Source organism: Burkholderia stagnalis, assembly GCF_902830275.1.
GTDB classification, from domain to species: domain Bacteria; phylum Pseudomonadota; class Gammaproteobacteria; order Burkholderiales; family Burkholderiaceae; genus Burkholderia; species Burkholderia stagnalis.
In genome coordinates, this window is sequence record NZ_CADESW010000006.1 from 111478 (window position 1) to 167264 (window position 55787).

Sequence of the window (55787 nt, forward strand, 5' to 3'; positions counted from 1 at the left end):
TTCTCGTCGAACGCGCTCGCGCTCGTCCACAACGGCATCATCGAGAACTTCGAGCCGCTGCGCGACGCGCTGCGCGCGAAGGGCTACGAATTCGTGTCGCAAACCGACACCGAGGTGATCGCGCACCTCGTGCATAGCCTGTATCGCGGCGACCTGTTCGCCGCCGTGCGCGAAGCGGTGCAGCAGCTGCACGGCGCGTATGCGATCGCGGTGATCCACAAGGACCAGCCGCACACCGTCGTCGGCGCGCGCCAGGGCTCGCCGCTCGTGGTCGGCTACGGCAACGGCGAGAACTTCCTCGCGTCCGATGCGCTCGCGCTCGCGGGCAGCACCGATCACTTCACGTTCCTCGAGGAAGGCGACGTCTGCGAGCTGTCGCTCGACGGCGTGAAGATCGTCGACCGCCACGGCGCGGTGGCCACGCGCGAAGTGCGCGTCGTCAGCGCGTACGGCGGCGCGGTCGAGCTCGGGCCGTACCGGCACTTCATGCAGAAGGAAATCTTCGAGCAGCCGCGCGCGATCAGCGACACGATCCCGCAGGCCGACGCGTTCGACGCGACGCTGTTCGGCGATGCGGCGCCCGCCGCGTTCGGCGAGATCGACAGCCTGCTGATCCTCGCGTGCGGCACCAGCTACTACTCGGGCCTCACCGCGAAATACTGGCTCGAATCGATCGCGAAGATCCCGACCCAGGTCGAGATCGCGAGCGAATACCGCTATCGCGAATCGGTGCCGAACCCGCGCCAGCTCGTGCTGGTGATCTCGCAATCGGGCGAGACGGCCGACACGCTCGCGGCGCTCAAGCACGCGCAATCGCTCGGCCATACGCATACGCTCGCGGTGTGCAACGTCGCGACGAGCGCGATGGTGCGCCTCACCGAGCTGCAGTTCCTGACGCACGCGGGCACCGAGATCGGCGTCGCGTCGACGAAGGCGTTCACGACGCAGCTCGTCGCGCTGTTCGTGCTGGCCGCGACGCTCGGCAAGCTGCGCGGCCATGTGGACGCCGCGCAGGAAGCGGAATACCTGAAGCAGCTGCGCCACCTGCCGGCCGCGCTGAACAGCGTGCTCGCGCTCGAGCCGCAGATCATCGCGTGGTCGGAGGAGTTCGCGCGCAAGGAAAACGCGCTGTTCCTCGGCCGCGGGCTGCATTACCCGATCGCGCTCGAAGGCGCGCTCAAGCTGAAGGAAATCTCGTACATTCACGCCGAGGCGTATCCGGCCGGCGAACTGAAGCACGGCCCGCTCGCGCTCGTCACGGAAGCGATGCCGGTCGTGACGGTCGCGCCGAACGACACGCTGCTCGAGAAGCTGAAGTCGAACATGCAGGAAGTGCGCGCGCGCGGCGGCGAGCTGTACGTGTTCGCGGATGCCGACACGCATATCGTCAACGACGAAGGCCTGCACGTGATCCGGATGCCGGAGCACTACGGCCAGCTGTCGCCGATCCTGCACGTCGTGCCGCTGCAGCTGCTGGCGTATCACACGGCCTGCGCGCGCGGCACCGATGTCGACAAGCCGCGCAATCTCGCGAAATCGGTGACGGTGGAGTAATTCCGCGCCGACGGCGCAACTGACGGAGAAAGCATGGTGAGACTGATCGGATGCGGCTTGCTGGCACTGGCGTTCACGACGCCCGGCATGGCAGCCGACCATTACGTCGAGGTGTGGAATCCGCCCGAGGCGCGCACGGCCGCGCCGCGCCCGCCGGCGGCGCACGCCCCCGACGCGCACGCGGCCGCCCCCGCGAAGCATGCCGCCGCGCAGCAGAAGGCGGCCGTGAAGCCGCACAAGCACCACGTTGCGCCAGCCACGCAGACGCTGAAGACGGGCGCGCATCGCATGCCGGCGCCCGGCGCCGCATCCGCCGCCACGCCGGCCGCGCGCCCCGTCGCTCAGCCCGCACCGGGCCGGCTGACGGTGATGCAGCCTGACGCGCCGGATTCGCCGCATGGTCTCGCCTTCACCGACATCCCGCGCCAATACACGCCGGACGGCAACGTGCTGCGCGTCGGCACCCGCAACGGCCCAGCCAAGGTGACACGATAATGGAAGCGGAAACCTACCACGGCTACCAGATCTGGGGCCACGCAATCCTGCAGCAGGACGAGATCATGCAGCCCGAGCGCTTCGCGGCGAGCGGCACGATCACGCAGAACAACAAGCTCGTCGAAGCGTCGAGCGTGCTCGGCGTGTTCGATACGGAAGACGAAGCGCGCGCCGCCGGCCTCGAATGGGCGCGCGCGTGGATCGACAACCATCGTTGAACGAGCGGGCCGAACGGCACCGCGTGACGAAAAAAGGGGCGTCAGCCGTAAGCTGACGCCCCTTTTTGCATTCGAGCCCGCGACTCAGGCGGCGCGCCGTGGCGGGTGGATCGCCCCCTGCGGCCGGCCGACGAGCCGGGTCAGCACGACGATCGCGACGAGCGTGCCGACGTACGCGGCGATCTGGATGCCCGCCGGACGCGCCGTATAGCCGATCAGCGTATGCAGCGCCTTGCCGACGAGGCTCGTATCCTTGAGCAGCCAGGCCGTATCCCACACCGCATCGCCCCACGACGGCACGAGGCCGGCCGCCAGCAGGAAGCCCACGCACTGGCTCGCCATCCCGGCCGCGAGCAGGATGATCAGGCCGTTGGTCACGGAGAACAGGCGCTTCATCGGAATCCGCAGCAGGCCCGCATACATCGCATAGCCGAGCCCCGCGCCGCCGAGCACGCCCAGCAGCCCGCCGACGATCATCTGCGGCGTTTGCCCCGGGTCGCCGGCCGCGATCCCGTACAGGAACAGCACGGCCTCGGAGCCCTCGCGCAACACCGCGACGCCGACGACGATGGCCAGCCCCGTCAGCGGCTTGCTGCCGGCCGCGACGGCGCGGCCGACTTCGGTCATGTGCATCGCCATCTCGCGGCCGTGCTTGCTCATCCAGATGGTGTGCCACGCGAGCATCAGCGTCGCGACGAACATCACGCCCGCGTTGAACACCTCCTGCCCCATCCCGGACGCCCAGTTCGAGATCACGTCGGCGAACGCCGCGATCAAGCCCGCGCCGATCACGCCGCCGACGAGCCCGCCGCTCACCCACCAGCCGCGGCGCGGCACGCCCTTCGTGGCGGCCATCACGATCGAGACCACCAGCGCGGCCTCGAGCACTTCACGAAAAACGATCAGGGCAGTGGACAACATGGCGGTGCGTGCTTACTTGACGATCAGCTGCGTCTTCGACTGCGCTTCGTGGTATTCGTCGTGGAACTCGTAGGTGCCCGCCTTCAGCGGCCCGACCAGGATCTCGGCCGTCTTGCCGGCGGGGATCACCTTCTCGGCCTTGAAGTCGTCGCTTTCGAATTCGGCGGGCGTCGCGTCGAGGTTCTGCACGACGAACTTCACCTTCTTGCCGGCCGGGATCGTCACGCCCGCGGGCGCGAACTTGTGATCCTTCAGCGTCAGGTTGACGACGTCGTCGGCGGCGAAGGCGGACGTGGCCGATGCACCCAGCAGGGCGAGCGCGAAGCCGAAAGCGAAACGGTTCATGGCGGAATGGAAATGAGTATCGGAAGTGACTGATATTAAGATCGATTCGCATTTCCGCATCAAATGCCCTTGATTGCGCAATGGAGATCACGCTTCACATCGTTTTGCAAACCCTTGTCGGGAAAGGAATTTCCTCATCCCCTATTCCGGCGCCTTACGGTCAATCAGGATAAATGCCGACTGACGCTTTGGACCGAATCGATATTCGTCTGATTACACCTTTACGAATTGCTGTCGCTACACGGACGCCGCGCACGGTATCCTGCGCATCGTCGCGCGCCCGCTTGACCTTCCCATCGTGGCAAGCTTCAGGCTGTGCACACTCGTCAACTCTGGAGGGAACCATGGAATTCGAAGTTCAGGACATGACCTGCGGCGGCTGCGCGAACGCGATCACCCGCGCGGTAACCGCGGCCGATCCGGGCGCGAAGCTCGACATCGACGTCGCCGCGAAGCGCGTGACGGTCGAATCGACGCAACCGGCGGAACGCGTGCAGTCGATCATCGAGGCCGCAGGCTTCCATCCCGCGCTGCGCGCCGCCTGACGCACGGCGCCGGTTCCCGCGCGACACACGACGCGGGAACCGGCGGCCCGGCGTCAGCGCAGCCGCACGAGCGTCGACTTCAGCTCGGTGTACTTCTCGAGCGCGTGCAGCGACTTGTCGCGGCCGTTGCCCGACTGCTTGTAGCCGCCGAACGGGAAGTTCATGTCGCCGCCCTCGTCGTAGCAGTTCACCCACACGGTGCCCGCGCGCAGGCGCCGCGACACCTCGTGCGCAGTCGTCAGGTTCGACGTCCATACCGCCGCCGCGAGCCCGTAGTCGGAATCGTTGGCGATGCGCACCGCTTCGTCGACGTCGTCGAACGCGATCACCGACAGCACCGGCCCGAAGATCTCCTCGCGCGCGATCTTCGCATCGGGCTGCACCTCGAACACCGTCGGCTCCACGTAGAAGCCGCCCGTCTCCGCCCTCACCCGCGCACCGCCCGTCACGAGCCGGCCTTCGCTGCGCCCCGCTTCGATGTAGCCGAGCACGCGCTCGAGCTGGATCGCGTCGACGATCGCGCCCATCGACACCGACGGGTCCAGCGGGTTGCCGGGCACGTACGCGCGCGCGGCCGCGACGAGCTTTTCGATGAAAACGTCCTTGATGTCGCGATGCACGAGCAGGCGCGAGCCCGCGGTGCACATCTCGCCCATGTTGTAGAAGATCGCGCCGGCCGCGGCCTGCGCCGCGCGGTCGAGGTCCGGGCAATCGGGCAGCACGATGTTCGGCGACTTGCCGCCGAGTTCGAGCCACGCGCGCTTCAGGTTCGACTGCGCCGCGTACTGCATGATCAGCTTGCCGACCGCGGTCGAGCCGGTGAACGCGATGCAGTCGACGTCGCGATGCAGCGCGAGCAGCTTGCCGGGCTCGCCCGCGCCCGGCACGACGTTGAACACGCCCGCCGGCAGGCCCGCTTCGTGCGCGAGCTGCGCGACGCGGATCGCCGTGAGCGGCGACTTCTCCGACGGCTTCAGCACGACGCTGTTGCCGGCCGCGAGCGCGGGGCCGAACTTCCATGCGGCCATCAGGATCGGGAAATTCCACGGCACGACCGCGGCGACGACGCCGACCGGCTCGCGGGTGACGAGCCCGACCAGGTGATGATCGGCCGGCGCCACTTCGCCGCCGATCTTGTCGATCGCTTCCGCGAACCATTCGACGCAATACGCGGCGCCCGGCACGTCGACCGTCGTCGTGTCGCCGATCGGCTTGCCCGCGTCGAGCGTCTCGAGCAGCGCCAGCTCGTCGAGATGCTCGCGCATCAGCGCGGCCCAGCGCAGCAGCACCGCCTTGCGCGCGCGCGGGTTCAGCCCCGCCCACACCTGCGCGTCGAACGCGCGGCGCGCGGCGGCCACCGCCGCGTTCACGTCGGCTTCGCCGCAATCGGCGACCTTCGCGAGCACGCGGCCGTCGATCGGGCTCACGCAGTCGAACGTGTTGCCGGTGCACGCGTCGCGCAATGCGCCGTCGATGAATGCGCGCCCTTCGATCGCGAGCGACGCCGCCTTGTCCTGCCAGTCCGCCAAAGTCAACTTACTCATCAGGATGCCTCAATGTTGTGGCACTCGCCGCGCACGGGCGGCATGCCTGTCGCGCAACGGGCGGCGAGTGCAGTGAAGCGCGGTGAAGCTCGGTCAGAAGGTCGGCGGCGAATTGGCCGAGACGACCTCGCAGACTTGCTCCGCGCTGGGATTGCGAAAACGGTGCGGCAAACGGCTTTCGAAGTAGTAGCCGTCTCCGGGGTCGAGCAGCCACGTCGCGCCGTCGACGGTGAGCTCGAGCCGGCCCGACACGACGACGCCACCCTCGTGGCCCGCGTGCGCGAGCATCTCGGGCCCCGTATCGGCGTGCGGCTGGTAGATCTCGCGCATGATGCACATGTTGCGATCCTTCACGCCCGCGCCGACCAGATGGAACGCGAGCGCGTCGTTGCCGAGGTTCGGCATCTCGTCGCGGCGCGACACCACGGTGCGCGATTCGACGAGCTCGAACGTGAAGAACTCCGCGAGGCTCATCGGGATGCACTCGAGCAGCTTCTTCAACGAGCCGACCGACGGGCTCACGCGGCCCTGTTCGATCAGCGAGATCGTGCCGTTGGTGACGCCGGCGCGCTTCGCGAGCTCGCGTTGCGACAGCCCGTGCTTGTTGCGCACGTAGCGCAGCCGCTCGGCGACTTCGGTGGACATCGATTCGGTTTCGGACACGATAAGTGCGAGGAAAGAGGGAGACGACGCGTTGAACGGCCGTTGAATATTCTAATCACTTTATGGCGTATATTGACGGGGAAAACCCTGAAAGGCGTTCGAAATAATCGACGGCTTTCAGATCATTCCTTTTACGCATTTTTTATTCGCAGTGCTTGGGGTAAGCCCTGATCGGGGACCGTTAAAAAACATTTGACGCCGTTTTTGGCTCGTATATGCTGGCTCTCAGGTCAGCGTCATCGAGCCGTCATGTGCAACGAATCGCGTTATTGCAACGCAAAAATCGATGCCCGTCGATGTGAATGACGCCCGACCGGCGCCTCGATTATTTAAACGCCCCGCGCGTTCCGGCAATCAGGTGTTCAATACTTTCAACGAACCAGCGAGTGTAATCGTGAGAGTCCGTGGCCCTCTGGTGAGGTGGGATCGTGGCGATGCGCGAAGTCTGCGCAGCGCGGCATCCACCATCTCCGACGGCAGTTGCGGCTGGCATAGTCCTCGCCTGCTGCATCTGTCCATCTACACCATCCTGTCCCGTCGTTCCGTCCGGCGTCACAACGCCGTCTCCGCACGCGCATTCGTCGCCATCCACACCGACGACGTCGCTTCGCTGCTGCCATAGCGCCTCTCTTTTCCCGACGTCGTCCGTTTTGCCCGCATCACGTCCGCCGTGTCGCATGACCGGTGACGGATCGCGCACGCGCATGCGTTGCCGCATGTCGCGTCGCCACGCAAAACGGACGCCGGCCTGATCGTCGCGCGCAGCGCGGATCGTCCAGATACCCGCTGCGCCCCTTCGTCAGCGGCCATGCGCCTCGCGCACGGCTGCGGGGCCGTGTCGCGCCTGCGATTCGCGCAAGCCGCGCTTGCCTGCGATCGCATCGTGTCACGGCTTGTTTAGGCAACCTGACTATCGCCATGGAAAGGAAACCCTTGGTCGGCATCACCGCCGACCACACCCAGATCGGCGCGCATGCGTCGCACACCGTCGGCGACAAGTACGTCGCCGCCATCGTCGACGGCGCGCAGGCGCTCGCGATGGTGCTGCCCGCGCTCGGCGAGCGCCAGTCGGTCGACGACATCGTCGATGCGGTCGACGGCCTGCTGTTTACCGGCAGCTATTCGAACGTCGAGCCGCACCGCTACGGCGGCGAGCCGAGCGCGCCCGGCACGAAGCACGACGCCGCCCGCGACGCCACGACGCTGCCGCTGCTGCGCGCGGCGATCGCGGCCGGCGTGCCGGTGCTGGCGGTCTGCCGCGGCTTCCAGGAGCTGAACGTCGCATGCGGCGGCACGCTGCACCAGCACGTGCACGACGTGCCGGGCTTCGCTGATCACCGCGAGGACGACGACGCGCCGCTCGACACGCAATACGGCCCCGCGCACGCGGTGCGCCTGACGCCCGGCGGCGTGCTGCAACTGCTCGCCGACGGCCGCGACGAAGTGCGCGTGAATTCGCTGCACAAGCAGGGCATCGCGCAGCTCGGCGCCGGCCTCGCGATCGAGGCGGTCGCGCCCGACGGCCTGATCGAGGCCGTGAGCGTGATCGATGCGCCGGCCTTCGCGCTCGCCGTGCAATGGCACCCGGAATGGCGGCATGCGCAGGACGCGCTGTCGAGCGCGATCTTCCGCGCGTTCGGCGCGGCCTGCCGCGCCCGCCGCGACGCCCGCACCCGCGCCGTGTCCGCCGTGCTCGCCTGAGCACGCCGACCCACCCACGAGAACAATCATGCAAGACATCGAAGATTTCCTGAAGCAACACCGGATCACCGAGATCGAGGCGATCATTCCCGACATGGCCGGCATCGCGCGCGGCAAGATCACGCCGCGCAACAAGTTCACCTCCGGCGAATCGATGCGCCTGCCGCAGGCCGTGATGGTGCAGACCGTCACCGGCGAATACCCGGAGGACGGCTCGCTGACCGGCGTCACCGACCCCGACATGGTGTGCGTGCCCGACACGTCGACGATCCGCCTGATCCCGTGGGCGGTCGACCCGACCGCGCAGGTGATCCACGACTGCGTGCATTTCGACGGCTCGCCGGTCGAGATCTCGCCGCGCTACGTGCTGCGCCGCGTGCTCGACCTGTACAAGGCGAAGGGCTGGAAGCCGGTGGTCGCGCCCGAGCTCGAGTTCTACCTGGTCGACATGAACAAGGACCCGGACCTGCCGCTGCGCCCGCCGGTCGGCCGCACGGGCCGCCCGGAAACGGGCCGCCAGTCGTATTCGATCGAGGCCGTCAACGAGTTCGATCCGCTGTTCGAGGACATCTACGAGTACTGCGAAGCGCAGAACCTCGACATCGACACGCTGATCCACGAAGTCGGCGCCGCGCAGATGGAGATCAACTTCATGCACGGCGACGCACTGTCGCTGGCCGACCAGGTGTTCCTGTTCAAGCGCACCGTACGCGAAGCCGCGCTGCGCCACAACATGTACGCGACCTTCATGGCCAAGCCGATGGAAGACGAACCCGGTTCCGCGATGCACGTGCACCAGAGCATCGTCGACGAGGAGACGGGCGAGAACCTGTTCACGTCGAAGGAGACCGGCGGCGCGACGTCGATGTTCTACAACTACCTGGCCGGCCTGCAGAAGTACACGCCCGCACTGATGCCGATCTTCGCGCCGTACATCAACTCGTACCGCCGCCTGTCGCGCTTCATGGCCGCGCCGATCAACGTGCAGTGGGGCTACGACAACCGCACGGTCGGCTTCCGCATCCCGCACTCGGGCCCGACGGCACGCCGCATCGAGAACCGCATCCCGGGCGTGGACTGCAACCCGTACCTCGCGCTCGCCGCGACGCTCGCGGCCGGCTATCTCGGCATGACGCAGCGCCTCGAGCCGACCGAGCCGCTCGTCAGCGACGGCTACGACCTGCCGTACCAGCTGCCGCGCAACCTCGAGGAAGGGCTGACGCTGATGGCCGCGTGCGAGCCGCTCGGCGAGATCCTCGGCCACAAGTTCCTGAAGGCGTATTTCGCGCTGAAGGAAACCGAATACGAAGCGTTCTTCCGCGTGATCAGCTCGTGGGAACGCCGTCATCTGCTGCTGCACGTATAAGCGTGCGCCACCGCCATCTGGAGGAAACATGACCTACCGCACCGAATCCGCCTGGATCCAGCCCGCCGCGCCGGCGGCCCGCACGACGCAAGCCCGCACGACGGCCGAATACCGCGCGCTCGACGCCGCGCACCACATCCACCCGTTCTCCGACATGGGCGCGCTCAACCGCGCGGGCAGCCGCGTGATCGTGAAGGCCGACGGCGTCTACCTGTGGGATTCCGACGGCAACAAGATCATCGACGGGATGGCCGGCCTGTGGTGCGTGAACGTCGGCTACGGCCGCCAGGAACTCGCCGACGCCGCGTACCGCCAGCTGCAGGAACTGCCGTTCTACAACACGTTCTTCAAGACCACGCACCCGCCGGTGATCGAGCTGTCGGCACTGCTCGCCGAAGTCACGCCGCCGGGCTTCAACCACTTCTTCTATTGCAACAGCGGCTCGGAAGGCAACGACACCGTGCTGCGCGTCGTGCACCAGTACTGGCGCGTGCAGGGCCAGCCGCAGAAGAAGTTCGTGATTTCGCGCAGGAACGGCTACCACGGCTCGACGATCGCGGGCGGCACGCTCGGCGGGATGGGCTACATGCACGAGCAGATGCCGTCGAAGGTCGAGCACATCGTGCACATCGACCAGCCGTATTTCTTCGGCGAGGCGGCCGCCGGCGAGACGCCCGAGGCATTCGGCCTCGCACGCGCGCAGCAGCTCGAAGCGAAGATCCTCGAGCTCGGCGCGGAGAACGTCGCCGCGTTCATCGGCGAGCCGTTCCAGGGCGCGGGCGGCGTGATCTTTCCGCCGTCGACGTACTGGCCGGAAATCCAGCGGATCTGCCGCAAGTACGACATCCTGCTCGTCGCGGACGAGGTGATCGGCGGCTTCGGCCGCACCGGCGAGTGGTTCGCGCACCAGCACTTCGGCTTCGAGCCGGACCTGATCACGCTGGCGAAGGGGCTCACGTCGGGCTACGTGCCGATGGGCGCGGTCGGCATTCACGAGCGCGTCGCGCGGCCGATCATCGACAACGGCGAATTCAACCACGGCCTCACGTACTCGGGCCACCCGGTCGCGGCAGCCGTCGCGGTCGCGAACCTGAAGCTGCTGCGCGACGGCGGGATCGTCGAGCGCGTGAAGACCGACACCGGCCCGTACTTCCAGGCGCTGATGCGCGAAACCTTCGCGCGTCATCCGATCGTCGGCGAAGTGCACGGCCACGGCCTCGTCGCGAGCCTGCAGCTCGCCGAGGCGCCGGCCGAGCGCCGCCGCTTCGCGAACGGCGGCGACGTCGGCACGCTGTGCCGCGACTTCTGCTTCAACGGCAACCTGATCATGCGCGCGACCGGCGACCGGATGCTGCTGTCGCCGCCGCTCGTGATCTCGCGCGGGGAAATCGACGAACTCGTGTCGAAGGCGAAAAAGGCCGTCGACGCAACCGCTCAGCAACTGGGTCTTTCGTAACGGCATCGCCTACGGGCCGCGGCGTGCGCACGGTGCGGCGCCGCGGCCCACATCACCAGGGGAACTCCACCATGCGTGCTCGCACTCTTCGCCAAGCCTGTTCCGTCGCCGCCCTCGCCGCCGCGGCCGCGTTCACGTCGGTCGCCAGCCCGCCGGCGCATGCCGCCGACGAGCTGAACGTCTACAACTGGTCCGACTACATCGCGCCGGACACGATCCCGAACTTCCAGAAGCAGACGAACATCCACGTCAAGTACGACAACTACGACAGCGACGACACGCTGCAGGCGAAGCTGCTCGCCGGCAGCTCGGGCTACGACATCGTCGTGCCGACGTCGAACTACATGGCCAAGCAGATCCAGGCGGGCGTCTACCAGAAGCTCGACAAGTCGAAGATCCCGAACCTCGCGAACCTCGACCCCGTGCTGATGAAGATGATCGCCGACGCGGACCCCGGCAACCAGTACGGCGTGCCGTGGGCGTACGGCACCGACGGCATCGGCTACAACGCGCAGGCCGTGAAGAAGGCGCTCGGCGACAAGGCGCCCGTCGACAGCTGGGCGCTGGTGTTCGATCCGGCCAACATGGAGAAGCTGAAGAGCTGCGGCGTGTCGTTCCTCGACCAGGCCGTCGACGTGTTCGCGGCCACGCTGCAATACATGGGCAAGAACCCGAACAGCACCAACCCCGCCGACTACCAGGCAGCCTTCGAGGTCCTGAAGAAAGTCCGCCCGTACATCACCCAGTTCAATTCGTCCGGCTACATCAACGACCTCGCGAACAACGACGTGTGCGTCGTGCTCGGCTGGTCGGGCGACGTCGGCATCGCGCACCGCCGCTCGGCGGAAGCGAAGCGTTCGTACGACATCAAGTTCTCGAACCCGAAGGAAGGCGGCCTGCTGTGGTTCGACGTGATGGTGATCCCGAAGGATGCGCCGCACCCCGAGAACGCGATGAAGTGGATCAACTACGTGTCCGATCCGAAGGTCAACGCGGCGATCACCAACACGGTGTTCTACCCGACCGCGAACAAGGCCGCGCACCCGTTCGTGACGCCGGCCGTCGCGCAGGATCCGACCGTCTATCCGCCCGAGGACGTGCTGAAGAAGATGGTGCTGATGAAGCCGATGCCGGCCGACATCCTGCGCCTCGAAAACCGTCTGTGGGCGCAGCTGAAGACCGGCCACTGACCCCCTTGCGCGCCGCGGGCTGAGCGCCCGCGCGCCCCGCTCCACCCGGCCCGAGCCGTTGCCGCGAGTCGCCGCCTGCGCCTCGCGCGGGGACGCTCGCGCCTGCAATCCGTGATGAACGAATGGTGAACCCCATGCAATCGATACCCTCTTCCGCCGCTGCGCGCCACGCGCAACCGGCCCCCGTGGCCCGCACGAAGAACGACGCGTTCGTGCGCATCGAGAACGTCGTGAAGAAATTCGGCGACAGCACGGCCGTCGACAACGTGAACCTGACGATCGCGAAGAACGAGCTGTTCGCGCTGCTCGGCAGCTCGGGCTGCGGCAAGTCGACCTTGCTGCGCATGCTCGCCGGGCTCGAGACGGCCACCTCCGGCAAGATCTATGTCGACGGCGAGGATCTCGCGTCGCTGCCGCCGTACCGCCGCCCGGTGAACATGATGTTCCAGTCGTACGCGCTGTTCCCGCACATGACGGTCGAGTCGAACGTCGCGTTCGGCCTGAAGCAGGAAGGCACGCCGAAGAACGAGATCAAGGAACGCGTGGCCGACGCGCTCGCGCTCGTGCAAATGAGCAAGTATGCGCAACGCAAGCCGCATCAGCTCTCCGGCGGCCAGCAGCAGCGCGTCGCGCTCGCGCGCTCGCTCGTCAAGCGCCCGAAGCTGCTGCTGCTCGACGAGCCGATGTCCGCGCTCGACAAGAAGATCCGCCAGAAGACCCAGCTCGAACTCGTGAACATCATCGAGAAGGTCGACGTGACCTGCGTGATGGTCACGCACGACCAGGAAGAGGCGATGACGATGGCCAGCCGCCTCGCGGTGATGAGCGAAGGCCGGATCGTGCAGATCGGCTCGCCGGGCGAGGTGTACGAATTCCCGAACAGCCGCTTCTCGGCCGAATTCATCGGCTCGACCAACCTGTTCGAGGGCCGCGTGGTCGAGGACGAGCCCGATCACATCTTCGTCGAGAGCGACGACCTCGAGGCGCGCATGTACGTGAGCCACGGCGTGACGGGCCCGCTCGGGATGCCGGTCGGCATCTCGGTGCGGCCCGAGCGCATCCACGTGTCGCGCGAGAAGCCGCACGCACAGCACAACTGGGCGCGCGGCGTGGTCACCGACATCGCGTACATGGGCAGCTACTCGCTGTATCACGTGCGCCTGCCGAGCGGCAAGACGGTGGTGTCGAACCTGTCCAGCTCGAACCTGCTGCATGACGGCGCGCCCGCCTACAACGACGACGTGTTCGTGTCGTGGTCGCCGGCAAGCGGCGTGGTGCTGACGCAATGAGGCCGACACGATGAGAACCTCCGCTTCCACTCCGTCCGCGCCGGTGTCGACCGGCGCTTCGGCCGCGCCCGCGGCCCCCGTGCGCGCCGGCCGCTTCGCCGCGCTGTCGCGCTTCCTGCCGTCCGGGCGCAGCATCGCGATCGGCGTGCCGTTCGTGTGGCTCGCGCTGTTCTTCGCGCTGCCGTTCGTGCTGGTGCTGAAGATCAGCTTCGCCGACCAGGTGATGGGCATCCCGCCGTATTCGGCGCTGATGCAGATCCAGGACGGCGTCGTGCACTTCGCGGTCCAGCTCGGCCACTACGCGTTCCTGCTGAAGGACGACCTGTACGTCGCGACTTACCTCAGCTCGCTGAAGATGGCCGGCGTGTCGACGCTGTTCTGCCTGCTGATCGGCTACCCGATGGCGTACTACATCGCACGCTCGGAGCCCGGCACGCGCAACGTGCTGATGATGGCCGTGATGCTGCCGTTCTGGACGTCGTTCCTGATCCGCGTCTACGCATGGATCGGCATCCTGAAGGACGACGGCCTGCTGAACCACGCGCTGATCGCGCTCGGCATCATCCACACGCCGCTGCGGCTCTATCACAGCGATGCGGGCGTCTACATCGGGATGGTCTATTCGTACCTGCCGTTCATGGTGATGCCGCTGTACGCGCACCTCGTGAAGATGGACCTCACGCTGCTCGAGGCCGCCTACGACCTCGGCGCGAAACCGTGGGTCGCGTTCACGCGGATCACGCTGCCGCTGTCGAAGAACGGGATCATCGCGGGCAGCCTGCTGGTGTTCATCCCGGCGGTGGGCGAGTACGTGATTCCGGAGCTGCTCGGCGGCGCGGACACGCTGATGATCGGCCGCGTGATGTGGGATGAATTCTTCAACAACATGGACTGGCCGATGGCGTCGGCGGTGACGGTGGCGATGGTGCTGCTGCTGCTCGTGCCGATGGCGCTGTTCCAGTACTACCAGGTCAAGGAACTGGGAGACGCGAAATGATCAAGCCGAGCAAACCGCTGTCGACGGGCGTTCTCGCCTTCGGATTCCTGTTCCTGTACATCCCGATCATCAGCCTCGTCGTGTACTCGTTCAACGAGTCGAAGCTCGTCACCGTGTGGTCGGGCTTCTCGCTGAAGTGGTACGCGTCGCTGTGGCAGGACGACGAGCTGCTGACGGCCGCGTGGCTGTCGCTGAAGATCGGCCTGCTGACGGCCACCGCGTCGGTCGTGATCGGCACGTGGGCGGGCTTCGTGCTCGCGCGCTTCGGCCGCTTCAAGGGCTTCACGCTGTACACGGGGATGATCAACGCGCCGCTGGTGATTCCGGAGGTGATCCAGGGGATCTCGCTGTTGTTGCTGTTCGTTGCGCTGGAGCAGATGTTCGGCTGGCCGAAGGGGCGCGGGATGGTGACGATCTGGATCGGGCACGTGATGCTGTGCGTGTCGTATGTCGCGATCATCGTGCAGTCGCGCGTGAAGGAGATGAACAAGTCGCTCGAGGAAGCCGCGCTCGACCTCGGCGCAACGCCGCTGAAGGTGTTCTTCGTGGTGACGCTGCCGCTGATCTCGCAGGCGCTGCTGTCGGGGTGGCTGCTGTCGTTCACGCTGTCGATCGACGATCTGGTGCTGTCGGCGTTCCTGTCGGGCCCCGGCTCGACGACGCTGCCGCTCGTGGTGTTCTCGCGCGTGCGGCTCGGCCTGAACCCGGAGATGAACGCGCTCGCGACGCTGTTCATCACCGCCGTGACGATCGGCGTGATCGCGGTGAACCAGATGATGAACGCGCGCGAACGGCGGCGCGTGGCCGACATGAAGGCGGCATTCGCGGCGGCCTGAGCCCCTTCCTTCAACCATTCATTCGATAACGACACCTTGCGCGCCGCCTCGCGCGGCGCGCGGAACGATTACGCATCGACAAGGCGCACGACAAGGAGAAACCGCAATGAAGAAGAAACTGATCTGCCTGCTGGTGGCCGGCGCGTTGCCGGGCATCGCGCTGGCCGACTCGACATCCGTCCAGATCAAGGCGCTGCAGGCGCAGGTGGCCGCGCTCCAGCAGCAGATGAAGGCGATGCAGGCGCAGCTCGCCGCGAAGCCGGGCGGCGCGCCGCTCGCGCAGGCGGGCGCCGGCGGCGGCGGCGTAAAACCGGTCGCGGCCGCGGCCGCGGCCGCCGACCCCGGTTCGCCGGACTACGGCAAGGCGCCCGCGCTGCTGACCAACGACGACGTGACGGAGATGAAGCAGCAGATCGCGAACCAGCAGCTGAAGGTCGACACGCTGTCGGACGCGGCGAACACCGGGCCGATCGCGGGCCTGTCGGTGACGGGCTACATCGATCCGACCTACGTGTACAACCGCGCGGCGAGCTCGTCGTCGTTCCTGTTCGCGAACCACGAGAGCGTGTACAACTACTTCAACAGCACGTTCGGCGACCTGTACCTCGACATCAAGAAGACCTTCGGCGTCGGCCCGCTGGCGCCGTCGGCCGAGATCACGCTGATGCCGAACCGCGGCAACGGCATCACGCTGCTGTCGAACTCGCGCGGCAACATCGGCAACAACATCCTGAACACGGCGGTCATCAACGTGCCGATCAACGCGTCGACGACGTTCGTCGCCGGCCTGATCCCGAGCTTCGGCGGCTACGAGGTGCAGCAGTCGAACCAGATGCTCACGCTCACGCACAACCTGCTGTACGACTTCTCCGACCCGGGCAGCTACATCGGCGCCGGCGCGAACTATACGAAGGGCAACTGGGCGTGGAAGTTCTTCGTCGGCAACGAGCAGTACCGCACCTACGGTTCGGTCACGCAGACGGGCACCAACGCGCTCGGCGACCCGATCACGACCAGCAACAAGGTGCCGACCTTCACCGCGCGTGCCGACTACACGTGGTCGAGCGCGCTCGATATCGGCGGGTCGTTCAACATCGGCCGCCAGACGCTGGCGAGCGCGACCGACGCGAACGGCGTCGTGCACTACGGCGTCGGCGGGGCCGCGCCGAGCTCGGCCGGCACGTTCTTCTTCGGCGAGCTCGACGCGACCTACACGCTCGCGGACGTGCAGTACAACGCCGAAGTCGACTACGGCCGCCAGCAGCATGCGGCGTTCAACGGCGGGCTCGCGCAGTGGTACGGGCTGTCGCTGCTCGCGCACCGCAAGTTCAACGCGCCGGTGGTCGGCCGCATGGGCGTGACGCTGCGCTACGATGCGCTCGTGAACAGCAAGAACGGCGGCGGCGGCGGCGGCATCGCGCTGAACGGCAACGGCATGGATACGAGCAACGGCTTCGGCGTCGATTCGGACTGCCTCGCGACGTCGAAGGCCGGCGGCGGCCTCGGCTTCGAGTGCAAGGGCGCGATCCGTCAGGACGTCGCGCTCGACCTGCTGTTCTATCCGACCCAGCAGATCACCGTGAAGGTCGAATACCGGCACGACTGGTCGAACAACCGGGTGTTCCTGCGCAACGACGGGTCGTACGGCAAGTCCAACGACCTGCTCGCCACGCAGTTCATCTATTCGTTCTGATGCCGGCCGCGCGGGACGCCGTGCGGCGCGCGCGGCGTCCCGCGCCTGTTTGCTGAATTTTGTTGCGGCGTCGTGTGCCGCTTGGAGGAAGTCGGTCTGATGAGCCAGTCTTTCACCCGTCGCGCCGACGCGCTCGCGCGCGACTCGTACTACGAAGCGACCGCCACGCGCCCCGCGGCCGACGACCCGACGCTCGACGGCGCGCTCGACGTCGACGTCTGCGTGATCGGCGCCGGCTTCGCGGGCCTGTCGACCGCGCTCGACTGCCGCGCGCGCGGGTTGTCGGTCGCCGTGATCGATGCGCACCGGCCCGGCTGGGGCGCGTCGGGCCGCAACGGCGGCCAGGCGATCACGGGGTTCGCGAAGGATGAAATCATCGAGCGCCAGCTCGGCGCCGACGGCGCGCGCGCCGCGTGGGCGTTGTCGCTCGACGGCGTCGCGCTGATCGCCGAGCGGATCGCGCGCCATGCGATCGACTGCGATTTCACGCGCGGCTACCTGACCGTCGCGACGAAGCCGCGCCGCATCGGCGACCTGCGCGCATGGATGGAGGCCGCCACGACGCGCTGGGGCCATCCGTCGCTGACGTGGCTCGACACCGACGCGATTCGCTCGCGCATCGCGTCGGCCCGCTATCTCGCCGGCGTAGTCGACCCGCTGTCGGGCCACCTGCATCCGCTGCGGTATTGCCTCGGCCTCGCCGATGCCGCGCGCCGCGAAGGCGTGGCGCTGTTCGCGCACACGCCCGCGCTCGACGTCGCGCGCGGCGCGCGGCCCGTCGTGCGCACGCCGTCCGGCGAGATCCGCTGCCGCTTCGTCGTGTCGTGCTGCAACGCGGGGCCCGGCGGCGTGCTGCCGGCCGCGGCCGCCGCGCGCATCGCGCCGGTCGCGTCGACCATCATCGCGACCGAGCCGCTCGGCCAGGCGCGCGCCGATGCGCTGATCGCGCGGCGCGAGGCGGTGTGCGACAACAACGTCTTCCTCGACTACTTCCGGCTGTCCGCCGATCACCGGATGCTGTTCGGCGGCCGCGCGGATTCCGCGGGCGCGTCGCCGGCCGCGCTCGCCGAGACGATGCGGCGGCGCATGGCCGGCGTGTTCCCGCAGCTCGGCGACGTGCGCGTCGATTACGCGTGGGGCGGCTTCGTCGACGTCACCCGCAACCGCGCGCCGGATTTCGGCGCGATCGACCCCAACTTCTTCTACGTCCAGGGCTTCAGCGGGCATGGCGTCGCGCTCACCGGCATCGCCGGCCGTGCGATCGCCGGCGCGATCGCGGGCGACACGCGCGCGTTCGACCTGTTCGCGCGCCTGCGCCATCGCCGCTTTCCCGGCGGCGACGCATGGCGCCGGCCCGCGCTCGAACTCGGCATGCTGTATCACCGGGTGCGCGAGCTGTTCTGAACCCTTTCATTCGTGTTCCTGACCATGCAGACATTCGCGAACCAGCCGCACGCCGCGTCGTACTACGCGGCCACCATCAACGATACGACCCGCCATGCGCCGCTCGCCGGCGCGGCCGACGCCGACGTGTGCGTGATCGGCGCGGGCCTGACCGGCCTGTCGGCCGCGCTCAATCTCGCCGAGCGCGGCCATTCGGTCACCCTGCTCGAAGCGTCGCGGGTCGGCTGGGCCGCGAGCGGCCGCAACGGCGGCCAGCTGATCGGCGGCTATGCGTGCGACATCGACACCTTCGCGCGCTACCTGCCCGACGCCGACGTGAAGCGCATCTGGGAGATGGGGCAGGAATCGCTGTCGCTCGTGAAGTCGCGTATCGCGAAGCACGACATCGATTGCGCGCTGGTGCCCGGCTACCTGACTGCCGCGAACACCGCGCGCGACGCCGATGCGCTCAAGCGCGGGCGCGACGACCTCGCGAAGCGCTTCGGCTACGACCGCCTGCGCTTCGTCGAAGCCGGCGAGCTCGGCCACTACGTGCAGTCGTCGCGCTATCGGGGCGGCCTGTACGACCCCGACAGCGGCCACCTGCACGCGCTCAACTACACGCTCGGCCTCGCGCGCGCGGCGGCCGAAGCCGGCGTGCGCATCCACGAGGACAGCTGCGTGACGCGCGTACGCGACATTCCGGCCGGTCACCTGGTCGAGACGGCACAGGGCCACGTGCGGGCGCGCTTCGTCGTGCTCGCGTGCAACACGTATGTCGGCACGCTCGCGCCCGCGCTGTCGAGGAAGATCATGCCGGTCGGCACCTACGTGATCGCGACCGAGCCGCTCGGCGAAGCGCGCGCCGCCGCGCTGATGCCCGCGCGCGCGGCCGTGTGCGACAGCCGCTTCGTGCTCGACTATTTCCGCCCGGCGCCGGACACGCGGCTCGTGTGGGGCGGCAAGGTCAGCTATTCGACGCTGCCGCCGCGCAATCTCGCGCAGGCGATGCGCAACGACATGCTGAAGACGTTTCCGCAGCTCGCGGACGTGAAGGTGGATTACGCGTGGGGCGGCTTCGTCGACATCACGATGAACCGCGCGCCGCATTTCGGGCGCATCGCGCCGACGCTGTATTTCGCGCAGGGGTTTTCGGGGCACGGCGTGAACACGACCGCGCTCGCGGGCAAGCTGATCGCCGAGGCGATCGACGGGCAGGCGGGCCGCTTCGACCTGTTCGGCCAGGTGCGGCACCGCGATTTCCCGGGCGGCGCGCTGCTGCGCACGCCGGCGCTCGTGCTCGCGATGAGCTGGTATCGGCTGCTGGATGCGTTCGGCGTGCATTGACGCGACGCCGCCAGGCAGGCATCGCCCGATTTGCCGCGCACGCGCCGCGGCAGGCGGCGCATGCGCGGCCGATGCACGTCAGTCCGTGCCGTACTTCGTCGAGCGCGGGCCGTACAGCAGGCCGTTCGGCGACCCTGCCGTCAGCAGCCGGCCGCTCGTGCGCGCGGCGATGTCGTGGCTCTGGTCCATCAGCGAGTTCGCGATCTGCTTGACCGCGGCCACCACGAGCATGCCGATCAGGCCGCCGCCGCCGCTGTTGTTGCCCTCCTCGCTGCTCGCGCTCGCGGCGCCCTGCCACAGCACGTCGCCGGTGCGCAGGTCGACGAGCTTCGTCGAGGCCGACACCACGGTCGCGCTCGCGAGGATCCGGTAGACGGTGCCGTACTGCGTGACCTTCGTGTACAGCGCGGCGTCCGCGCCGAAGATCTCGCGCAGCTTCGCGGGCGACGTGTTCTGGATGTCGGCGGCGTTGGTGAGGCCGTTCTGCTTGAAGGTCTCGTCCATCACCGCGACCGGCACCACGTAATAGCCGGATTCCGCGATCGGCAGCGTCATCTGCGACAGCATCCCGTAGCTCGCCGATACGTCCGACGTCTCGTTGAGCGGCGGCAGCACGAGGATCGAGCGCGGCTTGCTGTTCTTGAAGGCCGTGTAGTCGGCCCGCTTCACCGGCTGCGCGCACGCGCTCAGCAGCGCGACGATCGACAGCACGGACATCAGCTTGAATGAAAGGGTCTTGAACATAGTGGGCGCGTCACTGTTTGGCGGTTTTCTGGTCGACGTTCTTCTGCTCGGCCGTTTTCTGCTCGACCGGCTTCGGCTGCGCGGATTTCTTCTTCATCAGGAAATCCATGAACGGCGACGATTCCGGAAACAGCTGCTTCTCCGCCTGCAGCTCCTGTTCGGCCTGCTGCTCGCTGCCGATGCTCGCATACAGCATGCCGAGATGCGCATGGAAGCCCGGCGGCGGCGTGTTGCCCTTCGCCCGAATCTGCTGCAGCGCCTTTTCGAGCGCGTCGATCTGCTCCTGCGGCGAGGTCTTGCCCTTGAAATACTCGTACACCTGCGGCTGGTAGCCGTTCCATTGATAGAGCGGCGGCGTGGGCGGCGCCGCGCAGCCCGCGAGCAGCAATGCGGCGGCCGCCGCCGGCAGCCAGGTACCCCGTTTCATGGTCATTTCTCTTTTAATTGATGTGGTGAATCGGTCGTGCGGTGATGCGCGATGCTTACTTCGCCGGCTTCAGCGCGCCGGTGTCGACCTGGTCGACGAGATGGTTGACGGCCTCCTGGATCGCGAGGTCGAGCACCTTGCCGTTCAGCGTCGAGTCGTAGCTCGCGGTACCGCCGAAGCCGATGATCTCGCGGTTGGACAGGCTGAATTCGCCCGCGCCCTGGCTCGATGCGATCACTTCCGACGTGGTCGTGTCGACGATGTTCAGGTTGACCTTCGCGTACGCGACCTGCGTCTTGCCGCTGCCGAGGATGCCGAACAGCTGGTGATCGCCGACTTCCTTGCGGCCGAACTCGGTCACGTCGCCCGTCACCACGTAGTTCGCGCCCTTCACCGCCTGCGCCTTCTTCATGAAGCCGGCTTCCTGCTTGATCTCGTCGAGGTTCTCGCGGTCGAGCACGTTGAAGCGGCGGCTCTGCTGCAGGCGCGTGACGAGGATCGTCTTCGCCTGGCCGCCGAGGCGGTCGATGCCGTCCGAGAAGATGCCGCGCATGTAGCTCGAGCGGTTGTCGAACTTGCCGACCGCGATCGCGACCGGTTTGCCCGCATACGGCTTCTGCGCGCTGCTGACGGCGGGCACGTCGAGCGTGCGCGACGATTCGGTCGCGCAACCCGACAGCGCCGCGACGACGGCCGCGGCGACGAGGACATGGCGTCGAGTCTGGATGTTCACTGCTGATCTCCTTGCGTGGAAAGAATGCCCGTGGCGGGCGCGCCGGCGCGCGCACGAGCGTGACTTCAAGGCGGCGGCGCGCACGCGCGCGCCGATGCGTCGCTGGACGCGACGCGATCACGCAACGCGGCAGGCGTCGCCTTGGATGCTGTCAGGAAAATAAAAGCGGATGCGCGCGTGACGAGCGAGCCACGGCGAATGGCGGGCAGGCGGCGAAATCGTCACGATTCGCGCGCGGCGTGGTTACCCGATTGTTCTGATTGCTGCGCTGTTGATCGCGCATGGTCGGCCCCGTTTCTGGTTTGGCGCGATGATAGCAAACGCGTTGCCGAACACGCCTTGTCGTGACTCGACCGGCGCACGGCATCCCGCATCCGCACATCATCGCGGTTGCGCGCGACGCCCCGCGGGAAGCGGGAAAGCGGGCGTCACGGCGATCCGCGAACCCGAACGACGCGGTTGGACCCTGCCGCCGTTCGGGAATATCAGGCATTCGCAAACGCACAGCCTGAATGCCGCCGTTCGGAACCTTGCATATCGTGATAACGGCACGCGGTTCGCATTCTGTAGGGCGCGCGGCGCGCGATCTCCGGCCCGGTCAGTCCGCCGCCTTCTGCCGCATCGTGACGAACTCCTCGGCCGCGGTCGGATGAATGCCGATCGTGTCGTCGAACTGCGCCTTGGTCGCCCCCGCGCGTATCGCGATCGCGATGCCCTGGATGATTTCGCCCGCGTCGCGCCCGACCATGTGCGCGCCGACCACCCGCTGGCTGTCGCGCGCGACGACGAGCTTCATCAGCGTGCGCTCGTCGCGGCCGGACAGCGTGTGGCGCAGCGCCTTGAACGACGTGCGGTAGATGTCGACCGCGCCGTGCACGTCGCGCGCCCGCGCTTCGGTGAGGCCGACCGTCGCGACTTCCGGCTGGCTGAACACGGCCGACGGCACCCATTCGTGATCGGCCGCCGCGCGCCGTCCGCCGAACAGCGTCATCGCGAGCAGGCCGCCGTCGCGCGTGGCGACCGGCGTGAGCTGCGGCCTCGACGTCACGTCGCCGATCGCGTGGATCGACGCGACCGACGTCGCCGAGTACGCATCGACCGCGATCGCGCCGCGCGCATCGAGCGCGACGCCGGCCGCGTCGAGCCCGAGGCCCTCGACGTTCGGCACGCGGCCGGTGGCATAGAGCACCGCATCGAACGGCCCGTGCCGCGCATCGCCGGCGCGCAGCGTCAACGTGCCGTCGGCGGCGCGCTCGATCGCGTCGAGCGCGGCGCCCGTGTGAATCGTCACGCCCTGCTTCGTCATTTCGTCGGACAGGAACTGCCGGACGTCGTCGTCGAACCCGCGCAGGATCCGCTCGCCGCGATAGAACAGCTCGGTGTGGCTGCCGAGCCCGTTGAAGATGCCCGCGAACTCGACCGCGATATAGCCGCCGCCGACCACCGCGACCCGCGCGGGCAGCGCGGCGAGCGACAGCGCCTCGCGCGACGTGATCGCATGCTCGATGCCGGGCAGCGGCGGCAGCGACGGGCGCGAGCCGGTCGCGATCGCGATGTGGCGCGCGCGGATGCGGCGCTCGCCCACCGCGACGGTGTGCGCATCGACGAGCGTCGCGCGCCCGGCGTGCATCTCGACGCCCGACTGGCGCAGCAGGTTCACGTAGATGCCGCTCAGCCGGTTGATCTCGCGATCCTTCGCGTCGATCAGCGCTGGCCAGTCGAGCGCGCCCGCGCCGAAGGTCCAGCCGAAGCCGCGCGCGTCCTCCACCTCGTGCGGGTAATGCGACGCGTAGACGAGCAGTTTCTTCGGAATGCAGCCGCGCAGCACGCAGGTGCCGCCGATCTGCTCTTCCTCCGCAATGCCCACGCGCGCGCCGTATGACGCCGACACCCGGGCGAGCCGGACGCCGCCCGAGCCGGCGCCGATGACGAACAGGTCGTAGTCGAATTCCATCGCATACCCTCATCGCAGTTCGGATGACGGCACGATAGCAAGATTCCGGTTTCCTTGCGGCGCGCGGCGCGCGCGCAAAAAAAAACGGCGAGAGACATTGTCTCTCGCCTGTCAAACCCGCTGCCGGGTGAGCCATGCGTCACCGATCGACCGCATGCCCGGCATGCCGGCTGCGCGGCGCCGGCCCGCTCGCCTGCGCGGCATGCGCGGCATGCGCAGGCGTGGCGCGGCCGGCCGCCATGCTCATGCCTGCGACGTGTCGCCGTCGCTGGCCTGCGTATCGTCCGCCGCTTCCTCGGGCTTCTCTTCCTTCTTCTCGAGCATGTTTTCGAGCGCTTCCGCGCCCTTGAAGCCCGCGACGGCCGCGGCCGCCTTCGTCAGCAGGCCCGCATCCGGGTCGACTTTCTCGGCTGCCTCGACGGCCGCGACGGCGCCCGCGATTTCGCCAACGGTGTTCAGGATACCCATCGTCATCCCCTTTCAACGTGAATCGTGAGGCACATCGTCCCACGAAGAAAAACCGGCGGACAGCGCTTGTCATCACCGGATACACAATTTACGGACCGGCCCGGTCGCGCGCATCGCGCGTGTCGGGCAACCCACGCAGATTAGCGGAACGGGTTCGCGCGTACTGTGAAACTATGTTCGGGAATGCCGACGAACGGCTTACGTGCTGCGCGTCGCGCTATGTAGCGCGCGCTGTATAGTCGCGCACGCTTATGACGCCGCGTGCACAAACAAAAAGAGGCTCCCGCAGGAGCCTCGTCGCGCTCGTCGCGCGCCGGGCTTCGCACCGGCGCGGACGGTTCGTCAGAAGATATTGCGCAGACCGATCGCGATACCCGTCTGGTTGCTGCGGCCCGGCAGCTGGACGTTGGCCGCGCCGTTCGTCTTGTTGAAGTCGACGGTGCCGTAGACTTCCGTGCGCTTGCTCAGTGCGTACTCGGCGATGCCGACGATCGCATAGCGGTTGCCGCTCGCGAGCGTGCCGTTCGCGGTCATCGCGTTGCGCATGTGGTCGTAGTAGAACGCGCCCGTCAGCGTCAGCGGCGCGCTCACCTGCCAGCTCACGCCGGCGAACGGACCGTCGTCGATACGGCCGGTGCCCTGCGCGACCGTGATCTTCTGCTGCGCGAGCAGGCCGTCGACGAAGCCCGTATCGTCCTTCGAACGCAGGTAGCCCGCGTAGACCTTCACCTTGCTGAACGCGTAGACGACGTTCGCGTGATAGATCGTCTGCTTTTTCGCCGAGTTGTTGCTGTTCTGCTGCGCGCCGGCCGCGATGCTGAGCGGGCCCATCACGTACGACAGCGAGAAGCCCCAGCCATTGCCCTTGCCGAGCGAGCCGGGGATCTGGCCGGAGAAGCCGGTCGACGTGGCATCCGTGTAGTTGATGCCCGTCGAGTACATCGCGGTTGCGGTCAGGCCGTTGAACGTGCCCGTGTACTTGATCTGGTTGTCCGCGTACAGCCCGCCGCCGAGCGCCACCGGCAGCCACGCGTTCTCGAGGTAGTTACCGACGGTCAGCGGATCGTAGGTGTCCGACAGCAGGTCGAACAGCGGCGTCTTCTGGCGGCCGAGGGTCACGGTGCCGTACGGGCTCGACAGGCCGACGTACGCAGCGCGGTTGAACATGCGGTGGCTGTCCGCGAACGCGCCGTTCTGCAGGTTCACGCCGCTCTCGAGCTTGAACAGCGCCTTCAGCCCGCTGCCGAGGTCTTCCGTGCCGTAGATGCCGAAGCGGCTGTTGGTGATCGCGCCGTTCGACATCGCCAGCAGGCCGTCGTTGTTGGCGTTCGCGTTGGTCAGGTAGCGGACGCTGACGTCGGCCACGCCCCAGAGCGTGACGGAGCTTTGTGCTGCCGCGTATTGGCTGGCGAATGCCAGGATGGCGCCCCCTGCGATTGCTGCGAGTCTGGTGGTCTGCTTCATGAGCGATCCCAAATTTGTTGGTGTCTCCGTACATGGCCGGCTGCGCGCGCAGCCGGGTGACGGTCGCGCGCACTCTTGGCGCACGCGACGTGGCCAGAATCATAAGACGACTACGAATCTCGAAAGAAATTGAAATGCGCCGCAACCGCGCGATTGTCGTCAGCACACAACGCCCGGCTTGCGCGACGGGCGGGCCATTCCGCAGGAAACTGGCGCGATGCGGGCGGGCGGAGGGAGATCGACGAGGGGTAAGAGGAGATGCGGTTGGTGCGGCGCAGCAGACGCGCGGCGAGATCGTGAGCGCGACGGCAGGCCAACGACACGGCGATCTGACCGACGCGGACCGGTTCCACACCGGCAGTGGATCGCGCCGCAGCATGGAACCGCCCGCGCTTCGCCGTCAGCCGGCTTCGCCCGCTTCCGCTTCCGCCCCCGCGCGCCGCCACGCCCGCCGCACGATTTCGCCGAACGCGCCCGCGAGCAGCAGCACCGCGCCCCACAGCGCAACATCCGGCATGATCCGCGTGACGAACCCGCCCGTCACCGCGCCCGCGAGAAAGCAGAAGCTGATCGTCGCGAGCAGCGCCGAATCGTGCAGCGCGCCGGCGTCATAGCGCGGAATCAGCCCGACGAACAGCTTCTGCGCGGCGCGCCGCAGGTTGCCGGTCGTCATCACCGACGTATAGGACAGCTCCTCGAGATGCGTGAACGACAGCGTCTGCAGCGTCGCGACGAACGAGATGCCGGGAATCAGCCACGCACTCGACGCGCCGACGAGGCCGCTCGCCGCGATGCCGAGGAACGCGATCTCGACGATCAGGCTCGCGAACGCGGTATGCCGCATCCAGCCGCGCTGCGCGGCGAGGCCGAGCAGGTGCGCGACGAACACCGCGATCGTGAAGCCGGCCAGCGGCGGCACATGATGCAGCGCAGCAGCCCACTCGCCGGCCGACAGGTTGATGCCGAGCAGCGCGACGTTGCCCGTCATCGTGTTCGCGAACACGTGGCCGTGGCCGACGTAGGTGTACGCATCGAGATAGCCGCCGGACAGCGTGAGCAGCGCGGCGACCGTGAGATTGCGGCTGGCGCCGTCGAGATCCATCGATCCTCCCGTGATGGGGTGTGCGGCGGCGATGCTCAGTTCTTCTTCAGGTAGCAGGCCTTCAGCATCACGCTCATCCCGTCGACCTTGCAGTCGACTTCGTGATCGCCGCCGACGAGGCGGATGCTCTTCACCTTGGTGCCCATCTTCAGCGTGATCGACGAGCCCTTCAGCTTCAGGTCCTTGATCAGCACGACCGAATCGCCGTCGGCGAGCACGTTGCCGTTCGCGTCGCGCACGACGCGCGCGGCGTCGTCATCGGCGGGCGCCGCGGCGGCGCTCGACCATTCGTGCCCGCAGTCGGCGCAAACATAGTGCTCGCCGTCGGGGTACGTGTTTTCCATCGCGCATTGCGGACAGGCGGGAATCGTCGACATGATGCTGGGCCCTGCTGATTGAAACCCGGCAGTATACCGGCGCGTTCCGCCGCACCGCGCCGCCGTGCCTCAACGAGCCGTCGAACGACACGCGCGAAGTGCTCCCCGCGCGACACCGCCGTGCCGCGCGCTCACTGCCCGACGCCCGCCAGCCCGACCAGCGCGCCGCCCGCGAGCAGCCACAGCGGATGGATACGCGTGCGATACGCGAGCACCGCGCACGCGGCGGTGATGCCCCACTGGATCGCCAGGTGATTCGACGCCTCGGCGATCAGCACCGCGCTCGCCGCGACGAGGCCCGCGGTGACGGGCATCAGCCCCTGCTGCACGTAGCGGCGCCACGGCCGGTTCCGGAAGCGCTCCCACGCGTGCAGCGCGAGCACGGTGACGACCGACGACGGCCCGAACTTCGCGAGCGTCGCGACCAGCAGGCCCGGCCAGCCGGCCACGTGCCAGCCGACCAGCGACACGATCATCATGTTCGGCCCGGGCGCGGCCTGCGCCAGCGCGAACAGCGCGGTGAACTCCGACGCGCTCATCCAGTGATGCACGTCGACCACCTGCCGCTGCATCTCCGGCAGGATCGTATTGCCGCCGCCGAACGCGAGCAGCGACAGCTGGGCGAAGATGGTCGCGAGCGCGAGCAGCGTATCGTTCATCGCGCGCCTCCCTCGTCCGCGTTGCGCGAGTCGGCCGAAGGCGACGCCGGCCCCGCCGGCCCCGCCGGCACGACCGGCCCGGGGCCGCGCCGCGCGGCGAGCCAGATGCTGAACGGCGTCAGCACGAGCATCGTGGTGAGCAGCGGAATGCGCAGCACGGCGATCGCGACGAACGCCAGCGCCGCGATGCCCGCGGCCGCGCGCGCGTGCCGCAGCGGCTTCGCGACCTTCACCGCCATCGCGGCGAGCAGCCCGGCCGCGGCGGCCGACAGCCCGGCGAACAGGTGCCGCACGGCCGGCTCGTGCTGGGTCTTCGCGTACAGCACGCCGAGCGCGACGACGACGAGCGTCGGCCCCGCGATCAGCCCGAGAATGCCGGCCAGCGCGCCCGGCACGCCGCGAAAGCGCATGCCGACCGCGACCGACAGGTTGATCACGTTGCCGCCGGGCAGGAACTGGCACAGGCCGAGCAGATCGGTGAATTCGTCGGCGGAGAGCCACTTGCGCTCCTCGACGATCGTGCGCCGCGCGAACGGCAGCGCGCCGCCGAACGACATGAGGCCAAGGGACAGGAAGCCGGTGAACAGCTCGGCCAGGCCGATGCTGCGCGGCGCGCCGGCAGGCGGCGGGGAGACGGATTGCATGGGAGTCCTCGTCAAACGGTAAGCCGAGGTTACCGCCGTCCGGGCCGCGGTCAAAACGATTTTATCGGCGTTCCCTTGTGATCTAGAATCACAAGCATGGCACGCGATCTCCCGCCCTTTTCCGCGCTTCGGGCCTTTGAAGCCGCGGCACGACACGAAAGCTTCAGCGCCGCCGGCGACGAGCTGCATGTGACTCATGGTGCCATCAGCCGGCAGATCGCCGGGTTCGAGGCGTGGCTCGGCAGGCCGGTGTTCCACCGGATCGGCAAGCGCGTGAAGCTCACCGACGACGGCCGCCAGTATCTGGACACGGTGCGCGCCGCGTTCGACAGCATCGCGCTCGCCACCGAGCGCCTGCGCCGCACCGGCGCCGCGCGCGTGCTGCGCATCAACGCGCTGCCGACCTTCGCGATGAAATGGCTGCTGCCGCGCCTGTCGCGCTTCCAGCGCGACGTGCCGAACGTGGAGCTGAAGCTGTCGACGTCGAACGCGCCGCTCGACACCCTCGACGGCTTCGATGTCGCGATCCGCCGCGGCCCCGGGCACTGGCCGAACTGCGCGAGCGGCCGCTTCCTCGACGAAAGCGTGATCCCCGTCTGCAGCCCCGCGCTGCTCAAGCGCGCGCCGATCGCGCGCGCCGACGACCTGTCGCGGCACGTGCTGCTGCATTCGGATACGCGCCCGGAAGGCTGGCGCGACTGGTTCGCGGCCGCCGGCGTGGCGCCGAAGGGGCGCAAGCGCCAGTCGTTCGACCACTTCTATCTGGCGCTGCAGGCGGCGGTCGACGGGCTCGGCGTCGCGCTCGGCCCGCTGCCGCTGATCGACGACGAACTCGCGAGCGGCCGGCTCGTGATGCCGCTGCCGGGGCCGCGCATCGCGACCCGCAGCTACTGGTGGATCACGCCGCGCGAGCACGCGGACGAGCCGCTCGTCGCGCAGTTCTGCGCGTGGCTGGAGGCGCAGGCGAGCGCCGGCGGGTGACGGGCTTCGAGGTGGGTTGCGAGGTGGGCTTCGCGGTGACTTCGAGGGGCTTCGAGGGGCTTCGAGGTGGGCTTCGGGGGCGGAGAGTGTGCCCTGGGCTTCGAGATGGGCTTCGAGATGGGCTTCGAGATGGGCTTCGAGCCGGGCTTCAAGATGGGCCTCAAGATGGGCTTCGAAGCCCGCTTCGAGCCGGGTCGCGAGCCGGCAGGCGGCGGCATGCCGCCCGCCGCCTGCGCCGGGCGTCAGACCACCGGGCCCGGTTCCTTTTCCTTGCGCAGCAGCGCGTACAGGATGATCGCGCCGAACGTCGCGGTGCCGATCCCGCCGAGCGCGAAGCCGCCGAACTTCAGCGAGAAGTCGCCCGCGCCGAGCACGAGCGTGACCGCCGCGACGATCAGGTTGCGGTTGTCGGAGAAGTCGACCTTGTTGACGACCCAGATCCGCGCGCCCGTCACCGCGATCAGCCCGAACACGACGATCGACACGCCGCCGAGCACCGGGCCCGGAATCGTCTGGATCACCGCGCCGAACTTCGGCGAGAAGCCGAGCAGGATCGCGATCAGCGCGGCCACCACGAACACGAGCGTCGAATAGATCCGCGTGACGGCCATCACACCGATGTTTTCCGCATAGGTCGTGACGCCGGTGCCGCCGACGCTGCCCGACACGATGGTCGCAAGCCCGTCGCCGATGAACGCGCGGCCGACGTAGCGGTCGAGGTTCTGGCCGGTCATCGCGCTGACGGCCTTGATGTGGCCGAGGTTCTCGGCAACGAGGATCACCGCGACCGGCGCGAGCATCAGCATCGCGTGCGGATCGAACACCGGCGCGTGGAACGCCGGGATGCCGAACCATGCGGCGTGCGCGACGATCGCGAAGTCGATCGGCTTGCCGAGGCCCATCCCGTTGGTCGCGACCGCGTAGATCGCGTACGCGATCACGAGCCCGACGAGGATCAAGAGGCGCTGCATCATCCCGCGCGCGAACACCGCGACGCCGCCGACCGACAGCACGGTGACGAGCGCCATCGCCGAATCGAAGGTGGACGCGGACACGCCCTTGACCGCGATCGGCGCGAGGTTGAGCCCGATCACGGCGACGATCGCGCCCGTGACGACGGGCGGCATCAGCGCCTCGATCCAGCGCGTGCCGACCGCCGACACGATCGCGCCGAGCGCGACGTACACGACGCCGCACGCGATGATGCCGCCGAGCGCGACCGGGATGTTCGGGTTCGGGCCGCTGCCGGCATAGCCGGTCACCGCGATCACGAGGCCGATGAACGCGAAGCTCGAGCCGAGATAGCTCGGCACCCGGCCGCCGACCAGCGCGAAGAACAGCAGCGTGCCGACGCCGGACATGAAGATGCACAGGTTCGGGTCGAAGCCCATCAGCAGCGGCGCGAGCACGGTCGAGCCGAACATCGCGACGACGTGCTGCACGCCCATCGCGATCATCTGCGGCCACGACAGGCGCTCGTCGGGGCCGACCACGCGCGCGGCCGCGCCGGTCGGTTGCACCCGCCAGCGCGGGAAATAGGAATCGGACATCGGGACACGCTCCTGTCTTGTCGGTCGCCCGGCTGCGAGGGATGCGCCGGGTCTGGAATCTGGCGCGAAGTTTAAGGAGCGGGAATGGCGCTGGCAAGCGGCGCGCCGGCGCGGGCGGCAGCGATTCGGAACGCAGCGGGCCCGGTCCGGTCGGGCGGGATGCGGGGTGAAATTCGGGGGTGAAATCCGGGGGTGAGATCCGGGGTGAAATCCGGGGTGAAATCCGGAGTGAGATCCGGGGTGAGATCCAGGATGAAATCCGGGGCGGGATTCCGTCCGGCGAACGATCTGCCGCCGCAGAATCAGACTCGTCCCATTCACGGCAGCAGCCAGGTTTCATAAAGTACCCGTGCTGCTGCATCAGGGCAGCTGTTCCACTCTCCGTTGGCCGTTCGGGCATTGCGCCCGAACGGTCTTTTTTTGCGTCCGGCACGGCGGGCAGCCCCGCCGTGCGACGTAAGCGCCCGCTTACGCCGCCGCCGGCGCGTGCCGCATCACGGGTTGATGTACTGGAACAGCGACAGGTTCTGCATCTGGACGAACGCCTTCTGCGCGCCGGTCAGCGCGTTCTGCAACTGCGTGAACTGGCTGATCGTCGTGACCAGGTTGGTGCTCGTCACGTCCGACAGGTTGCTGGCGACCTGCAGCGAGTTGGTCTGCGTGACCGCCTGCACCGCCTTGATTTCCTGCTCGCGGCCGCCGACGCCCGCCTGGATCGTCGTGACGTTGTTCATCGTGTTGCTGAGCTTCGTCGCGCCGGTCGCCATCGCGTTGCTGAACGCGGCCATGGCCACCGGGTTGCCGGTGATCGGCGTCTTCAGCGCGGCGATCATCGCATCGAGCGACGCGAACACGTCGGTGCCGGCCTGCGGCGCGGGCGTCACGGTGAACGTGTCGCCGTTCGCGGGCGTACCCGACACCGGAACCGTCTGGCCGCTGCCAAGCGCGATCGCCGCGCCGGACGTATATGCCTGCGCGGGCGTCGTCGTCGGCGGAACGGCCGTGTTGTCGGTGACCGTATAGGTCGGCGCCGCGGCGGTGCCGCCGAACGTGATCGTGAACTGGTGATTGTTGGTCGCGGCCCCCGCGCTCGTGGTCGTGACCGGGCCGATCGTGCCCGTGCCCGTGTTCGCCGCGCCCGCCGCCTGCACCGACTGGGTGCCTTGCGCCTGCACCGACTGAAACACGGCCAGGCCGTTGTCGCCCTGCGACAGGCTGCGGGAATCGGCGATCTGCACGTCGCGCGTGCCGGTGTCGCCGACGTAGCTCACGCCGCCGCTCGCGTTGTTCGCGAACGGCTTGCTGCCGTTCTTGAAGCCGGCGAACAGGTAGTTGCCCGCGCCGTCGTCCGAGTTCGCGAGCGTCATCAGCTGGTCGCGGTAGCCCTGCAGCTGCGTCGCGAGCGCCGTGCGGTTGCTGTCGGACAGCGAGCCGTCGCCCGCGCGCACCACCAGCGACTGGACGTTGGTCAGCACGGTGTTGACGCTCGACAGCGCCTGATCCTCGGCCTGCAGCGACGCCAGCGCCGCATTCTGGTTGGTCGTGTACTGCGACAGCGTCGCCGACGTCATCGACAGCTGCACCGCCTGCGCGGCGCCGAGCGGGTCGTCCCCGGGCGTCGTGAGGCTCACGCCGCTCGACAGCTTCTGGTAAAGCTGCGCGAGCTGCGCCTGCTGGTCGTTCATCGTGGCGACGTTCAGCTGGAAAAACTGGGCGCTGGAGATCCGCATCGCTTCTATCCTCGAAATCCGGTCAGTTGAACAGGCCAAGCACGGTCTGGAACAGCGAGGCCGCCGTCTGGATCACCTTCGCGTTCGCCTGGTAGAGCTGCTGGTACTGCATCAGGTTGGCCGCTTCCTCGTTCTGGTTCACGCCCGACACCTGCTGCTGCGCTTCCGTGATCTGGCCGACAACCGCGGTCTGCGCGGCGCTCGACGATTTCAGCTGGGCCGCGGTGTTGCCGATCCCGTTCACGTAGTTCGCGTACGCGCCGGTCAGCGTCGTCGTGCCGCCGCCGAGCTGCTTCGCAGTCACGAGCTGCGCGAGCGAGAGCGCGTTGCTGCCGTCGCTGGTGCCGCCCGCGTTCGGCACGATCTTGAACGTGTCGCCGGCGGCGGGCGCGCCCGACACCGTCACCGAGACGCCGCTCGCCAGCGTGATCGGGGTGCCCGACTGGAATGCCTGCGCGGGGCCCGTCGTCGGTGGCGCCGTGGTGTTGTCGGTCACCGTATAGGTCGGCGCAGCCGCGGTGCCGCCCATCGTGACCGTGTAGTTGTACCCGGCGCTGACGGCTGCCGGGTTCGTGACCTTCACCGGCCCGATCGTGCCGGTGCCCAGGTTCGTCGTCGTGGCCGACGACACGTACGGCGATGCCGCCGCGATCGTCGAGCCGTTCGACGTCGTGAGCCCGAACCCGTTGAGCGCGCCGCGCGTCGGCTGCACCGTAAACTTGTCGCCCGCGCTCATCGTGCCGGACGAGAACGAGAAGTTCAGCCCGCCGATCGAACCCGGCATCGCCGTCGACGTGCCGACCACCGAGCCGCTCGCGCGGTCGGTCAGCGTGTAATTCGTGCCGTCGTACGACAGCGTGTAATCGCCCGTCGGCGGCTGCAACGGATTCGCGATCGCCACGTTGAGCGTCGCATTGCCCGTGTTCGCCTGGTTCGCATACACGGTCGGGTTGCCGACCGTGAACAGGTTGCCGCCCGGGTTGCCCGCCAGGTCGACGCCGAGCGCGTTCTGCGCGTTGACCTGCGCGGCGAAGCTGGTCGCGATCGCGCCGAGCTGCGCCTGCGCCGGATCGAGCGTCTGGCTGCGGAACGCGAGCAGGCCGCCGAGCGTGCCGCCCGACAGCGACACATCCGGCAGCGCCTGGTTCGCGCCCGGCGGGGTCGCGCCGGCGATGCCCTGCGACACGATGCTCAGCTCGCTCGGATCGGACGGCGACGTGACGGCCGCGAGCGTATAGCTCTTGTCGGCGACGACGAGCGGCTGCCCGCCCGCGAGGAACACGTTGTAGCCGTCGCTGTTGCGCGACACCTGCACGCCCGCGAGGCCCGACAGCTTCGACACCGCGAGGTCGCGCTGGTCCAGCAGCTGGTTCGGCGGCTGGCCCTGGCTGCCCGCGGCCGCGATCTGCTGGTTCAGCTGCGCGATCTGCGCGGTATACGAGTTGATCTGCGAAACGGTGCTGGACAGCTGCGCGTTCACGCTCTGGCGCAGCGCATCGTATTGCGAGCCGGCCGCCTTGATCTGGTCGGCCAGCACCTGCGCGTTGCTCATCGCGGTCTGCCGCACCGACGTGTCGGCCGCCTTGTTCGCGACGTTCTGCAACCCGGTGAAATAGTTGGTGATCGCGGTCGAGATCCCGGCCGTCGGGCTGCCGACGTAGTTGTTCAGCTGCGCGACGAGCGAGGACCAGCTCGACAGCGCGCCGCTTTGCGTCTGCGCGCTGTTCAGCTGGTCGCTCAGGTACTGGCTGTACTGGCGCTGCACCGTGACGGTGTTCACGCCCTGCGGCAGGTAGCCGCTGCCGGTGTACTGGCCGCTCGCCTCCGCATAGACGGGGCGCTCGATCGAGTAGCCGGGCGTCGCCGCGTTGCTGATGTTGTTGCTGGTCGTCGTCAGTCCCCAGATCGCGGCGTTCAGGCCGCTGATACCGAGGTTCATGAGAGTGTTGGACATGCGCGATCCTGATGAGCCGGCCGCTCTGCGGCCGCCGGGTTGCGTGACTCCCGGTATAACGGCCGCGGATCGAAAAAATTGAGGAAAAAATGCAGGTCCGCCGCACGGGCGTGCGGCGCTCGCCGGGCCGGTGCCGGCATGCCCGCGCGCGCCCGCAAACGGGCGCGAACGCGGGCGAAATCTCAGGCGCGCGCGAGCTGGCGGCGCTTCATCTCGAGCTGGGTGATCAGGCGCTGCAGTGTGTTCTCGGCGCTGCCCGGCAGCGACATGAAGCGAAAGCCGAGCTGGAAGCGCCGCGTGCCGTTCGGCAGCTGGGTCGAGCGCTGCGACACGAGCTGCAGGTCGAGCGACAGCTTGCCGTGGCCGTTCAGCTCGAGCTCGACGTCCGGCAGCAGCGTGCCGAGCTCGAGCGCCTCGACGCGCTCGTCGGCCGTGCGCAGCCCGACGCCGCCGAGCGACAGGTTGTGCACCTCGAACAGGAAGCTCTCGCCGTCCGGCAGCTTGCCGCGGCACACGAACGGATCGACGATCGGCGCATCCACGCGGAAATACTCGCGCCGCTGGATGCAGTACAGCAGGTCGGGGAAATCGGCCTCGAACGCGGGCAGCCCTTCGTAGCGGGTCTCGCGCGGCGTGCCGGTGCCGAATTCGACGCGCACGCCTTCCGGCGACGCCGAGAACTTGCAGTGCGGCGCGGCGAGGATGCCGCTGTTCTGTTCGGCGAGCGCACCCCAGTCGAACGTGAAGGTGCGCGCGCCGACGTCGACCTCGAGCAGCCGCGTGACGAGCTGGCCGCCCGGGTACTGAACGGTGAGGAAATCGCCGCGGTTCACGAGGTTGCGCAGCTGCACGCCGATTTCCAGCGGATTGCGGCGTGCGTAGTCGGGCCCGGAGTGGCCCGCGTCCTGGCTCGGGTCCGTCGACAGTTCGATATTCATGGCTTGCCGGTCTTTCTTGTCATGGGCGCCCGGTAACCGGTGCGCAAAAAACCGGGCCAGAACGGCGACCCGGTCGCAGGTCTCTCACACTTAGCGGCAGTGCTGACCGAAAGTTTAGATCGATTTCCCGAATTTTTTCGCGCAAACGTTCAAACCGCGCGCGGCGGGAGGCCGGGCGCGGTTCGAGGAAGAGGCAGGCGGTGCGGCGGCGAGCGGGGCCGCTCAGCCGATCTGCTGCATGATCGTGATCAGTTTCTTCGCGTAGTTCGGGTCGGTCGCGTAGCCGGCCTTCTGCAGCCCGTGCGCGAAACCCTCGACGCTGCGGCCGGCGCTCAGCACGCCCGCGTAGCGCGGATTGTTCTTCAGCAGGTTCGCGTAGTCGGTCATCGCGTGCTCGTACGAGTCGTACGCGCGGAACTTCGCGACGACGCGGCGCGGCGCGCCGTTCACGTATTCGGTCGTCAGCGCCGACACCGTGCGGCCCGTCCAGCCCTTGTTCGCCTTGATGCCGAACACGTTGTAGCTCGTCGAGCCGTCGGTCGCGCGGATCTCGCGCTTGCCCCAGCCCGATTCGAGCGCGGCCTGGCCGACGATGAAGCGCGCCGGGATGCCGGTCGCCGCACTCGCGGCCTGCGCGGGGGCGGCCAGCCGGTCGACGAACGCGTCGGCGTCCGGCGAGCTGCCTGCGCCCTTCACCGGCGGCGTCAGCGCGCTGCCGGCCGAGTAGCCGCGCTCGCGCGCCAGCGCGCCGTTGTTCGCGCCGGCTTCCGCATAGGCCTTCGCCATCGCGTTCATCGCGGCGAGGCCGCCTTCGTTGCCGGCCAGGCCGAGGCCGGCCGCGCCGGCATCCGCCGCGCCGCCCGCGCCCGCGCCGAGGTTCGCGTTGCGCATCAGCTGCTTCATCAGCGCGTCGGCCACGCCGATCCCGCGCGACGACATCTGCTGCGCAAGCTGCTGGTCGAGCATCGACGTGTACATCTTCGACGTGCTCGAGTCGAACAGCCCGCCCTCGGGCGTCGCGTCGCGCATGCTCTTGAGCATCATCTGCGTGAACATCGCGTCGAACTGGCCCGCGACGAGCTTCGCGCCGGCCTGCGGCGACTGCTTGACCTGCGCGCGCAGCGCGTCGAACCCGCGCACGTCGAGCGCGAAGCGCTGCGACAGGTCGTTCCCGTTGGGCAGATTCGCGGAATTCGCCATTTAGATGATCTCCAGATCGGCCCGCAATGCGCCGGCGGCCTTCATCGCCTGCAGGATCGACATCAGGTCCGCGGGCGTCGCGCCGAGCGTGTTGAGCGCCTTCACGACGTCGGCGAGGTTCGCGCCGGCCGTCACCATCTTCAGCGCGCCGTTGTCCTGCTTCAGCTGGATCTGCGACTGCTGCGCGGCGACGGTCTGCCCGTTCGAGAACGGCCCCGGCTGCGACACCACCGGCTGCGTGTTGACGACCACCGACAGGTTGCCGTGCGCAACCGCGCAGCTTTGCAGCGTGACCATCTGGTTCATCACGATCGAGCCCGTGCGCGCGTTCAGGATCACCTTCGCGGCGGCCTTGTCCGGGCTCACGTCGAGATTCTGCAGGCGCGCCATGAACGCGACCTGCTGCGCCGAATCGGCCGGCGCCGCGAGCTGGATCGTGCGGCCGTCGAGCGCGGTCGCGGTGCCCGGGCCGAAGCTCGCGTTCACCGCCGACACGATGCGCTGCGCGGTGCCGTAGTCCATGTCGTTCAGCTGCAGCTGCAGCACGCCGTTCATCTGCGCGACCGCGTTCGGCACCGAGCGCTCGACGATCGCGCCGCCGGCGATGCGGCCCGACGCGAGCTGGTTCACCTGCACGCGGCTGCCGTTCGCGCTGGCGCCCGCGCCGCCCACCGCCATGTTGCCCTGCGCGAGCGCGTACACCTGCCCGTCCGCGCCCTTCAGCGGCGTGAGCAGCAGCGTGCCGCCGCGCAGGCTCTTCGCGTTGCCGAGCGACGACACGGTCACGTCGACCGCCTCGCCGGGCCGTGCGAACGGCGGCAGCGTCGCGGTGACCATCACCGCCGCGACGTTCTTCAGCTGCATGTTCGACAGCGACGAGCCGCCGCCGTTGGCCGAGCCGTTGTTGATCGAGATGCCGAGGTTCGCGAGCATGTTCGCGAGCGTCTGCGTCGTGAACGGCGTCTGCATCGTCTGGTCGCCGGTGCCGTCGAGGCCGACGACGAGGCCATAGCCGATCAGCGGGTTGTCGCGCACGCCCTGGATCTGCGCGAGATCCTTCAGGCGTTCGGCGTGCGCGGCGGCCGGCGCGAGCGCGACTGCGAGCACGCAGGCGGCCGCGAACGCGCAGCGGGCGGCCGCGCGGCGGCGGGACAGGACGAGGTGGCGCATCACGCGCGCGAGCAAGGTACGCATCGTCGTCACCACGGCGCGAGGTTGAGGAAGAAGCGCTGCAGCCAGCCCATCGTCTCGGCTTCGTTGATGTAGCCCTTCGCCGAGTATTCGATCTTCGCGTCGGCCACCTGCGTCGAGAAGACGGAGTTCGCGCCGGAGATCGTGTTCGGGTTGACGACGCCGGAGAAGCGCACGAATTCGTTGCCCTGGTTGATCAGCATCTGCTTCTCGCCGCTGACGATCAGGTTGCCGTTCGGCAGCACGTTGGTCACGGTCACGGTGATCGTGCCGTTGAACGTGTTCGCCGCGCTCGCGCCGCCCGTCGCGTTGAACTTGTTGCCGCCCGTCGCCGACAGGTTCGCCTTGTTGAACAGCCCGCCGAGGAAGCCGGCGGTCGGCACGTCGAAGTTGGTGTTGCCCGCGCGGTTGGTGTTCGCGCCGGACGACTTGGTCGCGTTGATGTTCTCCGCGATCACGATCGTCAGGATGTCGCCGACGTTGCGCGGGCGCTGGTCCTCGAACAGCGGCCGGCCCGCGTAGCCCGGGTTGTAGATCGAGCCGGGCGCCTGCATCGACGGCGGGACCGGCGGCTGGGCCGACATCGGCTGCTGGATGATCGGCTCGCGCGGGATCTGCGCGCAGCCGGCGAGCACCGCGAGCGCGAGCGCGGCGGCCGGCGCGCCGATACGGCGCACCCGGAACGAAACGGAACGGACGACCTGCTTCATGGCGACGAGTCCGGCAATCAGCGCGCCATCTGCGTGACGGTCTGCAGCATCTGGTCGGACGTCGTCACGGCCTTGCTGTTGATTTCGTACGCGCGCTGCGTCTGGATCATGTTGACGAGCTCCTGCACGACGTTCACGTTCGACGCCTCGACATAGCCCTGGTTGAGCGTGCCCGCGCCGTTCAGGCCCGGCTGCGACACGTTCGGCGCGCCCGACGACGTGGTCTCGGCGAACAGGTTCTCGCCCTTCGCCTCGAGGCCGGTCGGGTTGATGAAGGTCGCGATCTGGATCGAGCCGATCTGCACCGAGTTGTTCGAACCCGCCTGCTTGACCGTCACGACGCCGTCCTTGCCGATGGTCAGCGCGGTCGCGTTCTGCGGCACGGTGATCGCCGGCAGGATCTGGTAGCCGCTCGACGTGACGAGCTGGCCCTGCGCGTTGGTCTGGAACGAGCCGTCGCGCGTGTACGCGTTGGTGCCGTCCGGCATCACCACCTGGAAGAAGCCCGCGCCGTCGATCGCGAGATCCTTCGAGTTGTTGGTCTGCTGCAGGCTGCCCTGCGTGTAGATGCGCTCGGTCGCGACCTGCTGCACGCCGGTGCCGAGCTGCAGGCCCGACGGCAGCTCGGTCTGCTGCGTCGAGTTCGCACCGGGCTGGCGGATCGTCTGGTACAGCAGGTCCTCGAACACCGCGCGCGAGCCCTTGAAGCCGTTGGTGCCGACGTTCGCGAGGTTGTTGGAAATCACGTCCATCTGCGCCTGCTGCGCGTTCATGCCGGTGGCGGCGATGTAGAGCGAACGGTTCACTTTGACATTTCTCCTTCGTTAGCCGGGCCGGTCGCTCAGCTGAAATTGAGCAGCTGGTTCGCCGACTGCTCGTTCTGGTCGGCGGTCTCGATCAGCTTCGACTGCAGCTGGAATGCGCGCGCGTTGTCGATCATCGACACCATCGCGTTCACCGGGTTGACGTTGCTGCCTTCGAGCGAATTCGGCGTGACGACGACGTTCGGGTCGGCGTCCGCCGGGTTGCCGTCGGCGGTGCGGAACAGCCCGTCGTTGCCGCGCGTGATCGTCGCCGGATCGGGGTTGACGAGCTTCATCCGGTCGACGATCGCGACCGCGGTGGGCGGGTCGCCCGGCATCAGCGCGGACACCGTGCCGTCCTTGCCGATCGTCACCTCCGCGTTCGGCGGCACCGAGATCGGGCCGCCGTTGCCGAGCACCGGCTGGTTGCCGGCGGTGACGAGCTGGCCGTTCTCGTCGACCCGCAGGTTGCCCGCACGCGTGTACGCCTCGTTGCCGTCGGCCGTCTGCACGGACAGCCAGCCGGGCCCCTGCACCGCGACGTCGAGCGGGTTGCCGGTGCGCGAGATCGGCCCCGGCGCGAAGTCCGCGCCGGGCGTCGACGACAGCACGTAGGTGCGGGTCGTCGTCGGGTTGATCGTGCTGCCGTCGCCGAAATTCATCGGCACCGCGCGATAGGTCGCGAGCTGCGCGCGAAAGCCGGTCGTCGACGTGTTCGCCAGATTGTTCGCGACGACCGCTTGCTGGTCGAGCGCCTGCGACGCGCCCGTCATCGCCGTGTATATCAGTCGGTCCATGGCTGCCCGTTATCCGCGCGTCAGAGGTTGATGACCGCCTGGTCGACGGCCTGCTGCGTCTTGATCGTCTGCGCGTTCGCCTGGTAGTTGCGCTGCGCGGTGATCAGGTTGACGAGCTGGGCCGTCAGGTCGACGTTCGAGTTCTCCAGCGCGCTGCCCTGCAGCACGCCGTGGTTCGTGCTGCCCGGCGCGGAGATCTGCGGCACGCCCGACGCGGAGCTCTCGGCGTACTGGTTGCCGCCGAGGTTCGTGAGGCCGTTCGGGTTGTTGAAGTTCGCGAGCGCGATCTGGCCGAGCGTCTGGGTCTGGCCGTTCGAGTAGTTGCCGGTCAGCTTGCCGTCGGCGCCGATCGTGAAGGTCGTCAGCGTGCCGCTCGCGAAGCCGTCCTGCGCGAGGTTGTTCACGCCGTCCTTGCCGCCGTACTGGGTCGTGCCGGTCAGGTCGAGCGTCAGCGGCTGCGGCGTCGCGGAGCCGCCGGTGGCCGGGATCGTGAACTGGAACTGGCCGGTCGAGCCGGTGACGGGCGCGACAGGCGTCGTGCTCGCGATCTGGCCCGACGTGTTGAACGTCACCGCGCCGAGGTCGGTCGTCGGCTGGCCGTGCACGCCCGCGTACGCTTCCCACTGGCCGGCCGTCGCGCTCTTCACGAAATACATGTCGACCTGCTGCGCGCCGCCGAGCGAGTCGTACACCTGGATCGACGTCGAGTAGTTGTACGTCGTGCTGTCCGTCGCGGAGAACGGCGTCGTGACCGGCACCTTGTCCTGCGAGTTCAGGTTGAACTGGCCGGTGATCTTGGTCGTCGCGGTGGGCGCGAGGTTGGAGGTCGGCGCCTGCATCGGCACGGTCGCCGCGGTGTTGATCACGCCGCCCGCGACCGCGTTGTAACCCATCAGGTTGCGGCCCTGCGAGTCGACGATGAAGCCGTTCTTGTCACGCCGGAACGTGCCGTCGCGCGAATACGTGACCACGCCGTTGTTCGACATCTGGAAGAAGCCGTTGCCGTTGATCGCGACGTCGAGCGCATTGTTCGTCGTGTTGATCGTGCCCTGGCCGAAGCTCTGCTGCACCGACGAGATCTGCGTGCCGATGCCGATCTGGGTGTTGACCGACGTCGCGACCGAGTTCGCGTACATGTCCGCGAATTGCGCGGTGCTCGACTTGAAGCCCACCGTGTTCGCGTTCGCGATGTTGTTGCCGATCACGTCGAGCGCGTTCGACGCCCCCGAGAGGCCGCTCAAACCTTGTTGATAACCCATTTCGGTCTCCGTTTCGTGGAAGCTGAATCAGTTGGTGGTGGAACCGCCGGTCGACGGCGCATTCGGGAAAATCGACGCAACCTGGGTGAGCGGCACCGTCGTGCCGTTCGACAGCACGAGCCCCGCCGTGCCATCCGCCTGCTTGATCACGCTCTGGACCTGCGCGGCCGACAGCACGGTCGGCGCATACGTCTTGCCGTCGGCGCCGGTGTACTGCGCGCTCACCGTGTACTTGCCGTTCGGCAGCGTGTTGCCCGCCGCGTCGGTCGGCGTCCAGTTGAACGGCACGGTGCCGGCCGACTGCTTGCCCGCCTCGATCGTGTTGACGACGACGCCCGCGTCGTTCTTCACGGTGATCGTCAGGTTCGACACGTCCTTCGTGAGCGACACGCCGAACGGCGACGCCGCGCCGCCCTTCACCGCGACGCCGTTGCCCGGCGCGAGCACGTTGGTGCCGATCAGGAGCGCCGCCTGCGTCTGCTGGCCGGCCGTGAGCTGCGTCGACAGCGACGTCAGCGACGTGTTGAGCTGCGCGATGCCGCTCACCGTGTTGATCTGCGCGAGCTGCGAGGTCATCTGCGAGCTGTCGACGGGGCTCGTCGGGTCCTGGTTCTGCAGCTGCGTGACGAGCAGCTTCAGGAACGTCGTCTGCAGGTCGCTCGCCGACGTGGTCGACAGCGTGCTGCCCGTCGACGTGCCCGTGGCCGACGTGCCGTTCGTCGACGTGTTCTGCGTGTTCATCGTGTCGGTCGGCAGGGTCGACATGGACGTGCCGTTGCCGCCGATCGTCGTGGAGGAGGATGCCATTCGTCAGGCCTTCTGTCGGATGAGTGGAGACGCGGCTCAGGTGCCGATCGTCAGGGTCTTCAGCATCAGCTGCTTCGCGGTGTTCAGCGTCTCGACGTTGGCCTGGTACGAGCGCGACGCCGAGATCATGTTCACCATTTCCTGCACCGGGTCGACGTTCGGCATCTGCACGTAGCCGTTCGCGTCGGCGGCCGGGTTCGCCGGATCGTAGGTCGACTTCATCGGCGACGGATCGTCGATCACCTTCGCCACGCGCACGCCGCCCACGCCCTGGCCGGACGCGGTGCGCGCGCGGCCCTGCGGATCGGCCGCGAACACGACCTGCTTCGCCTTGTACGGCTTGCCGTCGGGGCCGGTCGCGCTGTCGGCGTTCGCGAGGTTCGAGGCCGTCACGTTCAGGCGCTGCGACTGCGCGGACAGCGCCGAGCCGGCGACGCCGAAGATGTTCATCAACGAGGGCATGGAGGCTCCTTATTGCGGACTTGCGGTTCGGTTACAGGCGGCGCGCGGTCACGAATTCGACGTGATCGCGGCGATCATCGCCTTGATCTGCTGGGTCATCACGGTCATGCCGCTCTCGTAGTGCAGCGCGTTGTCCGCGAACTGCACGCGCTCGACGTCGAGCTCGACCGTGTTGCCGTCGAGCGCGGGCTGCGTCGGCTGGCGGTATTGCGCCCGGCCGTAGCTGTCGGACGGCCCGCCGGTCGGAATCAGCTGCACGGTGCCGGCCATGTGGCCCGCCGCGGTCGACGCCATCGTCATGCCGCTCGTCACGCCGGCCGGCTGCGCCATCGCGAGCGGCGCCGCGTTGCTCGGCGCAAGGCCGCCGCCTGCCTGCTTCAGCGAGCGCGCGAGCGTCGACGAGAAATTGACGTCGCGGGCCTGGTAGCCCGGCGTGTCGGCATTCGCGATGTTCGACGACAGCAGTTCCTGCCGATAGGCGCGCACGTCGAGCGCCTGGCGGCCGAACGCGAATTCGGCATCGAGTTTGTCCAGCATCTGTGCGTCTCTCCGTTTCAAGCGCTGCACCGCTCTTTCGCCGCGCGGCGGCCAAAGAGGCTTTTTTCCATGACACGCATGGTAGGCGGCGCACGCAACCGGCAATCGGACGAATAACGCGGCAAAGGCCCCCTCTATTCATCGTTTGCGCGGCGGCCCCGCTCCCTAGAATGCAATCCGGAACAACGGATCGAGGACACGGCGATGACCGGCAGCGCACTTCGCAGCGACAACGGACGGCGGCCGCGCATGCGGCGCGCGTTCGCGCTCGCCGCGGCGCTGTGGCTCGGCGCCGCGCACGCGGCGGACGACGGGATGATCGTGATTCCCGGGCGCGGCGAGACGGCCGAGACCGCGCTCGCGGCCGCCGGCGCGGCGAGCGCCGGGCGGACGGCGGGGCCCGCGCAGGCAGGCATGGCGCCGGAGATGGCCCAGGCGGTGCGCGCGACAGGCGTCGGCGCGCAACCGGCGGGCGTCGTCACGGTGGTGCCCGGCATCAACGCCGCAAACGCCACAAACGCCGCGACGATCGCGGCCGGGCAGCCGGCCGGCGCGCCGGCGTTCGAGCCGCGCACCGTCACGGTCCTGCCGGCCGCACCGGCCCCCGCGCCTGCCGCCCCGCGCATCGCCGCGCCGCCGGCCGGCAACCCCGCCCCCGCCTATGGCGCCGCCCGCTCGGCCCGGCCGGCCATGGCTGCCGGCGATCCGGGCCGGATCGTAACCGTCGTCGCGGGCACGGCCGCCCAGTCCGGCGCACCCGATCCGCGCACGCCCCTGCGCCCGGCGCTCGCGCCCCGGCAGCCGGCGCTGCGCGCCAGCCCGGCCGTGCCGGCCCCCGCGACGCTGCCCGGCCAGCAGGATCCCGAAGCGATCCAGCGCACGGCGCTCGCCTTCCTTCAGCAGCAGATCGCCGGCCTGCCCGGCAAGACGACCGCGACCGTGTCGCCGTCGCTGCCGCGCGGGCTCGCCGCGTGCACCACGCTCGAACCGTTCCTGCCGACCGGCGCGCGCCTGTGGGGCCGCACCACGGTCGGCGTGCGCTGCGCGGGCGAGCGGCCGTGGACGGTCTACCTGCAGGCGAAGGTCGTCGTGCAGGCCACCTATTACGTCGCCGCGCGGCAGATCGCGCCGGGCGAGCCGCTGACGGCGGCCGACCTGGTCGCGCGCGACGGCGACCTCACCGTGCTGCCGCAGGCCGTGATCACCGATCCGTCGCAGGCGATCGGCGCGACCGCGCTCGCGCGCGTCGCGGCCGGGCTGCCGCTGCGCCAGGACATGCTGAAGAGCGCGGCATCGGTGTCGGCCGGCCAGACCGTGCGGGTCGTCGCGGCCGGGCCGGGTTTCACGATCTCGGCCGAAGGCAGCGCGCTCGCGAACGCGGCGCCGGGCCAGTCGGTGCGGGTGCGGTTGGCGGCCGGACAGATCGTCACGGCGATCGTCAAGGACGCCGGAACGGTGGAGATTCCGCTCTGACACGGCAAGTTTCTGATTCTCAAGCGGATTGACCGGGGCCGGGGATGCTAAAGTTTGGCCCCGCCTTGCCGTTATCTGGGTCAAACCGCACAGGAACACCATCGTGAAAATCGATCCGACGCCCAACCCGAACACCCGCGCCCCGGCCGCGACCGGCAACGGCGCGGGCCGCCCGCAGCAAGACGCGCCCGCGACGGCCGCCCCGCAAGCAGGCGCCGCAGGCGCGCGCGGCGGCGATGCGACCGTGAACCTGTCGGGTTTGTCGGGCCAGCTGCGCACGCTGTCGGCGTTCGGCAGCACCGACATCGACACGGGCCTCGTCCAGTCGATCAAGGACGCGCTGAACAACGGCACGCTGACGATCGACGCGAGCAAGATCGCCGACGGCGTACTGAATACCGCCCGCGAGCTGCTGCAGCAGCAGCGCCCGCAGGGCAGCTGATCCGGCCCGCAAGGCCGGCCACCCCGGTTTGCCGGCGTGCGGCCCGTCCGCGCGGCGGCCTGATGAGCGAATGGCGATGAGAGACGAGCTGCTGGCCACGGTCAACGACGAACACGCGACGGTCGAGGCGTTCGCGTCGCTGCTCGCGTATGAAGAAAAGGCGCTGACGACGCCCCAGCCGCTCGCGATGCTGCCGGACATCATCGAAAAGAAGACCGAACTGATCGACCGCCTCGCGCAGCTCGAACGCACGCGCGACACCCAGCTGGGCGCGCTCGGCTTCCCCGGCGGCAAGAAGGGCATGGACCAGGCGGCCGAGCGCGACGCGCGCCTGTCCGGCCGCTGGCAATTGCTGCAGCAGGCCGCCGAACGGGCCCGCCAGGCCAATGCGAACAACGGCATGCTGATCCGGATCCGGATGGATTACAACGAACGCGCGCTCGCGGTGCTGCGCTCCGCGCCCGCGGCGGTCGGCTTCTACGGGCCCGACGGGCGCGTGTCGTCCCTGGTGCGCTGAGCGCCGGCTTCAGAATACTTCGACAGACCGGGCCCGAGCCTGGCGCGAACGTCCTCCGATACACTCAGCGCACCCGCGCTGGGTCGCCAATCACAACAATCGGAGGGCCTCCATGCATCATTCCCGTCTTGCGCTCAATGCGTTGTCACCCCGCCTCGCCGCCGCCGCGGCGCTGGGCGCCGTCCTGACGTTCTCCGCCACGCACGCAATGGCCGCCGCCCCCGCGCCGCTGCCGACCCCGACGGGCGACATGTCGCTGTCGCCGGCCGGCCCCGATGTCGCGCCGGCCTCGCCGCCGGGCGGGGCCGCCGCATCGCCGCGCGCGGCGCGCCGCGGCGCCGGCACCTACACGTACCTGCGCTGCTGGTACCGGATCGACGCGGATCCGCTGAAGCCGGCCGCAACCTACGAATGGGCGCGCGATGCGGGCAGCGGCGACTGGTACCGGGTGTCCGGCTACTGGTGGGCCGACGGCGTCACGCAGTGGAAGAACATGTTCTACAGCACGACGTCGCAGGACACGCTCGCCGACGTGTGCCGCAAGACGCTGGCCGCGAAAGGCATCAAGGCCGATCTCACGCAGGCGGTCGCGGCCAACAACGCGCTGTCGTTCAACTACACCGTCTGGACGATCGACGCCGCGCAGCAGGACGCGCGCGTGAACAAGCTGATCGTGTTCGGCGACAGCCTGTCGGACACCCAGAACATGTTCAACGCGAGCCAGTGGAAGCTGCCGAACGGCACGAGCTGGCACGCGGGGCGCTTCAGCAACGGGCCCGTGTGGCCGGAATATCTCGCGAACGCGCTGCGGCTGCCGTTCTACAACTGGGCGATCGGCGGCGCGGCGACCGACCAGCACCTCGTCGTGCCGGGCCTCGTGCAGCAGATCGACTCGTGGCGCGAATACATGGAGCGCGCCCCCGACTACCGGCCCGGCAACACGCTGTTCGCGGTGTTCGCGGGCGGCAACGACCTCGTGAATTACAACCGCACGCCCGAGCAGGCGGCGAACGCGGTGCGCGACAGCCTCGACAGGCTCGCCGCGGCCGGCGCGACGCGGATCATGCTGGTGACGCTGCCGGACGTGTCGCGCGCGCCGGTGTTCGCGACGCGCAGCGACACGGCGAGCGTGGCCGCGCAGGTGAAGGACTACAACAAGCGCCTCGCCGACGCGGCCGCCGCGCTGCGCGCGCGCTACGGCGCGACGCTGCGGCTCGAGGTGTTCGACGCGTACGCGCTGTTCGACGACCTGCTGAGCCACCCGGCCAAATACGGCTTCGACGATTCGGCGCGCTCGTGCCTCGACATTCCGAAGCCGTCGTCGTTCACCTACGTGGTCGCGCAGACGCCGCGCGCGGACTGCCGCGACCCGGCCCGCTTCGTGTTCTGGGACACGCTGCACCCGACCACCCGCACGCATGCGTGGCTCGCGGAGCAGGTCGTGCCGTTCGTGCGGGCGCGGTTGCTGAACTGATCGCGGCGGGCGACGAGCGGCGAGCGGCGGGCGGCGGGCGACGGGCGGCGGGCGGCGGGCGGCGGTCGACGGGCGGCGGGCGAAGATCGGCGTGGGGCGGCAGGTAGCGCCCCCGCCGGCCTCACCCACCGGCCCTCATGCCCTCATGCCCGCGCGGCCTACAGCAGCGGGCACGGCGTCACCTGCGTGCCGCGCTCGGCGCACAGCCGCTCGTAGTCGCGCAGGTAATCGCGTTCATCGTCGGTCAGCAGGTCGACGTCGATCAGATCCCAGTCGTAGCCGACCGTGACGATGTTCTCGAACCGCATCGTGTCCGGCGCGTCGTCGCCCGCGTGGATGATCACGATGTTCTCGATCCGCACGCCGCCCTTGCCCGGCACGTAGATGCCCGGCTCGACCGAGATCACCGCATTCGGCACCAGGCCGTACGTCGAGCCCGGCGCGAACCGCACCCCGCCCTCGTGCACGTGAATCCCGACGCCGTGCCCGGTGCCGTGGCCGAAGTCGTAGCCATGATCGCGGCACACCTGCCGCACGGCCGCATCGACGTCGCCGCCCGTCGCGTCTTTCGGGAACGGCGTGACGAGCCCCTTGATGCACGCCTTCAGCGCGACCGTGTAGATCTCCCGCTGCCACGGCTGCGCGACCGTCTCCGGGCGGGTCCGGCGCAGCACGACGCGCGTGCAGTCCGTCGCGAAACCGCCTTCGTAATAGGCGCCGCTGTCGAGCAGCACGAGTTCGCCTTCCGTCAGCTCGACGTCGGCGCTCGCCGCCGTGTAATGTGCGGACGCGCTGTTCGCGCCGTTCGCCGCGATCGACGGGAACGTCAGCGCGACCGCCGAGCGCGCGCCATACGCGTCGTTGATCGCGCGGGACAGGTCGTATTCGGAGTGCCGCTGCCCCGGCTCGCCCGCCTTCGCCCAGCGCATCGTCTCGGCGATCGCCGCGGAGCTGCGCACGAACGCGGCGCGGAACTGGTCGAGCACTTCCGGCGTCTTCGCGGCCCGCATCGCCTCGACCGGATTGAAATCGGCGTGCGCCGCCTGCGGCCACACGCGGCGCACCGTGTCGGCGAGCGCGCAGTTGACCGACTCGAAGCCGTAGCACAGGTGCTCGACCGCGAACGGCGCGAGGAAGCGTTCGAGCTCGGCGAAGTCGCGCCGGATCACCCGCAGCGCCGGATACGATTCGAGCGCGACCGGGCAGCGGTCGCAGCCTTCCGGCAGGAACAGCGCGACCTGCTCGCCCACCACGAACAGGAAGCCGAGATGCGACGACGCGTTCGGGATGTGATAGCCGCGGCTGTTCAGCAGATAGCTGAGATCGTCCGATGCGCAGGTGACGAACGCGGTCTTGCCGTGCGCCGCGCCGGTGTGCGCGGCGAGCCGCTGGTTCAGCGTCGCGATGTTCCGCGCGACGCTCACGCCGGTGATCGATTCCGGCAGCTCGAAGATCGGCCGCTCGACGACCCAGCCCGGCAGCGCGATCGCCCGGTCGATTTCGCGGCCGACGAGGCTCGTCCACTCGAGCGGCGCCGCCTGCGTGCTCGCGAGCAGCCGGTCGCGCTGCGCGACGCTGATCCGCAGCCCGTCGTAGCCGATCCGCTCGAGCCGGCCCGCACGGGCGACCAGCCAGTCGGCCATCGACGTCCAGATCGACGCGTTCAGCCCGAGCTTCTCGACGTGCACGCGCGCCGGATCGCACTGCCGGTCCGCCTGCAGGTGATAGCGCCCGTCGACGAACAGCACGAACTGCGGCACGCCAAGCGCCTGCGCGGCCGCCGCGGCGAGGAAGATGCCGCAGCCCGCCGAGCCGTCGAAGCCCGACAGCGCGTAGCGCGGGTTGTTGCGGCTCGGCAGGTACTCGGTGATGTATTCGTCCTGCGACGTGACGACCACGGCGTCGAGCTGCACGGCGTCGAGCAGGCGCGACAGCCCTGCCTGTGTCTCGTCAACGGATGCATCGTACGGAGGAAGGCCGGAGAAACTGTATTTCAGTCGATCGATCATCGGATGCCCACATTGTTCATTGTTGTCTGGGCGCGCGCGGATGCGCCGGGATGCGCGTGTATCCAGCGTGCCTGCCCATGCGGCAGAGCGAGGAAAATTATGGTGCCACTAAAATTTTTGCGCCGCGCGAGAAAATCTAGAGCAGGTCGGAATCGAGGTCAAGCCAAAATTTTAGCGGGACTAAAATTTTCAGCGCAGGCGCCGTGCGCGGGCACCGCGCGCGGACGCGCCCGAACGAGGCTGCGCGGTACAATGCGCCGGCATCATCGTCCGAGCAGTCGCGCTTCGTGCGATTCACGGAAGGAAACGGCCCGGCGACCGCACCGCGTCCACCGTTGGCCTTCCACTCGTTGCCACGAAGGAGATTCATGGATTCATGCATCATGCATATCGGCCAGCGTATCCGGCGCCTGCGCCGGGAATCGAGGAAGACGCTGCTGGAAGTCGCCGCCGAAGCCAATCTGTCGATCGGGTTCCTGTCCCAGGTCGAGCGCAATCTCACCGGCATCTCCATTTCGTCGCTCGTCAACGTCGCCAATGCGCTGAACGTGCCGCTCGGCGAGCTGATCGAGCAGCCGCGCCAGGCGCAGCCCGATTCGCACCAGGGCAGCCGGGAGTCGTATGCGCTCGACCGGACGCAGCAGCACTACGAGCGGCTCTCCACCACCTTCGACGGCAGCCTCATCAACGCCGTCAAGGTGCGGATGATGGAAGGCTACCGCTCGGAATGGGTCGCGCACGGCGGCGACGAATTCGTCTACGTGCTGGCCGGGCAGGTCTGCTACACCGTCGGCAAGAAGGACTACCCGCTGTCGCCCGGCGATTCGATTCACTTCGACGCGCGCAAGCGGCACCGCGTCGCGAACGTGGGCGACGGGCCCGCGGAACTGATCGTGGTCGGCACGCTGCCGCTGTTCGACGACAGCCGCTCCGAGTTCGCCTCCGCATCGGTCGAGATCATGCCGCCCGGCAGCGACACGGCGCTGCGCGCCGGCGAGCCGCGCGTGAGCCGCCGCCTCGCGGCAGCGCAGCCCGTGCGCAATGCGGACCCGGCGCCGCCCACCGCGCGCAAGGCCAGGAACAAGGCCGTGGACAAGGCCGCATCCGGCAAGCGGCCGGTGGCCGCCGCCGCGGCCAGCAAGCGCGCCACCCGCGCGAAGCAATGAGCCGCGCGGGCCGGCGCGGCGTCACTCGTCGACGTTGACCGCCTGCGCCACGGCCCGCACCCGTTCGCGATGCACGGCGTCGCGAATCTTGCCCGGATCGCCCGGGAACCCGCTCGCGATCGCCCCGGCATCCACCGCGCGTGCGGCCATCAATGCCACTCTCAAACGCTCCGCCTGCGGATACGGCTGCGCCTCCAGCCCGAGCCGGCCGCGCGCATCGGCTTCGCACGCCTGCACCATCTCCGCGAAGCGCGCGGGCTTGCGCAGCGCGTCGGCGCGCTCGAACAGCCGCACCAGCGCCGCCGCGCCCATCTCCATCACGCGATGCAGGTTGCCGTGCTCGCGCGCGACGACGAGCGCGAGGTCGCGGCATTCGTTCGGCACCCGCAGCCGCTCGCACAGCGGCTTCAGCAGCTCGACGCTGCGCCCTTCGTGGCCGATGTGGCGCGGCAGGACATCCTCGGGCGTCGTCGCCTTGCCGAGATCGTGCGTGAGCGCCGCGAAGCGCACCGCGAGCGAATAGCCCTGCTTCGCCGCATGGTCGACCACCATCATCACGTGCACGCCGGTGTCGACTTCCGGGTGGTAGTCCGCGCGCTGCGGCACGCCCCACAGCGCATCGACCTCGGGCAGGATCCGCGCGAGCGCGCCGCACTCGCGCAGCACCGAGAACATCCGCGACGGCCGACGCTCCATCAGCCCGCGCGCAACCTCCTGCCACACGCGCTCGGCGACGAGCGCGTCGGCCTCGCCCGCATCGACCATCCGCCGCATCAGCGCGAGCGTGTCGCCCGCGATCGTGAAATCGGCGAAGCGCGCGGCAAAGCGCGCGATGCGCAGGATCCGCACCGGATCCTCGACGAACGCGTCGCCCACATGCCGGAACACGCGCGCGCGCAGGTCGGCCTGCCCGTCGAACGGATCGACCACGGGCCCGACCAGCGAGCCGTCCGGGCTCACCTCGCGCGCCATCGCGTTGATCGTCAGGTCGCGCCGCGCGAGATCGTCCTCGAGCGTCACGTCCGGCGCGAAGTAGAACTGGAAGCCGTGATAGCCGGCCGCCGTCTTGCGCTCGGTGCGCGCGAGCGCGTATTCCTCGTGCGTCTGCGGATGCAGGAACACCGGGAAATCCTTGCCGACCGGCTTGAACCCCTGCGCGACCATCTGCTCGGGCGTCGCGCCGACCACGACGTAGTCGCGGTCCTGCACCGGCGCGCCGAGCAGCGCGTCGCGAATCGCACCGCCTACTGCGTAGACCTTCATGGCAACGACTCGTATTTGGCGATCACGTGCGTCTCGCGGCGCGCATCGTCGATCCATTGCTGCACCGCCGGCAACGCGGTCACGCGCTCGACGTAGCCGGACGCTTCCGGCGACAGGCCCGGCGCATACGTGTTGAAGCGCATCACGACCGGCGCGTACATCGCATCGGCGATGCCGAATTCGCCGAACAGGAACGGCCCGCCGGACGCCTCGAGGCATTCGCTCCAGATCGCGTCGATGCGCGCGACGTCGGCGAGCGATTCGGGCGTCGCGCCGCGGCCCGGCAGCGACGCGCGCACGTGCATCCCCATCTGCGTGCGCAGCGCCGCGAAGCCCGAATGCATCTCGGCGCTGATGCAGCGCGCACGCGCGCGCTCGAGCGCGTCGGCCGGCCACATCGGATGCTGCGGATAGCGCTCGGCGAGCGTCTCGGCGATCGCGAGCGAATCCCAGATCGCGAAGCCGTGATCGTCGACGAGGCACGGCACCTTGCCGGTCGGCGAGTGCTCGAGGATGCGCGCGGTCGTGTCGTCGCGATCCAGCTCGACGACGATTTCGTCGAACGGAATGCCGAAGTGCCTGAGCAGCACCCACGGCCGCATCGACCACGACGAGTAGTTCTTGTCTCCAATGACGAGTTTCATGACTGAGTTCCCGGAAAACGCAGGGTGAAGGTTAGCGGCGCGAGCGGAACCAGTCGAAGCGCGAACGCTCCGCCGCGTCGCCGAGATAAACCGGCGCAATGCTTTCGAGGCTCGCCGGCTCGATGCCGAGCTCCGGTGCGAGCGGGCCGGACAGCACGTTCGGCACCGACATCGACGCGAGATTGTCGCGGGTGATCACCGGCTCGCCCGGCAGGCATTCGAAGAACGTCGCCTGCAAGCGCGCGAGCGCGTCGGGCAGCCGCACGATCCGCGCCTGCCGGCCGACCAGCGTGCCGCAGTAGCGCACCAGCGCCTCGAGCGTATAGACCGTCGGGCCGCCGAGTTCGTAGGTCTTGCCGTGCGCGGCCGCGAGGTCGAGCGTGTTGACGAACGCGCGCACGACGTCGCCGACGAACACCGGCTGGAACTGCGCGTCGGGCATCGCGAGCGGCAGCACCGGCAGCGTGCGCTGCAGGCGCGCGAAGGTGTTGAGGAACGCGTCGCCGGGCCCGAACACGACCGACGGACGGAAGATCGTCAGCGCGAGCGAATCGGTGGCCGCGATCGCATGCAGCGCCGCTTCGCCGTCGCCCTTCGAGCGCTGGTACATGCTCGGGCCGTTCGAATCCGCGCCGAGCGCGCTCATGTGCAGCAGGCGCCGCACGCCGGTCTCGACGCACGCGCTCGCGAACGCGGCCGGCAGCGCGACGTGCGCGCGCTCGAAGCCGGGGCCGTACGGCGTGCCGTGGCCGCCATGCAGCACGCCGACGAGGTTCACGGCCGCGTGCGCGCCCGCGACGAAGCGGGCGAGGCTGCGTTCGTCGAACGCGTCGAGCTCGACGATCTCGACCGGCAGCATCATCAGATGGCGCGCATGGTCGCGGCGGCGGGTGCCGATCCGCACCTGCCTGCCCGCTTCGATCAGCGCGTTCACGAGCCGGCTGCCGATGAAGCCGGTGCCGCCCAGCAGCGCAACGGTCTGGCGATCCATGTTCGAGTCTCCACCGGGCCCGTGCCCGCGAATGACGGGCCCTAAAGCACACTGCCGCGTCGTGCGCGGCAGTGTGCGGGTTGCGGTTGCGGATCAGGGCGAGATCGTCCCTAGCCGCTTCTTCAGCGACTGCGGCTTCCCTTCGAACAGCGCCGCGTAATAGACCGTGTTCGACAGCACGTTCTTCACGTAGTCGCGCGTCTCGTTGAACGGAATCGTCTCCGCGAAGATCGCGCCCTCGACCGGCTGGGTCAGCACCTGGCGCCACTGGCGCGGCCGGCCCGGCCCCGCGTTGTAGCCCGCGGTGGCGAGCACCGGCGAGCTGTCGAAGTTGTTGTAGATGTCCGCCAGGTACCAGGTGCCGAGCTGGATGTTGGTGTCGATGTCGTGCATCTGCGCGCGCGAGATCGGGCCGAGGCCGAGCTTCTTCGCGACGAGCTGCGCGGTGGCCGGCATCAGCTGCATCAGGCCGCCCGCGCCCACCGACGAACGCGCGCTGGTGATGAAGCGCGATTCCTGGCGGATCAGCCCGTACGCCCATTCGATGTCGAGGCCGGTCGACTGCGCGTAGCGCTCGACGATGTCGCGATACGGCGACGGGTAGCGCAGCGTGAAGTCGTGCTCGGCCTTCGTGCGGTCGGCGGTGTTCACCGTGCGGTCGAGCAGCTCGACGCGCTTGCCGTATTCGGCGGCCGCGAGCAGCTGGCGGTCGGTCATCCCGCGCAGCGGCCAGTTCCATTCGCGGTTGCCTTCGAGGCGCAGGTTCAGCGCGTAAAAGCGCTGCGCGAGCGCGAAGCCCGGCACCTTGGCCATCTCGCCGATTTCCGCGTCGCTCACCGTGGTGCGCGGCGGGATCTTCGTGCGCTGGCCGAGTTCCTCGCCGGCGAGCTGCCCGTAGAAGTTGAACTGCCCGGCGATCTGCTCGAATTCCTGGTTCGCCTGCAGCGTGTCGCCGCTCTGCTTGAGCGCGCGCGCATGCCAGTAGACCCACGCCGGATCGTCGCGCAGCGACGGCGGCATCTGCTCGATCGACCAGCGCACCATCGGCCAGTTGCCGACCAGCAGCGCGCTGCGCGTGCGCCATTCGTACGCGGAGTTCGACAGCGGCGCGTTCGCCGATTTCGCATACCAGACCGACGCGAGCGCCGAGCGCTTCAGCGCGCCCTGGTAGCCGATCGCGCCCCACGCGATCGCCTGTTCCGGCTTCGTCAGCGACGGCGCGAGCGACGTGAGCATGCCGGCCGCCTGGTCCGGATCGTTGCGCGCCATGCGGCCGATCGCGATCAGCGCGAGCTGGTGCGACGCCGCGTCGGCGCCGACGCCGCGCGCGAGGAACAGCGGCGGCGCGCTCGTCGCCTGGTCGAACCCGACCGGGCGCGCGCCGAGCGCATCGACGATCTTGCCGCCAAGCGTCGTGTAGTTCTGCTCGAATGCGAGACGCACCTGCTGCCACACGTCGTCGCTCGTAAACTGCTGGTTGACGGCGAGCGCGGTGATCAGGTCGACGCATGCGTCGCCGTAGTTCTTCGGCTCGACGAGCAGCGCGCGCGCCGCATCGGCGACGTTCTCGCCGCGCGCCGCGCGCGACGCGAGCGCGTAGCACTTCACCTGCGTGTCGTCGTCGAGCACGAAGCGCTTGTACTGCTCGTCGAACTTGCGCCAGTCGTGGCGCGCGCCGAGCACGAGCAGGTAATCGTTGCGCATGCGGTCGGCGATCGCCTGGCCGTCGTAGCGCTGCAGGAACGACAGCACGGGCGCGTCCGGCGCATCGACGCGCGCGCGGCCCGTCGCATCGAACAGCTGCGGCTTGATCTGGAAATAGTCGAGGTAGGACGGCACCGGATAATTCGGGATCATCGCGGCGAGCTGCGCGGCCTTCGCGGCGTCGTTGCGGCGCGCGGCCTCGCGCAGCTGCACGAAGGTCTGGTCGTCCCCGGAGAGCAAGTCGTCGGACGGTGCGGCGCAGGCTGCCGTGCCCGCGACGAGCGCGGCGGCCGAAAGCGTCAGCGCGACCGCGCGATATACTCGAAAAAGGCTGTTCGACATCGTTTTGAATGGAGCACGGAGTGAGCGAAAGCATAGCACGCAACCATTTGGCCGAACGGAAGCTGGCGCTGCGCAAGGCGCTGTCCCTGGCCCGTCGCGACGCCGGGTCGCAGCCCGCCGCGAACGATGCGCTCGACGCGCGATTGCGTGCGCTGCTCGAGCGGCTCGCGCCGCGCACGGTCGGGTTCTACTGGCCGCTGCCGGGCGAGTTCGACGCACGCGCGGCGGTGCTCGCATGGCGCGACGCGCAGGCCGGCCGGCAGGCCGCGCTGCCGGTGATCCGGGAACAGCGCGCGCCGCTCGAATTCCATGCGTGGGACACTGAAACGCCGATGCGCGAAGGGCATCACCGGATTCCGGAGCCCGCGTCGGGCGTGGTCGTGGTGCCGGACCTGCTGCTGATTCCGTGCGTGGGGTTCGATACGTGGCTGTACCGGCTCGGGTATGGCGGCGGCTATTACGACCGCACGCTCGCCGCGTGGCCGGGCGACGCGCTGCCGGTGACGGTCGGCATCGCCTACGAGGCATGCCGGGTCGATGCGCTGCCCGCCGAAGACCACGATCTCGCGATGCGCTGGGTCGTGACCGACGAGGAAACCTACGTGGCCGACGCGTGAGCACGGAAAGCCCGTCGAAAGCCGGCCTCGCCGTCCGGCGCGTGTGCCGTCGCGTCAAACTGCCGTCGCAATCGGCGGCCTGCACGCCCGCCGTCGCCGGCGGCCGCCGCG

54 protein-coding genes (1 of these 54 running past the window's edge) are annotated in these 55787 nt (G+C 68.6%); 22 read left to right on the forward strand and 32 right to left on the reverse strand.

What is annotated here, in order from left to right; all coding sequences use genetic code 11:
* The 3 genes in view from glmS to HWY45_RS13145 are tightly spaced (at most 33 nt apart) and all read left to right on the forward strand, a layout consistent with a single transcriptional unit that may run on beyond the window.
* A protein-coding gene (gene glmS, locus HWY45_RS13135) for a glutamine--fructose-6-phosphate transaminase (isomerizing) (RefSeq protein WP_059803394.1) crosses the window boundary here: on the forward strand, positions 1-1554 show its 3' portion. Its footprint begins 264 nt before the window's first position; the window shows 1554 of its 1818 coding nt (coding positions 265-1818); the start codon falls outside the window, past its left edge; its stop codon occupies positions 1552-1554.
* A 33-nt stretch (positions 1555-1587) separates the two neighbouring features.
* Complete coding sequence (locus HWY45_RS13140; RefSeq protein ID WP_059566390.1) at positions 1588-2049, forward strand: hypothetical protein; 462 nt, start codon at positions 1588-1590, stop codon at positions 2047-2049.
* Positions 2049-2267: a hypothetical protein gene (locus HWY45_RS13145; protein WP_059566389.1), complete on the forward strand. Its 219-nt coding sequence runs from the start codon at positions 2049-2051 to the stop codon at positions 2265-2267. The genes HWY45_RS13140 and HWY45_RS13145 overlap by 1 nt, the downstream gene beginning before the upstream one ends.
* 84 nt (positions 2268-2351) lie before the next feature.
* Here the strand turns inward: HWY45_RS13145 and HWY45_RS13150 are convergent, their stop codons facing one another.
* Both HWY45_RS13150 and HWY45_RS13155 read right to left on the reverse strand, forming a co-directional pair.
* Entirely contained in the window at positions 2352-3188 is an 837-nt protein-coding gene (locus tag HWY45_RS13150) for an FTR1 family iron permease (protein ID WP_059566388.1), read from the reverse strand.
* Positions 3189-3200: 12 nt separating this feature from the next.
* The gene (locus HWY45_RS13155) at positions 3201-3533 is read right to left on the reverse strand and encodes a cupredoxin domain-containing protein (RefSeq protein WP_059886473.1); all 333 of its coding nucleotides are present in this window, start codon (positions 3531-3533) and stop codon (positions 3201-3203) included.
* Between the two features lie 344 nt (positions 3534-3877).
* Here HWY45_RS13155 and HWY45_RS13160 point away from each other — a divergent pair, with 344 nt between their 5' ends.
* Positions 3878-4078 carry a heavy-metal-associated domain-containing protein gene (locus tag HWY45_RS13160; protein WP_059803399.1) on the forward strand — a complete coding sequence of 67 codons (201 nt, stop codon included), beginning with the start codon at positions 3878-3880 and terminating at the stop codon, positions 4076-4078.
* Positions 4079-4131: 53 nt separating this feature from the next.
* Here HWY45_RS13160 and HWY45_RS13165 read toward each other — a convergent pair whose 3' ends face one another.
* Both HWY45_RS13165 and HWY45_RS13170 read right to left on the reverse strand, forming a co-directional pair.
* Entirely contained in the window at positions 4132-5622 is a 1491-nt protein-coding gene (locus HWY45_RS13165) for an aldehyde dehydrogenase (protein ID WP_059886475.1), read from the reverse strand.
* 93 nt (positions 5623-5715) lie between these two features.
* The gene (locus tag HWY45_RS13170) at positions 5716-6267 is read right to left on the reverse strand and encodes a cupin domain-containing protein (protein WP_059566578.1); all 552 of its coding nucleotides are present in this window, start codon (positions 6265-6267) and stop codon (positions 5716-5718) included.
* A 412-nt stretch (positions 6268-6679) separates the two neighbouring features.
* Between HWY45_RS13170 and HWY45_RS36825 the strand changes: the two genes are divergently transcribed.
* The 11 genes from HWY45_RS36825 (at position 6680) to HWY45_RS13220 (ending at position 19543) form a co-directional block, all read left to right on the forward strand.
* Complete coding sequence (locus HWY45_RS36825; protein ID WP_081059603.1) at positions 6680-6907, forward strand: hypothetical protein; 228 nt, start codon at positions 6680-6682, stop codon at positions 6905-6907.
* 296 nt (positions 6908-7203) lie between these two features.
* A complete protein-coding gene (locus HWY45_RS13175; protein ID WP_059886477.1) occupies positions 7204-7986 on the forward strand; it encodes a gamma-glutamyl-gamma-aminobutyrate hydrolase family protein in 783 nt (260 codons plus the stop codon).
* Positions 7987-8014: 28 nt separating this feature from the next.
* On the forward strand, positions 8015-9352 hold the full coding sequence (locus HWY45_RS13180; RefSeq protein WP_059886479.1) for a glutamine synthetase family protein: 1338 nt from the start codon (positions 8015-8017) through the stop codon (positions 9350-9352).
* A gap of 28 nt (positions 9353-9380) precedes the next feature.
* Complete coding sequence (locus tag HWY45_RS13185; RefSeq protein WP_059803404.1) at positions 9381-10808, forward strand: aspartate aminotransferase family protein; 1428 nt, start codon at positions 9381-9383, stop codon at positions 10806-10808.
* A 71-nt stretch (positions 10809-10879) separates the two neighbouring features.
* On the forward strand, positions 10880-11998 hold the full coding sequence (locus HWY45_RS13190; RefSeq protein ID WP_059886481.1) for a polyamine ABC transporter substrate-binding protein: 1119 nt from the start codon (positions 10880-10882) through the stop codon (positions 11996-11998).
* A gap of 134 nt (positions 11999-12132) precedes the next feature.
* A complete protein-coding gene (locus HWY45_RS13195; RefSeq protein ID WP_059886546.1) occupies positions 12133-13287 on the forward strand; it encodes an ABC transporter ATP-binding protein in 1155 nt (384 codons plus the stop codon).
* A 10-nt stretch (positions 13288-13297) separates the two neighbouring features.
* Positions 13298-14284 (forward strand): ABC transporter permease subunit, encoded by a 987-nt coding sequence (locus tag HWY45_RS13200; protein WP_059886483.1) that lies wholly within the window; start codon positions 13298-13300, stop codon positions 14282-14284.
* On the forward strand, positions 14281-15120 hold the full coding sequence (locus HWY45_RS13205) for an ABC transporter permease subunit (protein WP_059886485.1): 840 nt from the start codon (positions 14281-14283) through the stop codon (positions 15118-15120). Before HWY45_RS13200 ends, HWY45_RS13205 begins: the two co-directional genes overlap by 4 nt.
* Before the next feature lie 106 nt (positions 15121-15226).
* Complete coding sequence (locus HWY45_RS13210; RefSeq protein ID WP_059886487.1) at positions 15227-16813, forward strand: DUF3138 family protein; 1587 nt, start codon at positions 15227-15229, stop codon at positions 16811-16813.
* 99 nt (positions 16814-16912) lie between these two features.
* Positions 16913-18217: an NAD(P)/FAD-dependent oxidoreductase gene (locus HWY45_RS13215; protein ID WP_059886548.1), complete on the forward strand. Its 1305-nt coding sequence runs from the start codon at positions 16913-16915 to the stop codon at positions 18215-18217.
* A 24-nt stretch (positions 18218-18241) separates the two neighbouring features.
* Positions 18242-19543, forward strand: coding sequence for an NAD(P)/FAD-dependent oxidoreductase (locus HWY45_RS13220; RefSeq protein WP_059566378.1), 1302 nt, complete (start codon positions 18242-18244; stop codon positions 19541-19543).
* A gap of 78 nt (positions 19544-19621) precedes the next feature.
* Here HWY45_RS13220 and HWY45_RS13225 read toward each other — a convergent pair whose 3' ends face one another.
* The 10 genes from HWY45_RS13225 to HWY45_RS13270 form a co-directional block, all read right to left on the reverse strand.
* Entirely contained in the window at positions 19622-20287 is a 666-nt protein-coding gene (locus tag HWY45_RS13225) for a DUF799 domain-containing protein (protein ID WP_059886489.1), read from the reverse strand.
* Positions 20288-20297: 10 nt separating this feature from the next.
* Positions 20298-20714, reverse strand: a complete 417-nt coding sequence (locus tag HWY45_RS13230) for a DUF4810 domain-containing protein (RefSeq protein ID WP_059886492.1) — start codon at positions 20712-20714, stop codon at positions 20298-20300.
* A gap of 55 nt (positions 20715-20769) precedes the next feature.
* A complete protein-coding gene (locus HWY45_RS13235; RefSeq protein WP_059886494.1) occupies positions 20770-21447 on the reverse strand; it encodes a CsgG/HfaB family protein in 678 nt (225 codons plus the stop codon).
* A gap of 598 nt (positions 21448-22045) precedes the next feature.
* Positions 22046-23401: a glutathione-disulfide reductase gene (gor, locus tag HWY45_RS13240; RefSeq protein ID WP_059886496.1), complete on the reverse strand. Its 1356-nt coding sequence runs from the start codon at positions 23399-23401 to the stop codon at positions 22046-22048.
* Positions 23402-23644: 243 nt separating this feature from the next.
* The gene (locus tag HWY45_RS13245; protein WP_059566574.1) at positions 23645-23869 is read right to left on the reverse strand and encodes a hypothetical protein; all 225 of its coding nucleotides are present in this window, start codon (positions 23867-23869) and stop codon (positions 23645-23647) included.
* A 342-nt stretch (positions 23870-24211) separates the two neighbouring features.
* The gene (locus tag HWY45_RS13250) at positions 24212-25333 is read right to left on the reverse strand and encodes a porin (protein ID WP_059566374.1); all 1122 of its coding nucleotides are present in this window, start codon (positions 25331-25333) and stop codon (positions 24212-24214) included.
* Between the two features lie 400 nt (positions 25334-25733).
* Complete coding sequence (locus tag HWY45_RS13255; RefSeq protein ID WP_059886497.1) at positions 25734-26435, reverse strand: YoaK family protein; 702 nt, start codon at positions 26433-26435, stop codon at positions 25734-25736.
* A gap of 35 nt (positions 26436-26470) precedes the next feature.
* Complete coding sequence (locus HWY45_RS13260) at positions 26471-26812, reverse strand: zinc ribbon domain-containing protein YjdM (protein WP_059566372.1); 342 nt, start codon at positions 26810-26812, stop codon at positions 26471-26473.
* A gap of 131 nt (positions 26813-26943) precedes the next feature.
* Positions 26944-27471: a chromate transporter gene (locus tag HWY45_RS13265; RefSeq protein ID WP_059566371.1), complete on the reverse strand. Its 528-nt coding sequence runs from the start codon at positions 27469-27471 to the stop codon at positions 26944-26946.
* The gene (locus HWY45_RS13270) at positions 27468-28115 is read right to left on the reverse strand and encodes a chromate transporter (protein ID WP_059886499.1); all 648 of its coding nucleotides are present in this window, start codon (positions 28113-28115) and stop codon (positions 27468-27470) included. The genes HWY45_RS13265 and HWY45_RS13270 overlap by 4 nt, the downstream gene beginning before the upstream one ends.
* A 96-nt stretch (positions 28116-28211) precedes the next feature.
* Here HWY45_RS13270 and HWY45_RS13275 point away from each other — a divergent pair, with 96 nt between their 5' ends.
* Positions 28212-29096 (forward strand): transcriptional regulator GcvA, encoded by an 885-nt coding sequence (locus HWY45_RS13275; protein ID WP_059886500.1) that lies wholly within the window; start codon positions 28212-28214, stop codon positions 29094-29096.
* Between the two features lie 242 nt (positions 29097-29338).
* On the opposite strand, the gene HWY45_RS13280 is transcribed toward HWY45_RS13275, so the two are convergent.
* From HWY45_RS13280 to flgB, 13 genes are all read right to left on the reverse strand, one after another.
* Positions 29339-30646 (reverse strand): solute carrier family 23 protein, encoded by a 1308-nt coding sequence (locus tag HWY45_RS13280; RefSeq protein WP_059566368.1) that lies wholly within the window; start codon positions 30644-30646, stop codon positions 29339-29341.
* 494 nt (positions 30647-31140) lie between these two features.
* A complete protein-coding gene (flgL, locus tag HWY45_RS13285) occupies positions 31141-32376 on the reverse strand; it encodes a flagellar hook-associated protein FlgL (RefSeq protein WP_059566367.1) in 1236 nt (411 codons plus the stop codon).
* A 22-nt stretch (positions 32377-32398) separates the two neighbouring features.
* On the reverse strand, positions 32399-34330 hold the full coding sequence (flgK, locus tag HWY45_RS13290) for a flagellar hook-associated protein FlgK (RefSeq protein WP_059566366.1): 1932 nt from the start codon (positions 34328-34330) through the stop codon (positions 32399-32401).
* Between the two features lie 182 nt (positions 34331-34512).
* Positions 34513-35268: a flagellar brake protein gene (locus tag HWY45_RS13295; RefSeq protein WP_059566365.1), complete on the reverse strand. Its 756-nt coding sequence runs from the start codon at positions 35266-35268 to the stop codon at positions 34513-34515.
* Between the two features lie 222 nt (positions 35269-35490).
* A complete protein-coding gene (gene flgJ, locus HWY45_RS13300) occupies positions 35491-36468 on the reverse strand; it encodes a flagellar assembly peptidoglycan hydrolase FlgJ (RefSeq protein WP_059566364.1) in 978 nt (325 codons plus the stop codon).
* On the reverse strand, positions 36469-37674 hold the full coding sequence (locus HWY45_RS13305) for a flagellar basal body P-ring protein FlgI (RefSeq protein WP_059886503.1): 1206 nt from the start codon (positions 37672-37674) through the stop codon (positions 36469-36471).
* The gene (gene flgH, locus HWY45_RS13310; protein ID WP_059566363.1) at positions 37668-38369 is read right to left on the reverse strand and encodes a flagellar basal body L-ring protein FlgH; all 702 of its coding nucleotides are present in this window, start codon (positions 38367-38369) and stop codon (positions 37668-37670) included. The genes HWY45_RS13305 and flgH overlap by 7 nt, the downstream gene beginning before the upstream one ends.
* 17 nt (positions 38370-38386) lie before the next feature.
* Positions 38387-39175, reverse strand: a complete 789-nt coding sequence (flgG, locus tag HWY45_RS13315) for a flagellar basal-body rod protein FlgG (RefSeq protein ID WP_059566362.1) — start codon at positions 39173-39175, stop codon at positions 38387-38389.
* A gap of 35 nt (positions 39176-39210) precedes the next feature.
* Positions 39211-39969 (reverse strand): flagellar basal-body rod protein FlgF, encoded by a 759-nt coding sequence (gene flgF, locus HWY45_RS13320; protein ID WP_059566361.1) that lies wholly within the window; start codon positions 39967-39969, stop codon positions 39211-39213.
* Between the two features lie 20 nt (positions 39970-39989).
* The gene (flgE, locus tag HWY45_RS13325; RefSeq protein ID WP_059886505.1) at positions 39990-41228 is read right to left on the reverse strand and encodes a flagellar hook protein FlgE; all 1239 of its coding nucleotides are present in this window, start codon (positions 41226-41228) and stop codon (positions 39990-39992) included.
* 27 nt (positions 41229-41255) lie between these two features.
* On the reverse strand, positions 41256-42035 hold the full coding sequence (locus HWY45_RS13330) for a flagellar hook assembly protein FlgD (protein WP_059886507.1): 780 nt from the start codon (positions 42033-42035) through the stop codon (positions 41256-41258).
* 36 nt (positions 42036-42071) lie between these two features.
* Positions 42072-42497 carry a flagellar basal body rod protein FlgC gene (gene flgC, locus HWY45_RS13335; RefSeq protein ID WP_026045251.1) on the reverse strand — a complete coding sequence of 142 codons (426 nt, stop codon included), beginning with the start codon at positions 42495-42497 and terminating at the stop codon, positions 42072-42074.
* A gap of 48 nt (positions 42498-42545) precedes the next feature.
* Positions 42546-43034 (reverse strand): flagellar basal body rod protein FlgB, encoded by a 489-nt coding sequence (gene flgB / locus HWY45_RS13340; RefSeq protein ID WP_059886509.1) that lies wholly within the window; start codon positions 43032-43034, stop codon positions 42546-42548.
* A 204-nt stretch (positions 43035-43238) separates the two neighbouring features.
* Between flgB and flgA the strand changes: the two genes are divergently transcribed.
* The 4 genes from flgA to HWY45_RS13360 all read left to right on the forward strand — a co-directional run bounded on the left by flgA (position 43239) and on the right by HWY45_RS13360 (position 46940).
* Complete coding sequence (flgA, locus tag HWY45_RS13345) at positions 43239-44507, forward strand: flagellar basal body P-ring formation chaperone FlgA (protein WP_059886511.1); 1269 nt, start codon at positions 43239-43241, stop codon at positions 44505-44507.
* A gap of 103 nt (positions 44508-44610) precedes the next feature.
* Positions 44611-44949, forward strand: a complete 339-nt coding sequence (gene flgM, locus HWY45_RS13350; RefSeq protein WP_059886513.1) for a flagellar biosynthesis anti-sigma factor FlgM — start codon at positions 44611-44613, stop codon at positions 44947-44949.
* 76 nt (positions 44950-45025) lie between these two features.
* Entirely contained in the window at positions 45026-45466 is a 441-nt protein-coding gene (locus HWY45_RS13355) for a flagella synthesis protein FlgN (protein WP_059563762.1), read from the forward strand.
* Between the two features lie 112 nt (positions 45467-45578).
* Positions 45579-46940, forward strand: a complete 1362-nt coding sequence (locus HWY45_RS13360; protein ID WP_059886515.1) for an SGNH/GDSL hydrolase family protein — start codon at positions 45579-45581, stop codon at positions 46938-46940.
* 158 nt (positions 46941-47098) lie between these two features.
* Here HWY45_RS13360 and HWY45_RS13365 read toward each other — a convergent pair whose 3' ends face one another.
* On the reverse strand, positions 47099-48949 hold the full coding sequence (locus HWY45_RS13365; RefSeq protein WP_059886517.1) for a M24 family metallopeptidase: 1851 nt from the start codon (positions 48947-48949) through the stop codon (positions 47099-47101).
* Positions 48950-49317: 368 nt separating this feature from the next.
* Between HWY45_RS13365 and HWY45_RS13370 the strand changes: the two genes are divergently transcribed.
* Entirely contained in the window at positions 49318-50115 is a 798-nt protein-coding gene (locus tag HWY45_RS13370; protein ID WP_059886519.1) for a helix-turn-helix domain-containing protein, read from the forward strand.
* A gap of 21 nt (positions 50116-50136) precedes the next feature.
* Here HWY45_RS13370 and HWY45_RS13375 read toward each other — a convergent pair whose 3' ends face one another.
* The 4 genes from HWY45_RS13375 to HWY45_RS13390 form a co-directional block, all read right to left on the reverse strand.
* Positions 50137-51378, reverse strand: a complete 1242-nt coding sequence (locus HWY45_RS13375) for a multifunctional CCA addition/repair protein (RefSeq protein ID WP_059886520.1) — start codon at positions 51376-51378, stop codon at positions 50137-50139.
* On the reverse strand, positions 51375-52022 hold the full coding sequence (locus HWY45_RS13380) for a glutathione S-transferase family protein (protein WP_059563738.1): 648 nt from the start codon (positions 52020-52022) through the stop codon (positions 51375-51377). Before HWY45_RS13380 ends, HWY45_RS13375 begins: the two co-directional genes overlap by 4 nt.
* A 31-nt stretch (positions 52023-52053) precedes the next feature.
* Complete coding sequence (locus HWY45_RS13385) at positions 52054-53013, reverse strand: complex I NDUFA9 subunit family protein (RefSeq protein ID WP_059886522.1); 960 nt, start codon at positions 53011-53013, stop codon at positions 52054-52056.
* 93 nt (positions 53014-53106) lie between these two features.
* A complete protein-coding gene (locus tag HWY45_RS13390; protein ID WP_059563736.1) occupies positions 53107-55059 on the reverse strand; it encodes a lytic transglycosylase domain-containing protein in 1953 nt (650 codons plus the stop codon).
* An 8-nt stretch (positions 55060-55067) separates the two neighbouring features.
* On the opposite strand from HWY45_RS13390, the gene HWY45_RS13395 reads away from it, so the two are divergent.
* Positions 55068-55676 carry a 5-formyltetrahydrofolate cyclo-ligase gene (locus HWY45_RS13395; protein WP_059886524.1) on the forward strand — a complete coding sequence of 203 codons (609 nt, stop codon included), beginning with the start codon at positions 55068-55070 and terminating at the stop codon, positions 55674-55676.
* Positions 55677-55787 lie beyond the last annotated feature (111 nt).

What these genes read in the sequence shown, in the direction of transcription:
- HWY45_RS13140 (WP_059566390.1), top strand. Translation starts at nt 1,588, where the DNA reads ATGGTGAGACTGATCGGATGCGGCTTGCTGGCACTGGCGTTCACGACG.
- HWY45_RS13145 (WP_059566389.1), top strand. Translation starts at nt 2,049, where the DNA reads ATGGAAGCGGAAACCTACCACGGCTACCAGATCTGGGGCCACGCAATC.
- HWY45_RS13150 (WP_059566388.1), bottom strand. Translation starts at nt 3,188, where the DNA reads ATGTTGTCCACTGCCCTGATCGTTTTTCGTGAAGTGCTCGAGGCCGCG.
- HWY45_RS13155 (WP_059886473.1), bottom strand. Translation starts at nt 3,533, where the DNA reads ATGAACCGTTTCGCTTTCGGCTTCGCGCTCGCCCTGCTGGGTGCATCG.
- HWY45_RS13160 (WP_059803399.1), top strand. Translation starts at nt 3,878, where the DNA reads ATGGAATTCGAAGTTCAGGACATGACCTGCGGCGGCTGCGCGAACGCG.
- HWY45_RS13165 (WP_059886475.1), bottom strand. Translation starts at nt 5,622, where the DNA reads ATGAGTAAGTTGACTTTGGCGGACTGGCAGGACAAGGCGGCGTCGCTC.
- HWY45_RS13170 (WP_059566578.1), bottom strand. Translation starts at nt 6,267, where the DNA reads ATGTCCACCGAAGTCGCCGAGCGGCTGCGCTACGTGCGCAACAAGCAC.
- HWY45_RS13175 (WP_059886477.1), top strand. Translation starts at nt 7,204, where the DNA reads ATGGAAAGGAAACCCTTGGTCGGCATCACCGCCGACCACACCCAGATC.
- HWY45_RS13180 (WP_059886479.1), top strand. Translation starts at nt 8,015, where the DNA reads ATGCAAGACATCGAAGATTTCCTGAAGCAACACCGGATCACCGAGATC.
- HWY45_RS13185 (WP_059803404.1), top strand. Translation starts at nt 9,381, where the DNA reads ATGACCTACCGCACCGAATCCGCCTGGATCCAGCCCGCCGCGCCGGCG.
- HWY45_RS13190 (WP_059886481.1), top strand. Translation starts at nt 10,880, where the DNA reads ATGCGTGCTCGCACTCTTCGCCAAGCCTGTTCCGTCGCCGCCCTCGCC.
- HWY45_RS13195 (WP_059886546.1), top strand. Translation starts at nt 12,133, where the DNA reads ATGCAATCGATACCCTCTTCCGCCGCTGCGCGCCACGCGCAACCGGCC.
- HWY45_RS13200 (WP_059886483.1), top strand. Translation starts at nt 13,298, where the DNA reads ATGAGAACCTCCGCTTCCACTCCGTCCGCGCCGGTGTCGACCGGCGCT.
- HWY45_RS13205 (WP_059886485.1), top strand. Translation starts at nt 14,281, where the DNA reads ATGATCAAGCCGAGCAAACCGCTGTCGACGGGCGTTCTCGCCTTCGGA.
- HWY45_RS13210 (WP_059886487.1), top strand. Translation starts at nt 15,227, where the DNA reads ATGAAGAAGAAACTGATCTGCCTGCTGGTGGCCGGCGCGTTGCCGGGC.
- HWY45_RS13215 (WP_059886548.1), top strand. Translation starts at nt 16,913, where the DNA reads ATGAGCCAGTCTTTCACCCGTCGCGCCGACGCGCTCGCGCGCGACTCG.
- HWY45_RS13220 (WP_059566378.1), top strand. Translation starts at nt 18,242, where the DNA reads ATGCAGACATTCGCGAACCAGCCGCACGCCGCGTCGTACTACGCGGCC.
- HWY45_RS13225 (WP_059886489.1), bottom strand. Translation starts at nt 20,287, where the DNA reads ATGTTCAAGACCCTTTCATTCAAGCTGATGTCCGTGCTGTCGATCGTC.
- HWY45_RS13230 (WP_059886492.1), bottom strand. Translation starts at nt 20,714, where the DNA reads ATGAAACGGGGTACCTGGCTGCCGGCGGCGGCCGCCGCATTGCTGCTC.
- gor (WP_059886496.1), bottom strand. Translation starts at nt 23,401, where the DNA reads ATGGAATTCGACTACGACCTGTTCGTCATCGGCGCCGGCTCGGGCGGC.
- HWY45_RS13245 (WP_059566574.1), bottom strand. Translation starts at nt 23,869, where the DNA reads ATGGGTATCCTGAACACCGTTGGCGAAATCGCGGGCGCCGTCGCGGCC.
- HWY45_RS13250 (WP_059566374.1), bottom strand. Translation starts at nt 25,333, where the DNA reads ATGAAGCAGACCACCAGACTCGCAGCAATCGCAGGGGGCGCCATCCTG.
- HWY45_RS13255 (WP_059886497.1), bottom strand. Translation starts at nt 26,435, where the DNA reads ATGGATCTCGACGGCGCCAGCCGCAATCTCACGGTCGCCGCGCTGCTC.
- HWY45_RS13260 (WP_059566372.1), bottom strand. Translation starts at nt 26,812, where the DNA reads ATGTCGACGATTCCCGCCTGTCCGCAATGCGCGATGGAAAACACGTAC.
- HWY45_RS13265 (WP_059566371.1), bottom strand. Translation starts at nt 27,471, where the DNA reads ATGAACGATACGCTGCTCGCGCTCGCGACCATCTTCGCCCAGCTGTCG.
- HWY45_RS13270 (WP_059886499.1), bottom strand. Translation starts at nt 28,115, where the DNA reads ATGCAATCCGTCTCCCCGCCGCCTGCCGGCGCGCCGCGCAGCATCGGC.
- HWY45_RS13275 (WP_059886500.1), top strand. Translation starts at nt 28,212, where the DNA reads ATGGCACGCGATCTCCCGCCCTTTTCCGCGCTTCGGGCCTTTGAAGCC.
- HWY45_RS13280 (WP_059566368.1), bottom strand. Translation starts at nt 30,646, where the DNA reads ATGTCCGATTCCTATTTCCCGCGCTGGCGGGTGCAACCGACCGGCGCG.
- flgL (WP_059566367.1), bottom strand. Translation starts at nt 32,376, where the DNA reads ATGCGGATCTCCAGCGCCCAGTTTTTCCAGCTGAACGTCGCCACGATG.
- flgK (WP_059566366.1), bottom strand. Translation starts at nt 34,330, where the DNA reads ATGTCCAACACTCTCATGAACCTCGGTATCAGCGGCCTGAACGCCGCG.
- HWY45_RS13295 (WP_059566365.1), bottom strand. Translation starts at nt 35,268, where the DNA reads ATGAATATCGAACTGTCGACGGACCCGAGCCAGGACGCGGGCCACTCC.
- flgJ (WP_059566364.1), bottom strand. Translation starts at nt 36,468, where the DNA reads ATGGCGAATTCCGCGAATCTGCCCAACGGGAACGACCTGTCGCAGCGC.
- flgH (WP_059566363.1), bottom strand. Translation starts at nt 38,369, where the DNA reads ATGAAGCAGGTCGTCCGTTCCGTTTCGTTCCGGGTGCGCCGTATCGGC.
- flgF (WP_059566361.1), bottom strand. Translation starts at nt 39,969, where the DNA reads ATGGACCGACTGATATACACGGCGATGACGGGCGCGTCGCAGGCGCTC.
- flgE (WP_059886505.1), bottom strand. Translation starts at nt 41,228, where the DNA reads ATGGGTTATCAACAAGGTTTGAGCGGCCTCTCGGGGGCGTCGAACGCG.
- HWY45_RS13330 (WP_059886507.1), bottom strand. Translation starts at nt 42,035, where the DNA reads ATGGCATCCTCCTCCACGACGATCGGCGGCAACGGCACGTCCATGTCG.
- flgC (WP_026045251.1), bottom strand. Translation starts at nt 42,497, where the DNA reads ATGCCCTCGTTGATGAACATCTTCGGCGTCGCCGGCTCGGCGCTGTCC.
- flgB (WP_059886509.1), bottom strand. Translation starts at nt 43,034, where the DNA reads ATGCTGGACAAACTCGATGCCGAATTCGCGTTCGGCCGCCAGGCGCTC.
- flgA (WP_059886511.1), top strand. Translation starts at nt 43,239, where the DNA reads ATGACCGGCAGCGCACTTCGCAGCGACAACGGACGGCGGCCGCGCATG.
- HWY45_RS13355 (WP_059563762.1), top strand. Translation starts at nt 45,026, where the DNA reads ATGAGAGACGAGCTGCTGGCCACGGTCAACGACGAACACGCGACGGTC.
- HWY45_RS13360 (WP_059886515.1), top strand. Translation starts at nt 45,579, where the DNA reads ATGCATCATTCCCGTCTTGCGCTCAATGCGTTGTCACCCCGCCTCGCC.
- HWY45_RS13365 (WP_059886517.1), bottom strand. Translation starts at nt 48,949, where the DNA reads ATGATCGATCGACTGAAATACAGTTTCTCCGGCCTTCCTCCGTACGAT.
- HWY45_RS13370 (WP_059886519.1), top strand. Translation starts at nt 49,318, where the DNA reads ATGGATTCATGCATCATGCATATCGGCCAGCGTATCCGGCGCCTGCGC.
- HWY45_RS13375 (WP_059886520.1), bottom strand. Translation starts at nt 51,378, where the DNA reads ATGAAGGTCTACGCAGTAGGCGGTGCGATTCGCGACGCGCTGCTCGGC.
- HWY45_RS13380 (WP_059563738.1), bottom strand. Translation starts at nt 52,022, where the DNA reads ATGAAACTCGTCATTGGAGACAAGAACTACTCGTCGTGGTCGATGCGG.
- HWY45_RS13385 (WP_059886522.1), bottom strand. Translation starts at nt 53,013, where the DNA reads ATGGATCGCCAGACCGTTGCGCTGCTGGGCGGCACCGGCTTCATCGGC.
- HWY45_RS13390 (WP_059563736.1), bottom strand. Translation starts at nt 55,059, where the DNA reads ATGTCGAACAGCCTTTTTCGAGTATATCGCGCGGTCGCGCTGACGCTT.
- HWY45_RS13395 (WP_059886524.1), top strand. Translation starts at nt 55,068, where the DNA reads ATGGAGCACGGAGTGAGCGAAAGCATAGCACGCAACCATTTGGCCGAA.